Raw genomic sequence first — 56931 nt, forward strand, 5'->3', positions numbered from 1 at the left:
CGACTGATCCTGTGCCGGGGTATCCGCCCCGGCTTTTCCATTTTGTGCGCCGCTGCATGATTTTAAACTTGCATTAACTCTAATTTAACTTAAATTAACGTTTGTAAGATCTATTACTTTCGAATGAAAGATACAGCGAGGTGATTATGGCTGCTCTCCCTACCCACGAAACATTACCTGCCGACCACAAAGCGGCGATTCGCCAGATGAAACAGGCGCTACGGGCGCAAATCGGCGATGTCCAGGCGGTATTCGATAGACTCTCGGCGCGCATCAGCGAGCGCCTGGACGAGATTAATGCCCTGAAAGCCGCAGGTCAGGAAGTCTGGCCGGTAATCCCGTTTAGCGATATCGCCCAGGGTAAAGTGAGCGAGGCGCAGCGTGAGGCGATTAAGCGCCGCGGTTGCGCGGTTATCAAAGGCCACTACCCGCGCGAACAGGCGCTGGCCTGGGATAACGCGATGCTGGAATACCTGGATCTGAACCATTTCGACGACGTTTACAAAGGGCCTGGCGACAGCTTCTTCGGCTCGCTGGAGGCTTCGCGCCCGGAGATCTATCCGATCTACTGGTCGCCCTCGCAAATGCAGGCGCGCCAAAGCGATGAAATGGCGGCGGTACAATCCTTCCTTAACCGACTGTGGCGCTTTGAACAGGACGGCAAACGCTGGTTCGATCCGGATGTCAGCGTGATTTACCCTGACCGCATCCGCCGCCGCCCGCCGGGAACCACGTCAAAGGGGCTGGGCGCGCATACCGATTCCGGGGCGCTGGAGCGCTGGTTGCTTCCCGCCTATCAGCAGGTTTTCGCCAACGTCTTTAATGGCAATATCGACGCCTACGATCCGTGGGACGCGGCACACCGTACCGAAGTGGAAGAGTACACCGTCGATAACACCACCAAATGTTCGGTGTTCCGCACCTTCCAGGGCTGGACGGCGCTGTCGGACATGATCCCCGGTCAAGGGCTACTGCACGTGGTGCCGATCCCGGAGGCGATGGCTTACGTTCTGCTGCGCCCGCTGCTGGATGATGTGCCGGAAGATGAACTGTGCGGCGTCGCGCCGGGCAAGGTGCTGCCGATCTCTGAGCAATGGCATCCATTGCTTATCAAAGCGTTAAGCTCGATTCCAGCGCTGAACGCCGGTGATTCCGTCTGGTGGCACTGCGATGTCATTCACTCGGTCGCGCCGGTGGAAAATCAACAGGGCTGGGGCAACGTCATGTACATCCCGGCCGCGCCGATGTGCGAGAAGAATCTCGCCTACGCGCAGAAGGTAAAAATCGCGCTGGAAAAAGGCGCGTCTCCAGGGGATTTCCCGCGCGAGGATTATGAATGCGACTGGCAGGCGCGCTTCACCGTTGCCGATCTTAACGATCACGGCAAACGCGCATTGGGCATGAAGATCTAATCATCATACAGACCTTGCTGTTCTACGGCGGTATGGCTCTTGCCTGGCCGGATCCGCCGCACCGAATCGCGTACCACCAGGGCGCCGTGCAGCAGTAGCGAACCGTGCGGCGCTTCCGGGCGCAGCAGACGCTGCTGGAGAAGATGCACCGCCTCGCTGCCGAGATCATCCCGCGGCACATGAATCGCCGTCAGCGGCACGTCCTGAATCGCCGCCAAATTAAAACCGTCGATACTCATCACCGAGACATCCTGCGGCACCCGCAGGCCTCGTTTTTGCAGCGCGCTGACGGTACCGGCGGCCATAAAATCGCCGCCCACCAGAAACGCCGTCGGCATCGGGCGCCCCTGTAGAGCGTCGAGCCAGGCCCCGACCTGTTCTTCCGTTTCTCTGGCGCTAAAATTAGCGACGCTAATCAGGTCGCGGCTACCGGTAAATCGCAGGTTGCGCGCGCGCCACGCCTCCTTGATACCCACCAGCCGTAGCTCCATGGTATAGCGGCGCAAGCACATCACGTTCATTACCGCCTGATGGCCCATATCAAACAGATAACGAGCGGCGCACTGGCCAATCAGCCGATGGTCAGGCGCAATGGAAGGAAGCCGCATCCCCTCATCCCGGCAATTGATTAATACACAAGGTTTGCCAAGATCCGCCGCCAGCGCGTGGATATGCCGATCGTCGATACCCAGCAATACCGCCGCCTGGGTGTCGGTCTCGTTCATGCGGGCCAGAAACAGATTGGCGTCGCTGTCGTTTTCTTCCAGCGCGCAATAACGCAGACGCACTTCATGCGGCGCCAGCGCGTTATTAATACTCTGGATGACGCGGTAGTAGAAAATATCTGAACGTTCGTCGAAGGCCCGCTGTGGCGCAAAAATCAGCAGGTTGTTGAGCAGTAGCCGCCCGGCGGCCAATCCCTGCATCACCCCAAGTTCACGGGCGCAGGCCAATACCGCCTGACGGGCCTTTTCGCTGGTATTCGCTTTTCCGGCTAACACACGCGAAACCGTACTGGCCGACAGCCCGGTGCGGGCGGCAATTTCCGCGACTCGCAGCTTTTTGTCCATTCTGTGATCCAGCTCCAATTCAAAAATGAAAGAATTTTCATAGTCGCCAAACCCTGACCAACAAGCAAATACTCCGCCAAATTATGAGAACTACGTCATCTCATGAAAAATTTTGCATAAATAGCGCTACTGCCTGCCGACTTTCTCCCTTATTTTGAATTGGTCCAATATCTTCCATACTAGTTATACCAATAGATATTGAAATAAAAACAAATAATTCAAATGGTTAGAACTATTACGTGACGACCCAGCGCCTGGATCGTCACTTCCCCCTACAACGTCTTGTGGAGAGTTCTATGAGTCAAGGCCTCAACAATGATATGGCAGTCAGCAAAACGCGCCGGGTAGTGAAAAACCTGCGCTGGTGGGTGCTGGTACTGTTTTTACTTGGCGTCACCGTCAACTACATCACACGTAACTCGCTGGGGATTATCGCCCCGGAACTGAAAGCCACACTCGGTATTACCACCGAGCAATATTCGTGGATCGTCGGCGCATTTCAGCTGGCTTATACCATCTTCCAACCGCTGTGCGGCTGGCTTATCGACGTCATCGGGCTCAAGCTGGGCTTTATGGTTTGCGCCACGCTGTGGGCGGTAGCCTGTATCGCGCACGCCGGCGCCGGCAGTTGGCTACATCTGGCTATTTTGCGCTTCTTTATGGGCGGCGCGGAGGCGGCCGCCACCCCGGCTAACGCTAAAACCATCGGCGAGTGGTTCCCGAAATCCGAACGGCCGATTGCCGCCGGCTGGGCTGGCGTCGGCTTTTCTATCGGCGCGATGCTGGCGCCGCCTATCATCTACTTCGCCCACGCCTCCTTCGGCTGGCAGGGCGCGTTTATGTTTACCGGCGTGCTGGCGCTGCTGTGGGTGGTGCTGTGGTGGGCGTTCTACCAGAGCCCGGAAAAACACCCGAATCTCAGCCAAAGCGAGCTGGAGTACATCAAGCAGGATAACGAAGCGCCGCCGGTGAAGCTGCCCTTTTTTACCGCGCTAAAAACCGTCTCGAAAAACAAACGTTTCTACGGTATCGCCATCCCCGCTTTTATGGCCGAACCCGCCTGGGCGGTGCTGAGCTTCTGGGTGCCGCTGTACCTGGCGAAAGAGCACGGTATGGATCTTAAACAGATAGCGATGTTCGCCTGGCTGCCGTTCCTCGCCGCCGACCTTGGCAGCGTGGTCAGCGGCTACCTCACCCGCCTGTACGTCCGTTGGTTCGGCTGTACGCGAGTCAACTCGGTCATCGCCAGTTCCGTTACCGGCGCGTTTCTGATGATCTCGCTGGCGCTGGTCGCCATTACCCGCGATCCCTATATCACCATCATCCTGATCTCCATTGGCGGTTTCGGCCACCAGATCATCTCCTGCATGCTCAGCGCGCTGGTGGTGGAGTCTTTCGACAAGGGACAAATGGCGACGGTCAACGGTATGCGCGGTTCCGCGGCGTGGATCGCCAGCTTCCTGTTCTCATTATTAATCGGGGTGACCGCCGACAAAATCGGCTTCAACCCGCTGTTTATCGCCATGGGGTTCTTTGACCTGATTGGCGCCGTTTTCCTGGTGGCATTTATTGCTGAACGTCGCGCCAAGCGCGCCTGAGAGTGGATGTAAAATATGAAGACGTTGAAACACTGGAGTTTGCACCAACAGCTGGAGCATCACGTTGAACTGACCGTTGATGGTCAGCACACTTTGTGTCTGTACGTGCTGGAAGAGAATTTATTCCGCGTCCTGCTGAAGCGCCAGGGCCAACTGGCGCTGGATCGCACCTGGAGTATCGCCCCGCAGCAGGATGTGCCGTGGGAAGGCCGCGCGCGGGATGACCTCAGCGGTTTTAGCCTCCCGGCCTGGCAGATGACCAAAGAAGATGACGCACTGACCATCGCCACCCGCCAGCTGCGCGTCACCGTCCACCAGCCGCTATGGCTGGAGTGGAGCTATCGCGACGACGCCGGTGAGTGGCAGACGCTCGCCAATGACCGCCCAACCAGCGCCTATCTGGCAAATGCCCACGGGGATGGCGTCGCCCATTATCTCAGCCGCCGTAAAGATGAGCGTTTCTATGGTTTGGGTGAAAAGGCCGGCGACCTGCAGCGTAACGGTAAACGCTACGAAATGCGTAACCTCGATGCCATGGGCTACAACGCCGTCAGCACAGACCCGCTGTATAAACATATTCCGTTTACCATCGCGCAGCGCAGCGATATCAGCTACGGCCTGTTCTACGACAACCTGAGTAGCTGCTGGCTGGATCTGGGTAATGAAATCGACAACTACCACACCGCCTATCGCCGCTGGCAGGCGGAAGCCGGCGACATCGATTATTACCTGTTTACCGGTAAGCAGGTGCTGGATGTGACCAAGGCGTTCGTCCGTCTGACCGGTAAAACCCTCTTTGGGCCAAAATGGAGCCTCGGCTACAGCGGTTCGACGATGCACTATACCGACGCGCCGGATGCGCAAAATCAGCTGATGAATTTTATCCGCCTGTGCGAGCAGCATGCGATCCCCTGTGATTCGTTCCAGCTCTCTTCCGGCTATACCTCAATCAACGGCAAGCGCTACGTCTTTAACTGGAACTACGACAAGGTGCCGCAGCCAAAAGTGATGAGCCAGTCGTTCCACGATGCCGGGCTGAAACTGGCTGCCAATATCAAACCGTGCCTGCTGCAGGATCACCCGCGCTATGGCGAAGTGGCGGAACGCGGCCTCTTTATTCGCGATTCGCAAACCGATGCTCCCGAACGTTCCAGCTTCTGGGACGATGAAGGTTCGCATCTCGACTTCACCAACCCGCACACCGTGGCCTGGTGGCAAGAAGGCGTAACCACCCAGCTACTGGAGATGGGTATCGATTCGACCTGGAATGATAATAACGAGTATGAGGTATGGGACGGCGAAGCGCGTTGCTACGGCTTTGGCCGCGAAATCGCCATTAAGCATATTCGCCCGGTGATGCCGCTATTAATGATGCGCGCCTCGCTGGAAGCGCAGCAGCGTTTTGCGCCGCAAAAGCGCCCGTATCTGATCTCCCGCTCCGGCTGTGCCGGGATGCAGCGCTACGTACAGACCTGGAGCGGCGACAACCGCACCAACTGGGATACGCTGCGCTATAACACCCGTATGGGATTAGGGATGAGTCTTTCCGGGCTGTTTAACGTCGGCCATGACGTCGGCGGATTCTCCGGCGATAAACCCGAGCCAGAACTGTTCGTTCGCTGGGTGCAAAACGGCGTGATGCATCCGCGCTTTACCATTCACTCGTGGAATGACGACCAGACGGTCAATGAACCCTGGATGTACCCGGAAATCACCCCGGCGATCCGCTCTGCCATCGAGCTGCGCTACCGTCTGCTGCCCTATTTGTACACCCTGTTATGGCAGGCGCATGCCGATGACGAACCCATGTTGCGCCCGACCTTCCTCGATCACCAGCACGATACCCAGACCTTCGCCGAGTGTGATGACTTCATGCTGGGGCGCGATCTGCTGGTGGCAAGCGTAGTCGAGCCCGGCGCCCGTCAGCGCCAGCTGTGGCTGCCCGATAATCAGGACGGCTGGTACGATTTTTACAGCCACCAGTGGTTCGCCGGTGGTCAGTGGGTGACGCTGGACGCGCCGCTGGAAAAACTGCCGCTGCTGGTCCGCGCCGGCGCCGGTCTGCCGCTCAGTGAACGTATCAACCACGTCGATGCGCAAAAAGACGATCGTCGCGAACTGCAGTTGTTCCCGCTGAAAGGTACCGGCTCAACCCGCGGTCTGCTGTTTGAAGACGACGGCGAAAGCTGGGGCTATAGAGAAGGGGATGCGCTATGGCTGGAGTGGGAAATGACCTGCAGCGCCACTAGTGTAAACCTGAATATTAACGCTCGCGGCAACTATCGCCCGGCGTGGAAAGCGCTGAAGCTGTTATTACCAGCGGGAGAAAAACGCCAACTGCTGGTGAATGGCGTCGAAGGGCCCGAGTGGAGACTCTGACCAAGTCCCGCTGAAACCGCCGGTATTGGTGGTCTCGAAATCCCCGGTGGCGCTACCGCTTACCGGGGCTACAGCACTATGCTGTTTGGTAGCCCGGGTAAGGCGTAGCCGCCACCCGGGTAACGGAGAGGGATTACTCGATACCTTTACTGCGCAGGTAATCTTCGTAGTTGCCGCTGAAATCGATTACGCGTTCTGGGGTGATCTCCAGTACGCGAGTCGCCAGCGAGCTAACGAACTCACGGTCGTGAGAAACGAAAATCAGGGTGCCCTGATACATCTCCAGCGCCATGTTCAGCGATTCGATCGATTCCATATCCAGGTGGTTAGTCGGTTCATCCATCACCAGGATGTTCGGTTTCTGCATCATCAGCTTACCGAACAGCATGCGTCCTTTCTCGCCGCCGGAGAGGACTTTCGCCGGCTTTTTAATATCGTCCTGGCTAAACAACAGACGACCAAGGATACTGCGTACCGCCTGCTCGTCATCGCCTTCCTGTTTCCACTGGCTCATCCAGTCAAAGACCGTCAGGTCGTTCTCGAAATCTTCGGCATGATCCTGAGCGTAGTAGCCGATACGGGCGTTTTCGGACCACTTGACGGTCCCGTTATCCGCTTCCAGTTCGCCGACCAGCGTTTTCAGCATCGTTGATTTACCGACGCCGTTGGTCCCCAGTACCGCCAGCTTTTCGCCAACTTCCAGCAGCAGATTAACCCCTTTGAACAGCGGGCCGTTATCAAAGCCTTTCGCCAACGCTTCCACTTCCAGCGCGTTACGGAACAGTTTCTTATCCTGTTCGAAGCGAATGAACGGGTTCTGACGGCTGGAGGCTTTCACTTCATCCAGCTTAATTTTATCAATCTGACGGGCACGGGAAGTCGCCTGACGCGATTTTGAAGCGTTGGCGCTAAAACGGCTAACAAAGGCCTGCAGGTCGGCAATTTGCGCTTTCTTCTTGGCGTTATCGGCCAGCAGACGCTCACGCGCCTGGGTCGCCGCGGTCATATACTCGTCATAGTTACCCGGATATACGCGCAGTTCGCCGTAATCGAGATCCGCCATATGAGTGCAGACCATGTTCAGGAAGTGACGGTCGTGCGAAATGATAATCATGGTGCTGTCACGTTCGTTCAGCACCTGCTCCAGCCAGCGAATGGTATCGATGTCGAGGTTGTTCGTCGGTTCATCGAGCAGCAGGATATCCGGATTGGAGAACAGCGCCTGCGCCAGCAGGACACGCAGTTTCCACCCCGGCGCGACTTCGCTCATTGGGCCGTAATGTTGCTCCACCGGAATACCGACGCCGAGCAGCAGTTCACCGGCGCGCGCTTCGGCGGAATAGCCGTCCATCTCGCCGTATTTTACTTCCAGGTCGGCCACTTTATAGCCGTCTTCCTCGCTCATTTCCGGCAGCGCGTAGATGCGATCGCGCTCTTGCTTCACTTCCCACAGCTCGCCGTGGCCCATGATAACCGTATCCAGCACGGTGAACTCTTCGAAGGCGAACTGATCCTGGCGCAGCTTACCGATACGCTCGTTTGGGTCGAGCGAAACGTTGCCCAGCGTCGGCTCAAGATCGCCGCCGAGGATCTTCATAAACGTGGATTTGCCGCTGCCGTTGGCGCCAATCAGGCCGTAGCGGTTGCCGCCGCCAAATTTGACGGAGATGTTTTCAAACAGCGGCTTACTGCCAAACTGCATGGTGACGTTGCTGGATACTAGCACGAGGATATCCTGAAAATAGAGAATTAGGGATGTGATGAACCAGACATTATGCCAGCAAATGGTTCACTTTTCACGGGCTGCGGTAAAAAGCCCGCCAATAACTATGCTATGGTCAGGGTTTTACCGCAAAATGACCGATTGCTAAGACATAATAATTATCCGCAATTCAGAGGGAATTTATGACCACCCGCACCAGCCATCCTGCATTTATCTCGCTTCAAGGCGGCATTAACTTTCGCGACCTCGGCGGTCAACGCGCGGCCGATGGCCGGCGCGTACGTTCTGGCAAACTGCTGCGCTCAGGCTCGCTGCACAACATGACGCCGGAGGATCTCAATCATCTCAGCGCCATTCCGCTGAGCCGGGTACTGGATTATCGCGATCCGACGGAGGTCAATCGCAGCCCTGACCGGCTAAATAGCGAAGCCTTCTACCTCAACGCTCCGGCTAATCCGCTTTCCAGCAGCGTCAATGCGAAAGTCACCGAGTTTAACGCCGCGACCCTCAACACCATGGACGGCGAGCAGTTTATGCTACAGCTCTACCGCCAGTTGCCGTTTGATAACGCCGCCTATCGCCAGTTGACTCAGTGGTTGATGGAACCTTTCGACGGCGCTCTGCTGCAGCACTGCGCCGTCGGTAAAGACCGTACCGGCGTCGGCTGCGCCCTGACGCTGTTCGCGCTTGGCTGCGATAGCAATACGGTCATGGAAGAGTATCTGCTGACCCAGGGGATGCTGGCGCAGGTCGAAGGATTCCTGCTCGATACCTTCGGCGAAGGCCTTAACGATAATGGGCGTAAAAATCTCGCCGCCATCATGACCGTCCAGGAGTCGTATCTGGCGACCGCGTTGTCCAGCATTGAACAGCGTTACGGTCATGTCGACCGCTGGCTGGAACAGGAATATCGCCTGACGCCGCAGGCGCGCGAAGCGTTACAGTCGCGGCTGCTGGAAGATTAATCCACGTTTCGATAACCAGACGATTCGCCGTGAAAGCGGCGCGTTGCGCACTACACTAGTAGCAACAGGAAAAAATTGTGATTTCGTACACATCTGATTTACCTGTTTATCGGAAAGCACATATAATGCGCTCCCATCTACTATCTGAATATCTAACAAGGCCCGTGTGGCGTTGACACCGCGCACGACATGAAGAATATGAAATTATCGACACTCTTAGCGGCAGCCTTCGCCATCGTGGGCTTTTGCAACACAGCTTCAGCTGTTACCTATCCTCTGCCGACCGACGGCAGTCGTCTGATTGGCCAGAACCAGGTCATTACTATTCCAGACGATAATAAACAGCCGTTGGAATATTTCGCTGCCAAATATCAGATGGGTCTGTCCAACATGCTGGAAGCGAACCCGGGCGTGGATACCTACCTGCCGAAAGGCGGTACCGTGCTGAATATTCCGCAACAGCTGATTCTGCCGGACACCGTGCATGAAGGCATCGTTATCAACAGCGCCGAGATGCGTCTGTACTACTACCCGAAAGGCACTAATACCGTCATCGTACTGCCGATCGGTATCGGCCAGTTGGGCAAAGATACGCCGATCAACTGGACGACAAAAGTTGAGCGTAAGAAAGCGGGCCCGACCTGGACCCCGACGGCGAAAATGCACGCCGAATACGCCGCGGAAGGTAACCCGCTGCCGGCAGTCGTGCCAGCAGGCCCGGATAACCCGATGGGCCTGTACGCCCTGTATATCGGTCGTCTGTATGCCATCCACGGTACCAACGCCAACTTTGGTATCGGCCTGCGCGTGAGCCATGGCTGCGTGCGTCTGCGTAACGAAGACATCAAATTCCTGTTTGAGAACGTGCCGGTCGGCACCCGCGTGCAGTTTATCGATGAGCCGGTGAAAGCCACCACCGAACCGGATGGCAGCCGCTACGTCGAAGTACATAACCCGCTGTCGACCACCGAAGCGCAGTTCAAAGGCGGCGAAATCGTGCCTATCAGCCTGACTCAGGCCGTGCAGTCGGTGACCAGCCAGCCTGACGTTGACCAGAGCGTAATGGATCAGGCGATCCAGAACCGTTCAGGGATGCCGGTGCGCCTGAACTAAGTTCAGCAACCACATGAAAACGGCGGGCCTGGTGCCCGCCGTTTTTTTATCTGCATCTGCTAAGCGCAGCGCCAGCAGGGTAAATCTTCCGGCTAGCCGTTATTGACCAGAATGACCCCGCCATGATCGTAGCGGTAGCGGCAGTGCGCGTACTCCAGCGGCGTACCGTCTTCCAGATAAATCACCTGCTCAACCTCCAGCACCGGGTCGGTCGGCTCGCAGTTAAGATGTAATTTATCCAGCTCATCCGGCTTCATCGCCCGCACCACCCGATACGACCCCATCAGCTTCAGCCCCAGCGTCTCCTGCACATAACGAAACACCGAACTCTGCAGATGGCTTTTATTGAGTCCCGGCACCAGCGCTACCGGCATCACCGTTAAATCCAGCGAAACCGGCTCGCCGTTAAGCAACCGCAGGCGGACGAAGTCATACACCGGCGCATCGGCGTCGATCAGCAGCGAACTCTGCTCCTTCTCGCTGGGAAAACGCAGCTCAAAGCGCACGACTACGCTTTGCACTTCGCCAAGATGCTCCCAGGTTTTGGTGGCGCCGAAATAGTCGCTGCCGGGCAGTTCCCACTGCGATAGCTGGAGGAAATTTTTCCGCACAAAGGTGCCCTGCCCTTTGCGGGTGTAGATAAGCCCCTCGACAATCAGCTGACGCATCGCCTGCTGGATCGTCATCCGACTGGTATTGAACTCTGCCGCCAGCGCAAACTGGTCGGGTAACGGCGCGCTGGCAGGATACTGCTGGCTGATGATCCGCTTTTTTATTTCCCGCGCGATATTAAGATACTTCGCCGTCATTCTCCGATCCTTTACTATTTTGTGAAGGGCTGGCGGGCGGCATACACCGCCCGCGTGCCGTTACATCTCTTCGCCATTACTGTGAATCACCCGCTTCAGCCACGCGTAGCTTTTCTTCGGCACCCGCTTCAGATCCTTAAGATCGTGGTTTTCACGATTGACGTACACCACGCCGTAGCGTTTACGCATGTCGCCCTGCGAGCTAAGGATATCGATTAATCCCCAGCCGAGATAGCCTATCACCTGCGCCCCGTCTTCAAACATTGCCGCTTTCATGGCGTCAATGTGATCGCGGTGATAGGCAATACGATAATCATCAGCGACCGGATTTTCGCCATCCCAGGATTCAATTACCCCGATACCGTTTTCAATCGGGAAGACCGGCAGCCGCCAGTCGTTGTAATAGCGGGTAATGATCATGCGGAATCCCAGCGGATCGATCTGCCAGTTCCATTCCGTCGCCTTCAGGTATGGATTGTCCTGATTACCGAAGAGCATGTAGTTATTCACCGCCGTGCCCGACGGAATCGCATCGCTATTGAGCGCGCGGCTGGCGTAGTAGCTGAATGCCAGATAGTCGACCTTCACCCTCGCCATCAGCGCGATATCTTCAGGGCGATAGATATCATCAAAACCTTCACGGGCGACAAAATGCATCACCTCCGGACTATAGCCCTCGCCCGCGTACGCGCGCAGCAGGTTCTGGTTTAAAAACTCGTCCAGTTGCTGGGCGCACAGAATATCGCGCGGCTTACAGGTTGCCGGATAGACCAGCGCATGGGCCAGCATTCCGCCCATTAGACACTGTGGTTTGGCCTGATGCAGATAGTCGGTGAGATGAACGTGCGCCATCATCACGTGGTGCTGAATTTGGTAAAGCTCGCGCAGCGTTTTATCGCCACGCAGATAACCGGTGATCAGAAAAGCCTCCGGCGAATGGTAAAGATTCTGTTCGTTGAAGGTCAGCCAGTACTTCACCTTATCGCCGTAGCAGTCGATCATCTTCTGGCCATAGCGGATAAAGGCGTCCATTACCCGGCGGTCGGTAAAACCGTTGTAGCGCTCCGCCAGCGACAAGGGCATATCGAAGTGATAGAGGCAGATCATTGGTTCAATACCGCGGGCAATGAGCTCATCAATAAACTGATGGTAGAACGCAATCCCCTCTTCATTGAACTCGCCATCTCCCTGCGGGCACACGCGGCTCCAGGCTATCTGGAAGCGATAGCAGTTCATGCCCAGATCCTGCATTAAATCAAAATCTTCGCGGAAGCGATGGTAGGAGTCGGTCGCTACCTTCCAGTCCGAGGCGAACTCCGACGGTTCACGGATATCGTATACCGACATCCCCTTCCCCCCCTCATTCCACGCCCCTTCGGTCTGCATGCTGGAGACCGAATTACCCCATAAAAAATTGGCCGGTAGTTTGTCTTTCATGGTTCGCCTCTGTATATGACTAGTCATTTAAATGTTATGACTAGTCATATACAAAAAAACCGCCGCCGAAGCAAAAGCAGGATCGTTTTCTGTGAGCCATACAAACAAAAAAGATCGCCGCAAGCGGCGATCTTTATAAGCACGGAAAAAACGGCGTTACTGCGCGTCAAGCTGCTTACGGCGATATTCCCCCTGGCGCTCCAGCATCCAACCCGGATACTCGCGCGGCAGCGCGCTGACCGCGTCAAGCTGGCGTAACTCATCTTCACTCAGGCGAATAGCGGTGGCGGCAATGTTATCCTGCAACTGTTCGGCCCGTTTGGCGCCAATAATAACGCTGGTGACCGCCGGCTGATGCAGCAGCCACGCCAGCGCAATCTGCGCCACCGAGACCCCTTTCGCTTCGGCTATCGCCTGCATGACGTCAATGCAGTCAAAGGCGCGATCTTTATTCACCGGCGGGAAGTCGAACTCCAGGCGACGACCGCCCGCTTCCGCCTGGCCATCGCGACGATATTTACCGCTCAGCAGACCGCCCGCCAGCGGGCTCCAGACCATCAGGCCGAGACCTTCGCTTTGCATCATCGGCACCAGTTCGCGCTCCAGGTCACGCCCGGCAATCGTGTAGTAAGCCTGCAGAGAAGCAAAGCGCGAGAGCCCAAGGCGTTCCGCGATGCCCAGCGCTTTGGCGATTTGCCAGGCCGCCCAGTTAGAAACGCCGATGTAGCGCACGTGCCCCTGCTGCACCAGGGTATCCAGCGCCGACAGCGTCTCTTCGATAGGCGTCGCCGGATCGAAACCGTGTAATTGGTAGAGATCGATATGATCGAGCTGCAGGCGGCGCAGGCTCTCTTTCACGCTGCCCATAATGTGGTAGCGGGAGCTGCCGCGCGAGTTCACCCCAGCGGTGCCGGTTTCGCCGAACACTTTGGTCGCCACCACCACGTTTTCACGCGGTATCTTCAGGTTCTTTAACGCCTGGCCGGTTATCTCCTCCGAGCGTCCTTCTGAATAAACGTTGGCGGTATCGATGAAGTTGATGCCCGCATCCAGCGCGCTGCCCACCAGCTGTTCGGCTTCCGCCTGGCGCAGCTGGCCGATTTTTCCCCACATCCCCTCTTCGCCGCCGAAGGTCATGGTGCCAAGGCACAGCTCAGAGACAAACAGGCCGGTATTTCCCAGTTTTTGATAACGCATAGCAGTGTCCTCATTCGGATGATTAACGTCAGCCAGATAGTTATAGCCCGAGCGTCGTCATCGCGAATGGGGTGTTCCTGCCCGTTTCTTGCCCAATCCTCTGAAAATCAGCGCCACAGCGCGAGCAAGGCATAACCGGTGAGTGCCGCCCAGATCAGCAGCGGAATGGAATAAAGATGAAAGCGCCACCAGATCCGGCGGTCGCCGGCCATCCGCAACGCAATCAGATTCGCCAGCGACCCGGGCAGTAGCCCAAAGCCGCCGACGTTCACCGCCCACGCTAACAGCATCGTTGGCGGTACGTAATTAAGCAGCAAAATAGTCGATGGCACGTTGCTGATAAACTGCGACAGTCCGATTGCCGTCAGCCACAGCCCGCCGGAAGAGAGCTGGCCGACGCCGTTCAGCCACTGCTGCAGTACCGGCAGCTGCGTCAGCAGGTGAACGTCGATAAACATCGCCATAAACACCAGCAGCAGCGACCAGTCGACGTTGATAATCACCGCTCGCGCCAGCAACAGGAACCCGACGGCAATGAGCGCCAGTCCCCAGAGTTCCTGCTTCATCTCCAGCGCCGCCAGAAAGATAAGGTAGAAAGCGAGGCAGCTCCACACCAGCTTAGGCCGCCACTCCGGCGCTTTGTCGCTACTTTGATAATTGAGCCGAGCGGCGGGGAAACAGAACCAACACAGCACCAACAGCGTGATCATCATCGCCGCCGCCAGCGGCAGCATCTGGCCGATAAAGGCAAGAAACGATAGCCCGGAGCGCCCCCACAGTAAGATATTCTGCGGATTGCCGATGGGCGTTAATAAAGAGCCGGCATTAACCGCCAGCGCTTCAAAAATAATCAGCCGGTTCACCGGGATGGCGCACCATTTTTTCAGCGTCAACGTGAGGGGGACGACGATGAACAGCGCGACGTCGTTGGTCAAAAAAGTGGAAAGCAGCGCGGCAGCCAACACCATAAAGATGGCCAGCTGGCGTTCGGTGACGAAACGGCGCGCCATTTTACGCCCCAGTACATCAAAATAACCGCTCAGTTCAATCCCTTTTGTCAGCAGCATCAGCCCGCTGAGCGTGATGATAGTGTGCCAGTCGATAGCCTGCCCCCAGCGCCGAGGCGCGAAAGGAACGAACAGGCTAAGAATAATGGCGATAAGCAATAAAAGATGCAGGAAACGATCGCGAGCTAGCGACTGCACAAAGGGGAGATTCATTCCGCGTGTAATCTCTGGGTAAACAGCTTAAATTGCGCCAGCGTCTCTTCGCTGACGTGGTGCTCCATTCCTTCCGCATCGCGGCGGGCAATCTCCGCGCTCACGCCAATCGCCAGCAGAAAGTTTTCCACAATCTGATGACGCTCGCGGCTTTCATGGGCCAGCTTTTCCCCTTCCGGGGTTAAGAAGATCCCGCGCCAGGGGATCTGTTCGATCAAGCCGACGCTCGCCAGACGTTTAAGCATTTTCGCCACCGTCGGTTGCGAAACGCCAAGACGCGCAGCCATATCCACCTGGCGCGCTTCGCCCACTTCGTTGATCAGATCGGAGATCAGCTCCACATAGTCATCAATCAGCTCGCGACGATGCGCTTCGCGCACCTGACGGAACCCCTCTACGTGTTCTTCGACATTAACCAGCTGCGTCACTTTTTTAGTTATGGGCTTACCTGCGCGACGGTTCATTGTGCTTCCTCGTTGGTGTGACGCGTCAAGCATCATATAAAAGGATCCACATTGTAATGGATTGCGCCCGTAGCACAAAAAATTAACGTTTTAGCCATAGCTATAAAATATAGCCTGTGCTATATCTGTATGTAATGCAAACAGCCATCACGGATTTGACGGCGCGAAAACGCAGGAGGAATAACCATGAACGAATTCAAGAGGTGCTTAAACGTGTTTAGCCATTCACCCTTTAAAGTACGCTTAATGCTGATCGGCATGCTGTGCGACATGATCAACGGCAAACCGCAGCAGGACAAACCTAACCACTAACGCGGCGTCGCGGTACGCCGCTTCATTTTTTTGTCATTTTCCCCCGTTAACCTACCCGGTTTCCTCGCCTTTCAGCGCTTTTTTCAAGTTTTGTAAGCTTTCTCGCAAAACAATCTGTTATGAACAGTTGACCTTACCATTCGCAGGCCCTATCGTTTGTCAGCCCTGCCACTACTGCGGCTCGCAGAGACCCTCTTCACGCACTGTCCAGCAGGTTTTACCCCCTTGATGCCAGGGGACGAACATGGCGTCTTGTTGATTACGAATTATGAATGTCACTCTGAAAGAAACGCTGGCCGCCCGCAGGCTGGCCCTGAACCCGTGGACAGGATTCTACTTTTTACAGTCGCTGTTGATTAATCTGGCGCTTGGGTATGAATTTAGCTTGCTCTATACCGTTGCGTTTACCTGCGTACTCCATCTGCTGTGGCGCACCTTCCCGCGGGTACAAAAAGGCGTTGTTGGCCTCTATTCCCTGCTGGCCGCAATGTACTATCCCTTCGGCCAGGCTTACGGCGCGCCGAACTTCAATACGCTACTGGCGCTGCACGCGACCAACGTTGAAGAATCGACGGAAATACTCACTATTTTTCCGTGGTACAACTATTTGCTGGCGGTATTTATCTTCGCCCTCGGCGTCATTGCCATACGGCGGAAACCGCAGCCGCCCACGCGCCTTGGCAAAGTGGAATATCTGGGGCTGCTGTTTAGCATCGGTATCTTCTTTCTACAGCCAGTGCAGAATCTGGCCTGGGGCGGCGTCTTTAAAGTCATTGATAGCGGTTATCCCGCCGTGCGCTTCGTAAAAGACGTGATCGTTAATAACAATGAAGTGCTGGATGAACAGGCGCGGATGGCGCAGTTAGCGAACATGAAAGATAGCTGGCACGTGCTGGCGGTGAAGCCTAAGTACCATCTCTATGTTGTGGTGATTGGCGAAAGCGCGCGCCGCGATGCGCTTGGCGCTTTCGGCGGCCACTGGGACAACACGCCGTTCGCCAGCTCGGTTAACGGCTATCTGTTTAAAAACTACGTGGCCGCCAGCGGCTCCACGCAGAAGTCGCTGGGCCTGACCCTCAACCGGGTGGTTGACGGCAAACCCCAGTATCAGGATAACTTCGTCACCCTCGCCAACCGCGCAGGCTTCCAGACCTGGTGGTTCTCCAATCAGGGACAAATTGGTGAATACGATACCGCCATCGCCAGCATCGCCAAACGCGCCGATGAAGTGCAGTTCCTGAAAAACGGAGATTTTGAAGCCAATAAAAATACTCAGGATGAACAACTGCTGAAACTGACCGAGCAGGTCTTATCAGTCGAGCGCAGCCAGCCGCAGCTGATCGTATTACATATTATGGGCTCGCACCCGCAGGCCTGTGACCGCACAAAAGGCAAGTACACCACCTTTGTGCAGTCAAAGGAGACCTCGTGCTATCTCTACAGCGTGACGCAAACCGACGCGCTGTTGGCAAAGCTCTACGGCCAGCTACAGAATTCCGGCAGCTCTTTCTCGCTCACCTATTTTTCCGACCACGGTCTGGCGTTTAAAGAACGCGGTAAAGCAGTGCAGTATCTCGCCCATGATGACAAATATCAGCAGAACTTCCAGGTACCGTTTATGGTGCTCTCCAGCGACGATAAAGCGCATAAGATGATTAAAGCCCGCCGCTCGGCGAATGATTTCCTCAGCTTCTTCTCGCAGTGGACCGGGATTAGCGCGCAGGAAATTACCCCGCGCTACCGCTTTATCTCGGAACAGAAAGCCGGACCGGTGTATATCACCAATTTCCAGTTACAGAAAGTGGACTACAACCATCTGGGCAGCGACGAGTTTACCGTCAACTAAACGGTATCGCCGAATCACAAGCAAAAAAAATCCGCCCCTTGAGGCGGATTTTTTATATCACCGAAGTGATTAGAAGCGGTAACCTACGCCAGCAATCCAGGTGCCGACGTCAACGTTACGAATGCGAGACTGCTCGTAGGAGAAGTCCAGGGCAACGTTTTCGATCGGGTTGAACTGCATACCAGCGCCGTAAGAGAAACCGTAGTCGCTCATGTCGGATTTCTGGTTCGGGAAGTTGTTGTTCTGGAACTTACCGTAGCCAACACCGATTACGCCGTAGATGCTCGCCCAGTCGTTCAGACGGTAAGCCGGACCAGCGGTGATGCCGTAGTACTGACCTTTGTTGTAAGTACCGTTGCTGGTGTTGTCTTTTTCGGTGTAGGTGAAGGAACCGATAACGCCCAGCGGGTTGTTATCTTGCTCGTAACGGTACTTAAGGTTGAAACCGCCTGCTTTGTTAGCTTTACCCTGCATGTCGCTCTGAGCGTAACCACCGGTAACGGTAGAAGTTGCAGCGAAAGCAGTAGTACCTACGGATGCAGCCAGAACAACGGCCAGTGCTGAAAGACGTGCAATTTTATTCATAACCACCTCAAATGTGTTTCTAATAAGTCCTAAGTCTTAAATATATCAAAAACTTTTGGGAAACTCTTTTGACTTTACATTGTCTAACATACTTTTTCATGTAAGCAAAAGTTTCCACGATTTCGTAACAATCTGGAAATCAAACACTTTTCGCGCAAAAAGTGATTAACGTTTACCAGCCGTAAGCGCTGCGCATCCAGATTATTCTTAGTCGCGAAGGCATTCCCCTACGCATTTTACGCCATTGTACTGTTTTTCCACCCTCTTTTTTCAACAATCGCTAAACCGTTAAGCGGTTATTCCAGTACACTGGAACCTTTACCTCTTTTGACAAACCCTGACAGGAGAAAGGATGCCCGGCTCGTCCCGTAAAGTTCCGGCGTGGTTGCCGATACTGGTTATTTTGATCGCCATGGTCTCCATTCAGAGCGGCGCATCGCTGGCGAAATCGCTCTTCCCGTTGATTGGCGCACCGGGCGTCACCGCTCTGCGCCTGACGCTCGGCACTTTAATTTTAGTCGTTATTTTTAAGCCGTGGCGACTGCGCTTTGCCCCGCAGCAGCGGCTGCCGCTGTTCTTTTACGGCGTAGCGTTAGGGGCGATGAACTATCTCTTCTATTTATCGCTGCAGCGAATACCGCTCGGCGTCGCGGTCGCGCTGGAGTTTACCGGGCCGCTGGCGGTGGCGCTCTTCGGTTCACGCCGTCCGCTTGATTTCGTCTGGGTGGCGCTGGCGGTGCTCGGGCTGTGGTTCCTGCTGCCGCTTGGGCAAAACGTAGGGCAAGTAGATTTAGTCGGCGCGCTATTCGCGCTCGGCGCCGGCGCATTCTGGGCGGTCTATATTCTTACCGGCCAGCGCGCGGGTGAAGAACATGGCCCGGCGACGGTGGCCATGGGCTCGCTCATCGCGGCGGTGATTTTTGTGCCCATCGGCATCGTCCAGGCCAGCGATACGCTACTGCAATGGTCGCTGCTGCCGCTGGGGCTTGGCATCGCCATTCTCTCTACCGCGCTGCCCTACTCGCTGGAAATGATTGCCCTGACGCGGATGCCCACCCGCACCTTCGGCACGCTGATGAGCATGGAGCCGGCGCTGGCAGCGCTCTCAGGAATGGTGTTCCTCGGCGAGACGCTGACGCTGACGCAAACTCTGGCGCTAGGGGCGATTATCATCGCCTCAATGGGGTCGACGCTGACCATGCAGCGGCAAAGCAAAATTGAGAAAGTCGATATAAATTAAGATTTTGTTACCACACTGGCTCGCGGTCTTAGCGAGCCAGCCACTTACTTCTAATTATATGATTTAACAAAACTTTTTAAATAGCCAACAACTTAGCGCTATCGGACTGATATGGACAGCCGATGCCTCATACCCGATATCCCTTGCTATAATTATTCCCGAAGTCATTTGGGACAAACGCTCTACATAATTCAAATTTGAAGTATGACGAGTATCAATATCAAGAGGATATGAAACTATGAGTACCGCAAAACTGGTTAAAACTAAAGCGTCTAACCTGCTCTATACCCGTAACGATGTCTCAGACAACGAGAAGAAGGCTACCGTTGAGCTGCTGAATCGCCAGGTGATCCAGTTCATTGACCTGTCGCTGATTACCAAGCAGGCCCACTGGAATATGCGCGGTGCCAACTTTATTGCCGTTCATGAAATGCTGGATGGTTTCCGCACTGCACTCACCGATCACCTTGATACGATGGCTGAACGTGCCGTTCAACTGGGCGGCGTTGCTCTGGGCACCACTCAGGTCATCAACAGCAAAAGCCCGCTGAAAAGCTACCCGCTGGATATTCACACCGTTCAGGAACATCTGAAAGAGCTGGCCGACCGTTATGCCATCGTGGCCAATGATGTGCGTAAAGCTATCAGCGAAGCGAAAGATGAAGACACCGCCGATATCTTTACCGCGGCTTCCCGCGACCTGGATAAATTCCTGTGGTTCATCGAAGCGAATATCGAATAAACGTCCGTCGCCGTCAGCGCCCGCTGGCGGCTATTTCCATCCCCCCCCTACAACCGCTTAACTCGCCCTCTTTTGGTGCACCACCTTGTACACAATACGTACTAAAGTAAAACAATTGTAATAATCACCTCACACAATCGTTACAGCAAGATTGTTTTCCCATCAGGGTTTGCGTTAAAAATGCTCTGGTTATTCGCTACGTTTATATTGCACCAAAATGACGCCCCATCACGGTGCATTTACCGTATTGGATAACCGAAATTGTGCAAGCGATATGAGAGCTCCTGTTGAAAAACAATGGCTTGTAAAACTGGCACGATTTTTTCATTAGGCTACACGTTCTCGCAGGGGCTCGTCCCGTGGATAAAAAAGGAAATACTATGAAGTCTGTATTAAAAGTGTCACTGGCTGCACTGACCCTGGCTTTTGCGGTTTCGTCTCACGCCGCAGATAAAAAACTGGTAGTCGCCACCGATACGGCGTTTGTTCCGTTTGAATTTAAGCAAGGTGATAAATACGTCGGCTTCGATATTGACCTGTGGGCCGCGGTCGCCAAAGAGCTGAAACTGGACTACACCCTGAAACCTATGGACTTCAGCGGCATCATTCCCGCGCTGCAGACCAAAAACATCGATCTGGCGCTTGCGGGGATCACCATCACCGACGAGCGTAAAAAAGCGATCGACTTCTCCGATGGCTACTACAAAAGCGGCCTGCTGGTGATGGTGAACGCGAAAAACAATGACATCAAAGACGTGAAAGACCTGAACGGCAAAGTGGTCGCCGTGAAGAGCGGCACCGGCTCCGTTGATTATGCGAAAGCCAACATCAAAACCAAAGATCTGCGCCAGTTCCCGAACATTGACAACGCTTATATGGAACTGGGCACCGGCCGCGCTGACGCGGTACTGCACGACACGCCAAACATCCTGTACTTCATTAAAACTGCCGGTCAGGGCAAGTTCAAAGCGGTAGGCGAATCGCTGGAAGCGCAAAGCTATGGTATCGCTTTCCCGAAAGGCAGCGACGAACTGCGCGAAAAAGTGAACGGCGCGCTGAAAACGCTGCGTGAAAACGGCACCTACAACGAAATTTATAAAAAATGGTTCGGTACTGAACCAAAATAATAATCAGGACGACTTCCCGCGGCCAATCCGCCGCGGGCTCCACGGCGCCAGGGTCTCTTTCCCCGGCGCCGTATTCGCAGAGGCTTTCTCTGCTTTCGACACGGTAACAGTAACAGGAACACATTATGCAGTTTGACTGGAGTGCCATCTGGCCCGCCATTCCTATTTTGCTGGAAGGCGCCAAAATGACGCTGTGGATTTCGGTCCTCGGCCTGGTTGGCGGCCTTATCATCGGTCTGGTGGCCGGTTTCGCCCGCTGTTTCGGCGGCTGGATAGCCAACCACGTCGCGCTGGTGTTTATTGAAATCATCCGCGGCACGCCAATTGTGGTGCAGGTGATGTTCATCTACTTCGCGCTGCCGATGGCGTTTAGCGACTTACGCATCGACCCATTCACCGCCGCGGTGGTGACCATCATGATCAACTCCGGCGCCTATATCGCGGAAATCACCCGCGGCGCGGTGCTGTCCATCCACAAAGGCTTCCGCGAAGCGGGTCTGGCGCTGGGGCTCTCCCGCCGCGAGACCATCCGCCACGTGATCCTGCCGCTGGCGCTGCGCCGTATGCTGCCGCCGCTCGGTAACCAATGGATTATCAGTATCAAAGATACGTCGCTGTTTATCGTCATCGGCGTCGCCGAGCTGACCCGCCAGGGCCAGGAAATTATTGCCGGTAACTTCCGCGCGCTGGAAATCTGGAGCGCCGTTGCGGTCATTTATCTGATCATCACCCTGGTGTTGAGCTTCATTCTGCGTCGTCTTGAAAGAAGGATGAAAATCCTGTGATTGAATTTAAAAACGTTTCCAAACACTTTGGCCCGACTAAAGTGCTGCACGATATCGATCTGAAGATCAACAAAGGCGAAGTGGTCGTGATCATCGGGCCATCCGGCTCCGGTAAATCTACGCTGCTACGCTGCATCAACAAACTGGAAGAGATCACCAGCGGCGATCTTATCGTCGATGGCCTGAAGGTGAACGACCCGAAAGTTGACGAGCGCTTAATTCGCCAGGAAGCCGGAATGGTATTCCAGCAGTTCTATCTGTTCCCGCACCTGACGGCGCTGGAGAACGTGATGTTCGGCCCGCAGCGCGTGCGCGGCGCGTCGAAGGCGGCGGCGGAAACGCTGGCGAAAGAGCTGCTGGCGAAAGTGGGTCTCGCGGAACGCGCACACCACTATCCATCCGAACTCTCCGGCGGCCAGCAGCAGCGCGTCGCCATTGCCCGCGCGCTGGCGGTTAAACCGAAAATGATGCTGTTTGATGAGCCGACTTCGGCACTTGACCCGGAACTGCGCCATGAAGTGCTGAAAGTCATGCAGGACCTGGCCGAGGAAGGAATGACGATGGTCATCGTAACCCACGAAATCGGCTTTGCTGAAAAAGTGGCGTCACGGCTGATCTTCATCGATAAAGGCCGCATCGCCGAAGATGGCGACCCGCAGGTTCTGGTGAAGAACCCGCCAAGCCCGCGTCTGCGCGAGTTTTTACAGCACGTAGCCTGATGCGCCCGGCTCTCCCCGGCAAAGGGAGAGCCGCTTTCCAGATTCATCCCACCGCTCCTCCTCGTGTGACCCCTTCTATACTTAGCAGTTTGAGATGCAATGGAGGCGCCCATGCCGTGGATCCTACTGTTGCTCGCTGCGCTGTGGATTTCTCCACTGTCGGCGGCGTCATTGCCCGGCATACCGGCGGCGACAACCGACAAAAGCACAGCCAGCGAGCCTGACCTTGAACAGAAAAAAGCCGCCTGGGCGGCATTGGCTGACGTTCTGGATAATCCGGACTCGCGGCAGGAGTTAATCGATGAGCTGCGCAAAGCCGCCGCCACCCAGCCGCCTGCCACCACCCCCACGCTGACCCCGCCAGAAGTCAAAGATGAGCAAACCGTTCTGGAAAGCGTGACGGAAGTTAGCCGTCAGTATAGCGAGCGCCTGTCGTCGCGGTTTTCGCAGCTATGGCGCAATATCACCGGCTCGCCGCATAAGCCTTTCCATGCCGATGCTTTTCGCAATGCCGCTGGCGACTTCCTGCTGCTGGCCGGGCTGGTATTTGCCTTCTGGTGGTTAGTACGCCTGGCGGCGCTGCCGCTGTACCGCAAAATGGGCCATTGGGGAAGGCACAAAAACCGTGAGCGCAATAACTGGCTTCAGTTACCGGCAACCATTGCTGGCGCTTTTATCATTGACCTGCTGCTGCTGGCGCTAACGCTGTTTATCGGCCAGCTGTTAAGCGATCGTTTAAACGGCGACAACCGCACCATTGCTTTTCAACAAAGCCTGTTTCTTAACGCCTTCGCGCTGATCGAGTTTTTTAAAGCCATCCTGCGAGTGATTTTTTGCCCACGGATTGCCGATTTACGCCCCTTCAATATCAGCGACGAACACGCAATCTACTGGAACTTACGCCTCAGCGCCTTGAGTAGCCTGATTGGTTACGGGCTGATCGTGGCGGTGCCGATTATCTCCAACCAGGTTAACGTGCAAATTGGCGCCCTGGCCAACGTCATCATAATGTTGTGCATTACGGTGTGGGCGTTGTATCTGATTTTCCACAACAAACGCGCCATCACCCAGGGGCTTATCCATCTTGCCGACCGCTCGCTGCCTTTCTTCAGCCTGTTTATTCGCGCTTTCGCGCTGATCTGGCACTGGCTGGCCTGTGCCTACTTTATCGTGCTGTTCTTCTTTTCGCTCTTTGACCCCGGCAACAGCCTCAAATTTATGATGGGCGCGACGCTGCGTAGCCTGGCTATCGTCGGCGCCGCGGCGCTGGTATCCGGTATTTTGTCACGCTGGATAGCCAAAACCATCACCCTGTCGCCAGAAACCCAACGCCACTACCCGGAGCTGCAAAAACGGCTCAACGGCTGGATCTCCGCCTCGCTGAAAGCCGCGCGGATCCTGACGGTATGCGTGGCGGTGATGCTGTTGCTGAGCGCCTGGGGACTGTTTGATTTTCAGCAATGGCTACACAATGATGCCGGGCAAAAAACGGTGGATGTCCTGATTCGTATCGCGCTAATCCTGTTCTTCTCCGCCGTCGGCTGGACCCTACTGGCAAGCCTGATTGAGAACCGCCTGTCATCGGACATTCATGGACGCCCGCTGCCCAGCGCTCGCGCCAGAACGCTGCTGACGCTGTTTCGCAACGCGCTGGCGGTGGTCATTACCACCATTACGATAATGATCTTATTGTCGGAAGTGGGGGTGAACATCGCGCCGCTGCTGGCGGGCGCCGGGGCATTAGGGTTGGCTATCTCTTTCGGCGCCCAAACGCTGGTTAAAGATATTATTACCGGCATCTTTATCCAGTTTGAAAACGGGATGAACACCGGCGATCTGGTGACCATCGGGCCATTAACCGGCACGGTGGAACGGATGTCGATCCGCTCGGTGGGCGTGCGCCAGGATACCGGGGCGTACCATATTATTCCCTGGTCTTCGATAACCACCTTCGCCAACTTTGTGCGCGGGATCGGTTCGGTGGTCGCCAACTATGATGTCGACAGGCAGGAGGACCTGGATAAAGCCAATCAGGCGCTGAAGGCGGCGGTAGACGATCTGATGGCGCAGGAGGAGATCCGCGGGCTGATTATTGGCGACCCCTCGTTCGCTGGACTGGTGGGGCTTAGCAATACCGCGTTTACCTTACGCGTCAGCTTTACGACGCTACCGCTGAAGCAGTGGACGGTACGCTTTGCCCTTGATACCCAGGTGAAGCAGCATTTCGACCGCGCCGGCGTGCGCGCGCCGGTACAAACCTGGCAAGTATTGCCGCCGCCGGGCAACGCAAACCCGGCGGCGGAGACTTAAAATGGACGACGGCGCTTTGCGTCGTCCATAAAGCTCCAGGCGATAAAGCGGCTCTGTTTCTGCCCCTGCGCCATCTCTTTTTTCACCACTTTCACCGCGCCGACTTCGGTCAGCAGGCGATACAGCGGCGGCAAATTATCGCCGCGGGAAACCAGCGAGGTAAACCATTTAACCTGACGGCCGAACTGCTGGCTTTCGCGGATCATTTGCGAAATAAAGGCCACTTCGCCGCCTTCACACCACAGTTCCTGCTGCTGGCCGCCGAAGTTCAGTACGCTGTCTTCACCGAGCCCCAGATTACGGCGTTTACGCTCGCCGCCGGCACGCGCGCTGGCGGCGGAATCGTGGAACGGCGGGTTGCAGAGAGTCGCATCATAGGTTTCATTCTTATGAATGATCCCGGTAAAGATTGCCTGGCCCTCTTTCTGGCGACGCAGACGAATTTGCCGCGTCAGCCCTGGGTTGCCGTTGATAATCGCCTGGGCGCTGGCAAAGGCTTGCGGGTTGACTTCGCTACCGGTGAAGCGCCAGCCGTATTCATGCGCGCCAATCAGCGGATAGATGCAGTTCGCGCCGGTACCGATATCGAGAATGCTGGCATTTTTCGGGATCTCGCCGCTATCCTGCGCCAGCAGGTCGGCCAGATGGTGGATGTAGTCCGCGCGTCCCGGCACCGGCGGGCACAAGAAGCCGTCAGGAATATCCCAGTGTTTTACCGCGTAAAAGTGCGCCAGCAGCGCCTTATTCAGCGCCTTCACCGCCAGTGGGTTAGCAAAATCAATGGTTTGCTCACCGACCGGATTCAGGGTGATGTAGCTTTGCAGCTCGGGATGAGTCTGGCACAGCGCTGGCAAATCATAGCGTTGGTGATGACGGTTACGCGGGTGCAACCCCGGTTTTTCGGCTTTCATGGCAATCTCCTTTCAACAGCCGCGTAAGATACCCGTTGACGGCGGCGCGGTAAATAAGGGAGTCTGGATATCTTCTTATTTCGTTTTCTGGTGCCCTATGTACTTCTATCAACCTGCCGAAGGCCACGGCCTGCCGCACGACCCGCTGAATGCTATCGTCGGGCCGCGCCCCATCGGCTGGATCGCATCGCTCGATAACGCAGGGCAACGCAATCTCGCCCCCTACAGCTTCTTCAACTGCTTTAACTATCGGCCACCGATCATCGGTTTCGCCAGCGGCGGCTGGAAAGACAGCGTGCAGAACATTGTTGAAACAAAAGAGTTTGTCTGGAATCTGGCTACCCGGCCACTCGCCGAAGCGATGAATGAAACCTCCGCCTCTATTCCGCGTCATGAAGATGAGTTCCTGCGCGCCGGATTGACCGCCGCGCCGAGCCGGATCGTCCGCGCTCCGCGTGTGGCGGAAAGCCCGGTCCACTTCGAATGCCGCCTGACGCAGTGTATTCAGTTGACGCGCGCCAGCGGGCGAATGCCCGGGCGGCATTAAGCGCGTAAAGTGGTTGTTTGCCCACTCTTATTTATCCGGTGGTTCTGCGCATCACGACCTAAACTTATGGTATGTCCCATGCTGTTAATGAGGATATAGCCATGAGAACCTTTCTGTTCGTACCCGCTTTTATCGCCCTTGCTCTTCTCTCCTCATTCACTTTGGCCAACACCGCTGAAACCGCTCCGGTGGCCGTTGGTCCGCTGCGCCCGTCCGGCTCCGTTTCCGCCTCCGGCGCCAGCACCCTCGACGACTTACAAGCGCAACTGGCGCAAAAAGCCCACCAGCAGGGGGCGATTGCCTGGCGAATAAACGCCGCTGGCGGCGGCAACAAATTAGCCGGCAGCGCGATAATTTATAAATAATCCTTCTGCCCTCGTCGGGAATACGCAGCCGGAAATCCCGCCTCCCTGGACTTGGCTGCGCCTTTTTCGCCCCCATATTTTCTATACTGTTTATAGATTGCAAACACGAGGAGCGCATCATGGCATCAGGTTGGGCAAACGATGGAGCCGTCCAGGATCAAATTGACAGCACGGTAAACGATGCCGTCGCCCGCGCCCGCAGCGAGCTTCCTGGCGGAGAGAGCAACAAATTTTGTGAAGAATGCGGAGAGCCCATTCCGGAAGCGCGGCGCAAGGCGCTCGCCGGGGTCAGATACTGCGTGAAGTGCCAGCAGGATAAAGATTTACATAACAATACATATTCAGGATATAATCGCCGCGGTTCCAAAGACAGCCAGCTGCGCTGACCTTCCTTTACCGTTCATTACCGCTGATTGCGCTATCTTTTCACGCACGTTTTTTGGCGAAAAAAGTGGCAAAATGTGCCTTTAGTTGTCATGGCAACTAGTTTGTCCTTCTAGCGCAGCAATAGCGTAAAATAATTTATTAATAATCAATAAATTATTATTCATTCAAAAAATTCGATGAAGACTGTGAATTTCCTTCGATTTTATCTCGCGACAAAAAACGTGATACTTATCACATCGACGGAACATCGTCCCCCTACAGAACACACTGCGAGAGATTAATTATGAAAAACATCAAATACGCTGCCGCTGCTATCGCCCTTTCCGCTCTGTCTTTCGGCGCATTCGCCGCTCAGCCGGTAACCCCAGCCCAGGCAGAAAGCATGAATAAAATCGGCGTTGTTTCCGCTGAAGGCGCAACAACACTGGATGGTCTGGAAGCCAAACTGGCTGCTAAAGCCGATGCCGCTGGCGCAACCGGCTACAGCATCACCTCCGCTAACACCAACAACAAAGTTAGCGGTACCGCGGTTATCTACAAATAATCGCAGCAATACTCTGAAATGCCACTGAATTAACCCTGAAAAGACCTTTTAAATACCCTTGTTTGCCCGTCCGAGCCACCGGACGGGCTTTTTTTTGTCCGTTTACCAGCGTTCGGCAACCTGCGCCAGGCCATTGGCGAGCGAACTCGCCTGACCGGTGGCGACCAGGCAGCAGGCAAGCTGAATTTTCAGCGACTGCGGAACCGGCTCGCTACCGCTCACGCAGCGCTCAATCCAGCGCGCGGTAATTTCAGGATCTTTGGATTCCGGCAATGCCACTTTTTCCTGCACACTCTCGTCGGCCCGCTCATGCAACACTCTGGTTCCCGCCGCATCAATCAGGTTAATTTGCGGGCAGCGCTGCGGGTTGGCATAGACTTCACCTTCGGTACCGTGCATCAGCAGCGCCCGGCCACCGATCTGCGTAAAGAACGCCGCGACCTTGCCGACATATTCCGGATGCGACACGCTCGACAGCCGCAGCGCGGCATCTTCAGCGAACGGAGTCGCCAGCTTGGCCAGCGTATGCGCGCTGTTGCGCACCCCCATCCGCCAACGCAATGCCAGCTGCTTTTCCAGCGGCGGGCACAGCGCCCCGACCGGGATATAGACCGGCTCATGGCTGTCGAGACGCGCCTGGGCCTGACCCGCGTGGGTGGTGGCCGGGATCCCCATCAGCGCAAAAATGGTCTCGGTCAGGACGCGGGTTGGATCATGACTGACGCCATGAACCACCACCGGGAAACCGAGTTTATGCAGCAGTACCGCCAGCAGCGGCGTCAGGTTGGCCTGTTTGCGCGCGCCGTTATAGCTGGGGATAACAATCGGCATCGGTTTCGCTACCGGCGGCGTCAGGCGGATGGTCTGTAGCTGCATCGCCTCATAAAAGCCCTGCATTTCGGCTTCGCCTTCGCCCTTGATGCGCAGCGCAATGAGAATAGCGCCCAGTTCCAGATCGTCCACTTCGCCGTTTAACATCCGCGTATACAGCGCACGGGCCGTGACTAAATCCAGGTCGCGAGCGTGATTTTTGCCGCGCCCGACTTCTTTGATGATTTTGGTGTAATCCATCGACTTGCTCCCTCCAGCGGTAGGCTCCGCCGACCGCACCGCTTATGCGCTTAGCGGCGTCGGCGACGCGTCTGTTTTGCTTTGCTTTTTACTATAACCTCGGGAACGCCCGGCTGCTCTATGGGAAATACCGGTAACGCATTTAACAATCGCGCGCCGTAATTTTTAGTCAGCAGGCGCTTATCGTAAATAATGACTTCGCCCCAGCACTGATGGCTACGGATCAGGCGCCCGACCTGTTGAATCAGGTTGAATGAGGCGCTCGGCAGGCTTTGCACCTCAAAGGGATAGCGGTTGAGGCTTTTCAACCACTCGCCTTCGGTGATCACCACCGGGCTGTCGATCGGCGGGAAGGCGATTTTATGGATATGCACCTGGCTTAACAGCTCGCCTTTTAAATCCAGCCCTTCGGCAAAAGATTGCAGGCCAACCAACACGCTGCGCTCGCCGCCTTCAACGCGTTTACGATGCAGCTCGACCAGTCGATAGCGCGGCTGGTCGCCCTGCACCAGCAGCATCAGGCGCAGATCGGTAACATGTTCCAGAAAGCGATTCATGGCCCGCCCGCTGGCGAACAGCACCAGCATACCAAGATGCTTTTTGCTCTCGACCTGCTCACGGAAAAAAGCCGCCATTTCGGCGATGTGCTGCTCTTCATTATCAATAAGCGGCTCATAGCGCATTTGCGGAATAATGATTTTTCCCTGCTCGACGTGATTGAACGGCGAGTCCAGCGCCACGAAACGATCGCCCGCTTTCTCTTTCAGGCCGCTCATCTCCTGCAGGCGCGAGAAGCTATTCAACGAACGCAGCGTCGCCGAGGTGACGACAATATGCGGCACGCTGCGCCACAGCAGACGTTCGAGCTGATCGCTGACGCGGATTCCCACGCAGTGGAACCAGACATGGATCTGGCCATCGCGAATCTCGCGGGTGGCCCACTTGGTCACCGGCGCGCCGGAAGACTGCGCCATTGAGGCCAGCCGCCACAGCTTGCTCTGACTTTCGAACATGCCAAGGGCCCGGTTCATCTGCAGCAGGATACGATGCAGGCGCACCACGTCGTGACTGCCGGTCTTTTCGCTAAGATCGTTGAGAAACAGCTCCGCCAGCCCGCGCAGCATTTCGGTGAGCTTGGCCAGCCGCTGGCAAATCTCCATCACTTCCTGCGGCAGTTCGCCCATCGGGAAGCGATGCTCCGCCTCCTGGGCGGCAGGCATATAGAGATTGAGAATATTATTGAGCGAGGCGATAAGCTCATACAGCTCTTCGCAGTGTTCATTTAACCGTTCCGGATTGGCCAACGGCGGCGTGGTCTTCGGACGGAATTGCTCCATGCAGGTCGCCACCAATTTGCTGAACAGATCCAACTGCAGCCGGTACCAGGGCGCGGTTATCTCCGCGCTCATCTCTAAGGCGTCGCGGGCGACGTCCGGCAGATGGTGGCCTTCGTCGAGCACCAGCAGCAGGTTTTTCGGCTCTGGCAGCACCGCTTCGCTCTCCATGGCCGCCATCACCAACGCATGGTTGGCCACCACCACTTCCGCTTCCTGGATTTCGCGCCGGGCGACGAAGAATGGGCATTCGCGGTAGTAGTGGCAGTTGCGGTTAAGACAGCTGGCTTTATCGGTGCTTAGCCGCCCCCACAGGGCGTCATCAATGGGCTTGTCGGTATGATCGCGCAGGCCGTCCCATTTATAGCCGTCGAGATCGGTTTTCAGCGTCGCGCAGAGCTTTTGTTCGGCCTGGTTTTTTGGCGTCAGATCGTCATCGAGGAACGCCAGCAGATCCTGCTGCGTCGCCTCGGTACTGGCCAGCGCCGCCAGATTACGCGGACAAACGTAGCGACCACGGCCAAAGGCGGCGGTAAAGCGCAGGTCGGGAATAATCTTGCGCAGCAGCGGCAGGTCTTTACTGTAGATTTGATCCTGCAGCGCGACGTTGGCGGTACTGACCACCAGCGTTTTTTGTTCCTCACGGGCGATGGCGATGCCGGGGATCAGATATGACAGCGTTTTGCCGACGCCGGTCGGCGCTTCGATAGCCAGATGCCGTCCCTCTTCCCCGGCGAGCGTTTTCGCCACATCGGCGATCATCTGCCGCTGCGGGGCTCGGGGGATAAAGTCCGGGATCTGTTCCTGAAGCGCCTTATACCAGGCGGCGATTTGCGCTTTAAGCGCAGCGGTCAAAGCCATGAGAAAACCTGAATACTGTATAAACAGCCACTATTGTGCCATTTTTGCCGGCCAGGAGGTATTGCTTTCTGTAGAGGGTGGAATCGCGCTCGATAAAAAACGCAATGAACGGCAAAGAAACGGCCCGCCGCCGCGCATGCGGACAAACGAGCCGTGATGATGCCTGAGCGCTTTATCGTCCCAGGCAACAGCGTCTTATTCGCCGGCAGGTTTACGTGGGCGACGACGACGCGGTGGTTTACCGTCCTGGGTACGCGCTTTCGGCGCTTCGCCATCCTGACGACGCGGCGCCTGCTGGCTACGGCCCTGGCTCTGACCGCCGCGCCCTTGCCCCTGACCGCGACCACCGCCGCCGCCACGCTGCTGACGACCGTTTTGAATCGGCTCCGCTTTAATCGACGGATCCGGCTCGTAACCGGCAATAGCAATACGCGGGATCTCTTTTTTCAGCAGGCGTTCGATATCACGCAGCAGCTTATGCTCGTCCACGCAGACCAGCGACAGCGCTTCGCCGGTCGCCGCCGCGCGGCCGGTACGGCCAATACGATGCACGTAATCTTCCGGCACGTTCGGCAACTCATAGTTAACCACGTGCGGCAGCTCTTCGATGTCGAGCCCGCGCGCGGCGATGTCGGTGGCGACCAGCACACGAATGCCGCCGGATTTAAAGTCAGCCAGCGCACGGGTACGCGCGCCCTGGCTCTTATTGCCGTGGATGGCGGCGCTACGGATACCGTCTTTATTCAGCTGCTCCGCCAGATGGTTGGCGCCGTGCTTGGTGCGGGTAAAGACCAGCACCTGCTGCCAGTTGCCTTCGCCAATCAGCTGCGAGAGCAGTTCACGCTTACGTTTCTTATCCACAAAGTGAACGTGCTGGGTGATCTGCTCAGAGGCGGTGTTGCGGCGCGCCACTTCGACTTCCAGCGGGTTATGCAGCAGTTTTTCCGCCAGCGCTTTGATTTCGTCGGAGAAGGTAGCGGAGAACAGCAGGTTTTGACGACGCGGCGGCAGTTTAGCCAGCACGCGGCGAATGTCGTGGATAAAGCCCATATCCAGCATGCGGTCGGCTTCATCCAGTACCAGCACTTCGACTTTATCCAGGCTGACCGCGTTCTGATGTTCAAGGTCCAGCAGACGGCCCGGGGTGGCGACGAGGATATCGACGCCGCCGCGCAGTTTCATCATCTGCGGGTTGATGCTCACGCCGCCGAAGACCACCAGCGAGCGGATATTCAGATATTTGCTGTAGTCGCGGACGTTCTCGCCCACCTGCGCCGCCAGTTCGCGGGTCGGCGTCAGGATCAGAGCGCGCACCGGACGGCGCCCCTTCGCGTGCGGCTGCTCCTGGGTCAGGCGCTGCAGCAGCGGCAGCGTAAAACCGGCGGTTTTGCCGGTCCCGGTCTGGGCGCTGGCCATCAGATCGCGGCCCTGCAGTACTGCCGGGATCGCCTGCTGCTGGATAGGGGTCGGCTCAACGTAACCCTGCTCGGCGACGGCGCGCAGGATATCGGGATTCAGGCCAAGGGAATCAAAAGACATAACAACTCCGAACCGCCCCGGCCCGTTTAAGGGCGTAGTTTTCAGGGAGATTATTGCGATAGAGATGGCAAAAACCACAATGCCATGAAGGGGCGCAGTCTAGCAGATTTTGTGACGAACCGCATAAAATATCCCCGCAGGAATTACCAGCAAAATAATGCTCGCTTGCGCCGGGTCACTTTTAGTATTCACCATTGTGGACAGTTCAGCGAATCGCCCCTATTCTTAATCAATCGATTGATTAATTTTTTTAGGCGCGATGAATAATACTTCCGTGACCAGTAAAGGCGAACAAGCCAAAAACCAGCTTATCGCCGCCGCTATCGCGCAATTCGGCGAGTATGGCCTCCATGCGACGACCCGCGATATCGCTGCGCAGGCCGGGCAAAATATCGCCGCCATCACCTATTATTTCGGTTCGAAAGACGACCTGTATCTCGCCTGCGCGCAGTGGATCGCCGACTGTATCGGCGAGAATTTCCGCCCGCATGCCGAAGCGGCCGAAGCCCTGCTCGCCCAGACGAAGCCAGACAAACCGGCGCTGCGGGAATTGATTCTGCGCAGCTGTCGCGATATGAGTCTGCTGCTAACCCAGGACGATACGGTCAACCTCAGCAAATTTATTTCTCGCGAGCAGCTCTCGCCAACCGCGGCTTACCAGCTTATTCACCAGCAGGTTATCGCCCCGCTACATAGCTATTTGACCCGGCTTATCGCCGCCTGGACCGGGCGCGATGCCAACGATACGCAGATGATTCTGCACACCCACGCCCTGCTTGGCGAGGTACTGGCCTTCCGGCTCGGGCGGGAAACCATTTTACTGCGTACCGGCTGGGCGCAGTTCGATCAACAAAAGGCTGAACAAATTTTTCAGGTGATTACCTGTCATATCGATTTCATTCTGCAAGGGTTAGCGCAAAGGAGCCTGGGATCATGAAAAAACCCGTCGTCGTTCTACTGGTCGTCATCGTGCTCGCCGCGATCGGCGGCGGCTGGTGGTGGTATCAAAGCAGCCAAGCGAAAGATCTCACTCTCTACGGCAATGTCGATATTCGTACTGTGAATATGAGCTTCCGCGTCGGCGGACGGCTGGCAGCCCTGAACGTCGATGAAGGCGATGAAATTCGCCGCGGGCAAACCCTCGGCGAACTGGACCGCGCGCCGTATGAAAACGCGCTGCAGCAGGCGCAGGCCAATGTCTCTACCGCCCAGGCACAGTACGATTTGATGATGGCGGGTTATCGTGCCGAAGAGATTGCGCAGGCGGCGGCCGCGGTTAATCAAGCGCAGGCCGCCTGGGTCTACGCGCAGAATTTTTATCAACGTCAGCTCGGTCTGCGCGCCAGCAGCGCGATTTCCGCCAACGACCTCGAAAACGCCCGTTCTTCACGCGATCAGGCGCAGGCGACCTTAAAGTCAGCGCAGGATAAGCTGCGTCAATATCGCGCCGGTAACCGCCCGCAGGAAATTGCCCAGGCCAAAGCCAGCCTTGAACAGGCGCAGGCGGCCCTGGCGCAGGCCAAACTGGACCTGCATGATACCGTGCTGACCGCGCCTTCCGACGGCACCTTGATGACCCGCGCCGTCGAACCCGGCACCATGTTAAACGCCGGCGGCACGGTGCTGACGCTGTCATTAACCCGTCCGGTTTGGGTACGCGCCTACGTTGACGAGAAAAATCTTGGCCAGGCGCAGCCAGGGCGCGAAGTACTGCTGTATACCGATAGCCGGCCGAACAAGCCCTATCATGGTAAAATCGGCTTTGTCTCCCCCAGCGCCGAATTCACGCCAAAGACCGTGGAAACACCGGATTTGCGCACCGATCTCGTCTACCGCTTGCGCATCGTGGTGAACGACGCCGACGCCTCGCTGCGTCAGGGCATGCCGGTGACCGTCTCCTTCAGCAACGGAAACGGGCATGAGTAAGGACGTCATTACCTTTAATGGCCTGAGCCGTCGTTTTCCAGGTATGGATAGGCCGGCGGTCGCGCCGCTGAACTGTACGATTCACTCAGGCTACGTCACAGGGCTCGTCGGCCCCGATGGCGCTGGGAAAACCACCCTAATGCGAATGCTGGCCGGTTTACTTAAGCCCGATGAGGGCAGCGCCAGCGTAATCGGCTTCGATCCGCTCAAGGACGACAGCGCGCTGCACGCGGCGCTCGGCTATATGCCGCAGAAATTTGGCCTGTATGAAGATCTGACGGTGATGGAAAACCTGAATCTGTACGCCGATCTGCGCAGCGTCACCGGCGAGGCGCGGAAGAAAATATTCGAGCGCCTGCTGGAATTCACTTCTCTTGGCCCTTTCACCGGGCGATTAGCCGGCAAACTCTCCGGCGGCATGAAACAAAAGCTGGGGCTCGCCTGTACGCTGGTGGGCGATCCTAAAGTACTGTTGTTAGATGAGCCCGGCGTCGGGGTCGACCCTATTTCGCGCCGCGAGCTGTGGCAGATGGTGCACGAACTGGCCGGCGACGGCATGCTAATTTTGTGGAGCACCTCTTATCTCGATGAAGCAGAGCAGTGCCGGGATGTGCTGCTGATGAACGAAGGTAAATTGCTTTACCAGGGTGAACCGAAGGCGCTGACGCAAACCATGGCCGGGCGCAGCTTTCTGGTCTCCAGCCCACAGGAAAACAACCGCCGCCTGCTGCAGCGGGCGCTAAAACTGCCGCAAATTAGCGATGGCGTGATTCAGGGCAAATCGGTGCGTTTGATCCTGAAAAAGGAAGCCCGCATTACTGAGGTTAAGCAACATGACGACATGCCGCCGCTACAGGTGGCCGAAACCGCGCCGCGTTTTGAAGACGCCTTTATCGACCTGTTAGGCGGCGCCGGAACCGCCGAGTCGCCGTTAGGAGAGATTATTCATCACGTTGACGGCAGCAAAGACGAAACGGTCATTGAAGCACGGTCGTTAACGAAAAAGTTTGGTGATTTCACCGCCACCGATCACGTGGATTTCCAGGTTAAGCGCGGTGAGATTTTCGGCCTGCTCGGCCCCAACGGCGCCGGCAAATCCACGACCTTCAAAATGATGTGCGGCCTGCTGGTGCCGACCGACGGAAAAGCGCTGGTGCTGGGCATGGATCTCAAGGTTAGCTCCGGTAAAGCGCGCCAGCATCTGGGCTATATGGCGCAAAAATTCTCGCTGTACGGCAACCTCAGCGTCGAGCAGAACCTGCGTTTTTTCTCCGGCGTTTACGGCCTACGCGGCCGGGCGCAAAATGAAAAAATCGCGCGGATGAGCGATGCCTTTGGCCTGAAAAGTATCGCCGGCCACGCCGCCGACGAGCTACCGCTCGGCTACAAGCAGCGGCTGGCGCTGGCCTGCTCGCTGATGCATGAACCCGACATTCTGTTCCTCGATGAACCCACCTCCGGCGTCGACCCGCTTACTCGCCGCGAATTCTGGCTGCATATCAACAGCATGGTCGATAAAGGGGTCACGGTGATGGTGACTACCCACTTTATGGATGAGGCGGAATACTGCGACCGCATCGGGCTGGTCTACCACGGTAAGCTTATCGCCAGCGGCACGCCGGACGCGCTGAAGGCGCAGGCGGCGAATGACAGTCAGGCGGATCCCACCATGGAACAGGCGTTTATTACCCTGATTAACCAATGGGACAAGGAAAACGGTCATGAGCAATAGCATTCTCTCCTGGCGACGGGTTCGCGCACTGTGCGTCAAAGAGACCCGGCAGATTGTCCGCGATCCCAGCAGTTGGCTGATTGCGGTGGTGATCCCCCTGCTCCTGCTGTTTATCTTCGGCTACGGCATTAACCTCGACTCCAGTAAACTGCGGGTCGGCGTATTGCTGGAACAGCAGAGCGAAGAGGCACTGGATTTCGTCCATACCATGACCGGCTCTCCCTATATCGACGCCACCGTCAGCGATAATCGCCAGCAGTTGATTGAGCTGATGCAGGCCGGACGCATTCGCGCGATGGTCGTCATTCCCGTCGACTTTGACCGCCAGATGGCCCGCGCCGGCGCCAATGCGCCGATTCAGTTGATTACCGACGGTAGCGAGCCTAATACCGCTAACTTCGCGCAGGGCTACGTCGAAGGTATATGGCAGATTTGGCAACAGCAACGGGCGGAAGACCGCGGTGAGACCTTTGAACCGCTTATTGACGTGCAGATGCGCTACTGGTTTAACCCGGCGGCCATCAGTCAGCACTTTATTATCCCCGGCGCAATTACCATCATCATGACCGTGGTCGGCGCGATATTGACCTCGCTGGTGGTAGCGCGTGAATGGGAACGCGGCACCATGGAAGCGCTGCTATCCACTGAAATCACCCGTGCCGAACTGCTGCTGTGCAAGATAATTCCCTACTATTTTCTCGGCATGCTGGCGATGTTGCTGTGTATGCTGGTATCGGTATTTATTCTCGGCGTGCCCTATCGCGGCTCGCTGCTGATTTTGTTTGTCATCACCAGCCTGTTTTTGCTCAGTACGCTGGGAATGGGGTTACTGATCTCGACCATTACCCGCAACCAGTTTAACGCCGCACAGGTCGCGCTGAACGCCGCTTTTTTACCGTCAATTATGTTGTCCGGGTTTATTTTCCAGATAGACAGTATGCCGGCGGTGATCCGCGCGGTGACCTACGTGATCCCGGCGCGTTACTTCGTCAACACCCTGCAAAGCCTGTTTCTGGCGGGCAATATTCCGGTGGTACTGCTGGTGAACGTGCTGTTTTTGATTGCTTCGGCGGTGATGTTTATCGGCCTGACGTGGCTTAAAACCAAACGGCGTCTGGATTAACCCTGGCGCTCGAATTTTGCCCGGTGGCGCTACGCTTACCGGGCCTACGGTAAGTTTCGGTCGCCCGGGTCCGACATGAGGAAGGTTCTATGTTTCATCGTTTATGGACATTAATCCGCAAAGAGCTGCAGTCGCTACTGCGTGAACCGCAAACGCGGATGATTTTAATCATGCCGGTGCTGATTCAGGTACTGTTGTTTCCCTTTGCCGCCACGCTTGAGGTGACCAACGCTACCATCGCTATCTATAACGAAGATAGCGGCCGCCACGCGGTGGAGCTCACCCAGCGCTTTGCCCGCGCCAAAGCCTTTACTCACGTTCTGCTGCTGAAAAGCCCGCAGGCGATCCAGCCGACCATCGATGAACAAAAAGCCCTGCTCGTGGTGCGCTTCCCGGCGGATTTCTCGCGTAATCTCGACAACTACCAAACCGCCCCGCTACAGCTACTGCTCGACGGGCGTAACTCCAACAGCGCGCAAATCGCCGCTAACTATCTACAGCAGATTGTTAAAAACTATCAGCAGGATCTGCTGCAGGACAAAGCGAAACCGAACAACAGCGAACTGGTGGTGCGCAACTGGTACAACCCGAATCTCGATTATAAATGGTTCGTGGTGCCGTCGCTTATCGCCATGATCACCACCATCGGGGTGATGATCGTAACGTCGTTGTCGGTGGCACGCGAGCGCGAACAGGGCACCCTCGATCAGCTGCTGGTCTCACCGCTCGCCACCTGGCAAATCTTCGTTGGCAAAGCGGTACCGGCGCTGATTGTCGCCACGATGCAGGCGACTATCGTGCTGGCGATCGGCATCTGGGCCTATCAGATCCCATTTGCCGGCTCGCTGCTGCTGTTCTATTTCACCATGCTGATTTACGGTCTATCGCTGGTGGGCTTTGGCTTATTGATTTCTTCGCTGTGTTCAACCCAGCAGCAGGCATTTATCGGCGTGTTCGTTTTTATGATGCCGGCGATTCTGCTTTCCGGCTACGTCTCACCGGTTGAAAACATGCCGCAATGGCTACAGGACGTCACCTGGATAAACCCTATCCGCCATTTTACCGATATCACCAAGCAAATTTATCTGAAGGATGCGAGTCTGAAGATTGTGTGGGGAAGTTTGTGGCCGCTATTAGTCATAGCGGCCACTACCGGCTCAGCGGCGTATGCGATGTTCCGAAGAAAGATTGCGTAGTTTTTTATCTTTCGCCAGCAGCGATACCACCGCCGGGCCTGCCAGTATGACCAGCCCGGCGAGGGCCAGCAGCAGGTTGTTGTGCAACACGCGCGACAACAACCAGAGCACTATCATGGCGGCGCCGAAGTACCAGGTTGTGGTGAGCTCCTCAAGGAAGTCCCCCACGTCGCGCCAGCGCGCTTCATGGTGACGCTGCAAATACAGCATCGCCAGCAGCGTGACGCCGTACAGTACGCACAGCCCTAATCCGACGCGCACCAGCGCGCCGCTCATCCAACCCATCACCAGTACTGCCACGACCAGTAGATGCAACATAATCTGCCAGCAACTAAGACCCGTTGCGACGCGTACACGTTGTTGCCACTTCATGGCTTCTCTCCTGAAGGATTTTTCTCTGCTACTCAGAGTACCGCACTTTACGGAAAATTCCGTATCACCGCATCTTTTTGTGACGTCTACTACACTATTTTATTCAGGAAAGTGACATTAACTGGAGAATTATGGCTGAGCCAACGTCGCGAATTTCGGTGAACGTGCTGACAATTAACACTCATAAAGGCTTTACGGCGTTTAATCGGCGTTTTATTTTGCCCGAACTGCGCGAGGCCGTTCGCAGCGTCAGCGCCGACATAGTTTGCCTACAGGAAGTGATGGGCGCGCACGAAGTGCACCCTTTGCATATCGAAAACTGGCCTGATACCACCCATTACGAGTTTCTTGCCGACACCATGTGGAGCGATTACGCATACGGGCGCAACGCGGTCTACCCCGAGGGTCATCACGGCAATGCTGTGCTGTCGCGCTTTCCCATTGAATACTATGAAAATCGCGATATTTCGGTCGGCAATGGCGAAAAACGAGGCCTGCTTTACTGTCGCATCGTACCTCCGCACAGCGGCGTGACGATCCACGTCATCTGCGTGCATCTCGGTCTTCGCACGCACCAGCGGCAGGCGCAGCTAACGATGCTGGCGGAATGGGTCAATACGCTACCGGCAGACGATCCGGTGGTGGTAGCTGGCGACTTCAACGACTGGCGCCAGCAGGCTAATCAGCCATTAAAAGCGCAGGCAGGGCTTGAGGAGATTTTTACCCGCGCCCGCGGGCGGCCGCTACGCACCTTTCCGGTCGCTTTCCCGCTGCTACGACTCGATCGTATTTACGTTAAGAATGCTCATGCCAGCCATCCGAAAGCGCTGGCGCTTAAACACTGGCGGCATCTGTCCGATCATGCGCCCCTGAGCGTGGAGATACATCTGTGAAATGTCGCTGGCAGGAAGGCAATCGTATTACCCTACTGGAGAATGGCGACCAGTATTATCCGGCGTTATTCGCCGCCGTTGGCCGCGCGCAGCGCAAGGTGATCCTTGAATCCTTTATCTGGTTTGAAGATGAGGTGGGCTGGCGCCTGCATGCGGTGCTGCTGAAAGCCGCCCGCCGGGGGATTCAGGTGGAAGTACTGCTCGACGGCTACGGCTCGCCTGATCTCAGCGATGAGTTCGTCGGCGAACTCACCGCCGCTGGCGTGGTCTTCCGCTACTACGATCCGCGCCCGCGGCTAATGGGTATGCGTACCAATTTATTCCGCCGCATGCATCGAAAAATCGTGGTGATTGACGACACAACGGCGTTTGTCGGCGGCATCAACTACTCTGCCGAGCACATGAGCGATTACGGTCCGGAAGCGAAACAGGATTATGCCGTTCAGGTTGAGGGGCCGGTGGTGCTCGATATTCTCCAATTCGAGCTGGAGAACCTGCCCACCAGCGAGGAGGCCCGCCGCTGGTGGCGTCGCCGTCGCCATCAGCCGGAAATTAACCAAACCCCTGGCGAAGCGCAGGCGCTGTTTATCTGGCGTGATAATCACGAACATCGTGACGATATTGAACGGCACTATCTGAAGATGCTGACCAGCGCCCGCCGCGAGGTCATCATCGCCAACGCCTATTTCTTTCCCGGCTACCGTCTGCTGCACGCCATGCGCAATGCCGCCCGGCGCGGCGTACGGGTCAAGCTGATTGTCCAGGGCGAGCCGGATATTCCGATTGTTAAGTTTGGCGCCCATCTGCTGTACCACTACCTGATTAAAGGCGGCGTTCAGGTGTATGAATACCGCCGACGTCCGCTGCATGGCAAGGTAGCGCTGGCGGACGACCACTGGGCCACCGTCGGTTCAAGTAATCTCGACCCGCTGAGTCTGTCGCTGAATCTGGAGGCCAATCTGATTATCCACGACCGCGAGTTCAACCAGACCCTGCGCGATAACCTCAACGGCCTTATCGCCAGGGACTGCCAGCAAATAGATAAATCCATGCTGCCAAAACGCAACTGGTGGCGGCTCGGCGTCAGCGTACTGGCGTTCCACTTTCTGCGCCACTTCCCCGCCTGGGTCGGTTGGCTGCCGGCGCACACCCCGCAGTTGGCCAGGGTAAGCCCGCCGGTGCAGCCGGAAATTGAAACCCAGGATCGGGTAGAAACGCAAACCAGAGACAATCCGCTATGAGCAAATCGCATCCCCGCTGGCGGATGGCGAAAAGAGTGCTGACCGTGCTCTTTTTTATCGCCGTCATCGTATTGCTGGTGATTTACGCGCAAAAGGTCGACTGGCAGGATGTATGGAAGGTTATCCGCGGCTACGATCGTCTGGCGCTATTTAGCGCCGTTGGGTTGGTTATCGTCAGCTACCTGATTTATGGCTGCTACGATCTGCTCGGGCGCGCCTGGTGCGGCCATAAGCTGGCAAAAAAACAGGTGATGCTGGTATCGTTTATCTGCTACGCCTTTAACCTGACGCTGAGCACCTGGGTTGGCGGGATCGGAATGCGCTATCGGCTATACTCGCGGCTAGGGCTGAACGGCAGCACCATTACCCGTATTTTCTCGCTTAGCATTACCACCAACTGGCTGGGCTATATTCTGCTGGGCGGCGTCATATTCACCGCGAATCTGGTGACGCTGCCGCCGCACTGGTACATCAGTCAAACTACGTTACGTATTATTGGCGGCGTTCTGCTGCTTTTTACCCTGCTCTATCTTTTCGCTTGCGCCTTCGCTAAACGCCGCCACATGACGATTAAGGGGCAGCGGCTGGTGCTGCCCTCTTTTCGTTTCGCTCTACTACAGATAGGGATTTCCGCGGCGAACTGGATGGTGATGGGGGCGATTATCTGGCTGCTCCTGGGCAGCGAGATTAACTATTTTCTGGTGCTGGGCGTGTTGCTGGTGAGCAGTATCGCCGGCGTGATCGTTCATATTCCCGCCGGAATTGGCGTGCTGGAGGCGGTGTTTATCGCCATGCTCTCCGGCGAGTCGATTTCGAAGGGGGCGATAATTGCCGCTCTGCTGGCGTGGCGCGCGCTGTACTATTTTCTGCCGTTGCTGCTGGCGACCGTCGCCTATCTGGTACTGGAGAGTCGGGCGAAAAAGCTGCGGCAGAAGAACGAACGCAAGCTGGCCCGCGGATGAAACGGCCCGGTTGCGCTTACCGGGCGACATTTTTGCGGATTGCCTGGATTGGTAGCCCGGATAAGGCGCATCGCGCCGCTATCCGGGATAAGATTAACGGCGGTTGCCGAAGATACGCAGCAGCATCAGGAACAGGTTGATAAAGTCCAGATACAGCGTTAAAGCGCCGAGAATCGAGTATTTACGCAGCGTGGCGCTATCGCGGGTATCAATCTGCTCGCCGATGTTTTTCAGCTTCTGGGTGTCGTAGGCGGTCAGGCCGACGAACACCAGCACCCCAATGTAGGTTACCGCCCACATCAGCGCTTCGCTCTTCAGCCACAGGTTAACCAACGACGCCAGCACGATACCGATCAGCCCCATAAACAGCATGCTGCCGAAGCCGCTCAGATCGCGCTTGGTGGTGTAACCATACAGGCTCATCGCCCCGAACATACCACCGGTGACCACAAAAGTGCTGGCGATAGACGAATAGGTATAAACGATAAAAATGCTCGCTAACGTTAGCCCGGTCAGCGCCGAATAAAGCATAAATAGCGTCGTTGCCATACCCGCGCTTAAGCGCTGCACCATCCCCGAGAGCACAAACACCAGCGCCAGTTGGGCGATGATCAGCCCGAAGAAAGTGATTTTGCTTGAAAAGACGAACATCATGACCGCCGGGGTATTCGCCGCAAACCACGCGATAAACGCGGTTAACAACAACCCGACCGTCATCCAGCCGTAAACCTGCGCCATATAGGTCTGCAGGCCGCTGCGGCTCTGAACAATGGAATCGGAACGAGGGAATCTGTCCATGACTATCTCCTGATTAACAAGTTTCTCTCAGTAAGCGTATCACACTACCAGCGCTCTGCCGCCTGATGATCGCTATCGCGGGCATCGACCCAGCGTTCGCCTTCCTGCGTCGCCTCGCGTTTCCAGAACGGCGCGCGGGTTTTCAGGTAATCCATAATGAACTCTCCGGCGGCGAAGGCGCTGCCGCGGTGGGCGCTGGTCACGCCAACAAAAACAATCTCTTCGCCCGGCCACATTTCGCCAATGCGATGGATAACCGTCACCCGGCCAAGCGGCCAACGCTCCCGCGCCTGTTCGACGATTTCCGCCAGCGATTTCTCGGTCATGCCCGGATAGTGCTCCAGCGTCAGCGCTTTCACGCTGTCGCCGAGATTATGATTACGCACTTTGCCGGTGAAGGTGACCACCGCGCCGTCTTCATCGCGCTCGGCCAGCCACGGATACTCATCGCCGACGCAAAAGCGCGCCGGGCTAACCACGATACGAGTTTGCGTCATCTTAGCCCCCGGTGACCGGCGGGAAAAACGCCACTTCGTCGCCGCTCGCGACCGGATGGTCAAACGAGGTCAGCGTCTGGTTGACTGCCGCCAGCAATTTTCCTTCTTCCAGCGCCAGCGCCCAGCGGTCTCCGCGCGCGGCAAGCTGCTGACGCACGGCTTCAACGGTCGGCAATTCGCTGGCGTCGAGTGTCAGGGTATCGGTGCCAACCAGTTCGCGCACCTGGGCAAAAAACAGGACGTTAATCATGGGCTTCCTCCACCTTAAAATCGCCGGACTTGCCGCCGCTTTTCGCCAGCAGACGTACCGGACCAATCACCATATCTTTTTGTACCGCTTTACACATATCGTAGATAGTCAGCGCGGCAACCGAGGCCGCGGTCAGCGCTTCCATTTCTACGCCAGTTTTACCGGTCAGGCGGCAGAGTGACTCAATGCGCACGCGGTTATGTTCCGGCTGCGCCTGCAGGTTCACTTCTACTTTGCTGAGCATCAGTGGATGACACAGCGGGATCAGCTCCCAGGTACGTTTCGCAGCCTGAATACCAGCGATACGCGCGGTGGCGAATACATCGCCTTTATGGTGGCTGCCGTCGATAATCATCGCAAGCGTTGCGGCCTGCATTTCGACGTAAGCCTCAGCGCGCGCCTCACGCACCGTTTCCGCTTTGCCGGAGACGTCAACCATGTGGGCTTCGCCCGCGGCGTTAATGTGGGTCAGTTGTGACATAAACTATTTCTTTAGATGAGGAATGAAGTTGCACGGGCGAGTGCACGCATCCAGCTGCGGCGCGATAATATTTTCCCACGCGGTGGCGCAGGCCTTGGTCGAACCCGGCATGGCGAAAATCAACGTGCGGTTGGCAACGCCGGCAACGGCGCGGGACTGCAGCGTCGAGGTACCAATCTCTTCAAACGAAAGCATACGGAACACTTCGCCAAAACCTTCGACCTCGCGATCAAACAGCGGCAACAGCGCCTCCGGCGCCTGATCGCCGTCGGTAAAACCGGTGCCACCCGTGATCAGCACCACCTGCACCTCATCGCTGGCAATCCACGCCGAGACCTGGGCGCGAATCGCGTAGCGGTTCTCTTTCACAATCGCCTTATCGACGAGGGTATGTCCCGCTTCGTGCAGCGCATCGCGCAGCCAGTGGCCGGAGGTATCGTCCTCTTCGCCGCGACGGTTGGAAACGGTAAGAATAGCAATACGGGTCGGGATAAACTCAGCGCTAGCCTGGCTCATCTGAATGCTCCTTTCGAAAACGATTATCCGCCAATATACGACAGGTTCTGCGTAATACCGGTGTTGCCCTGGTGCAGGAAATGGGTCTGCTTTTTATGGGTTAAGGCTTCGGCTATCCGCGCTTCCAGCTCGGCCTGCTGCTCGTCCTCGGCCATCAGGTCGCGCAGGTCTACGCCGCCTTCGCCAAACAGACACAGGTGCAGTTTGCCAACGGATGAGACGCGAAGACGGTTACAGGTGGCGCAGAAGTCTTTTTCATACGGCATGATCAAGCCGATTTCGCCGGCGTAATCCGGGTGGCAAAAGACCTGTGCCGGGCCATCGCTTCGCTGACGGATCTGATGGATCCAGCCGCGACGCAGCAGTTCATCGCGCAGCACCATGCCGGAGATATGGTGGCGGCGGAACAGATCGCTGCCTTCGCCGGTTTCCATTAACTCAATAAAACGCAGCTGAATACGACGTGGTTTGATCCACGCGAGGAAGGTGTCGAGCTGGTGATGGTTGACATCACGCATCAGCACGGTGTTGACCTTTACCTTTTCAAAGCCGGCGGCAAACGCAGCGTCAATGCCGTCCATCACCTGCTGGAACTTATCCTGCCCGGTGATGGCATGGAACTGGCGAGCGTCGAGGCTATCAACGCTGACGTTAATCGCCGTCAGCCCGGCATCGCGCCAGCGTTCGACATCGCGCGCCAGACGGTAACCGTTGGTGGTCACCGCGATCTGACGAATCGCGCTGTTTTCACGCACGGCGGCAATAATCTCGGTAAAGTCGCGACGTAAAGAGGGTTCGCCGCCGGTGAGGCGGACTTTTTCCGTGCCCAGGGCGGAAAATGCGCGCGTGACGCGTCGCACTTCGTCTACGCTAAGAAAGCCCTTGTTGGTCACGGCGCCGGGCTTGTAGCCGTCCGGCAGGCAGTAGGTGCAACGAAAGTTACACACGTCGGTAATCGACAGGCGCAAGTAATAAAACTTACGCGCAAATGCATCAGTAAGCTGTGAGGCCATATACACCTTTCCAAGTACGGGAGGCGTGGTCATTTCTTTCCACGCCCTGGCGACAGCGCGGCTGCCGCGGCCAGAGCACCATATCTTGCGACACAGGTACTAAGGCTAGAGTGTTAGTGGGTTATGCCGATAGTAGCGCTTTCACAATGGTTTCGCCATTTTCATTTTCGCTATATAATCATCTATATATCGCTAATATCTTGCATTTTCAGTACAGAATAGCCAAAAATCACACTTTAACATTGATATCGGTCAGTTTGAGGGAAACCGGCCATTATCTTTTAGGGGTAGATCGGATACGCTAAACCCGAACATTGAACAGAAGGAATTCGTATGCGCAATCGCACTTTCGCCGATCTGGACCGCGTTGTCGCTCTTGGCGGGGGCCACGGTCTGGGGCGGGTGATGTCGTCGCTCTCGTCGCTCGGCTCACGCCTGACCGGCATCGTGACCACCACCGATAACGGCGGATCAACGGGGCGAATTCGCCGCTCGGAAGGTGGGATCGCCTGGGGTGATATGCGCAACTGCATTAATCAATTAATCGCCGAACCCAGCGTCGCTTCCGCGATGTTTGAATATCGTTTTGGCGGTAATGGCGAGCTTTCCGGACATAACCTCGGAAATTTGATGTTAAAGGCGCTGGATCACCTGAGTGTACGGCCTTTAGAGGCCATCAATTTGATCAGAAATCTGCTTAAAGTAGATGCTTTCCTGATTCCGATGTCGGAACAACCGGTCGATCTGGTGGCGCTCGATCATGAAGGCCATGAAGTGTATGGCGAAGTGAATATCGATCAGTTGGATCACGTTCCTCAGGAACTGATGCTCAGCCCACCGGTGCCGGCGACTCGCGAAGCGGTTGAGGCCATCGCCGAGGCCGATCTGATCCTGATTGGGCCAGGGAGCTTCTACACCAGCCTGCTGCCGATTTTACTGCTCGACGAAATGGCCCAGGCGCTGCGGCGGACCCCGGCGCCCATGGTGTTTATCGATAACCTGGGTAAGGAACATAGCCCAGCCGCCAATCTGACGCTGGCGGACAGAATGACTATTCTGGAACATTACGTCGGCAAAAAAGTGATTGATGCCGCCATCGTCGGGCCGAAAGCCGATGTTAAGGGTATGGAAGAACGACTGGTGATTCAGACCGCGCTGGACGCCAGCGATGTCACCTATCGTCATGACCGCGTGCTGCTGCGCCAGGCGCTGGAACACGCTATTCAGGCATTAGGTTAATCCTCAACCGGCCCCCTTTTAAACAAGATGACGCCTCAGATTAAAATCTTAAGGTTGTCTTAAAATAACGCTGTCAACATAACGAGCATCTCCTACTACGGGTATTCGTTATGTCGTTTATTTCTTTACGTCGGCCGGTACTCGGCCGCACGGCTTATTTGATTCTCTTTGCTTGCTATATCGGTATCTTTCTTAACCTGGCCTTTTATCGCCAGGTTTTCCCGCTACTGCCGGTAAACAATCTCCATAACTGGCTGGTTTTCCTCAGCATGCCGATCGTGGCAATTTGCGTGATGAACATCATCACCACCCTCGCCTCGTTCTTAAAACTCGACCGGGTGGTCATCAGCCTGTTTATTCTGCTGAGCGCCTCGGCGCAGTATTTTATCTGGACCTTCGGCGTGGTGATTGACCGTTCGATGATCGCTAATATCTTCGATACGACGCCTGCGGAAAGTTTTGCCCTGCTGTCGACGAAAATGGTCATCGTGCTGGGTCTCTCCGGGATATTGATGGTTCTGGTCGCCTGGTGGATTAAAATTCGCAAACCGGCCTCTTTCTGGCGCGGCGCGGCGATGCGCCTGCTCAATATCGCCGTTTCAGCGCTGCTCATTGTGCTGGTGGCGGCGCTGTTCTACAAAGATTACGCGTCGGTATTCCGTAACAATAAAGAGCTGGTGAAATCATTGAGTCCATCCAACAGCATTGTGGCGCTGAACTCATGGTATGCGCATAATCGGATGGATAACCTGCCGCTGGTGAAGATTGGCGAAGATGCCAAACAGAAAGCGGTGATGCATAACGGCGCGCGTAAAAATCTGACCATCGTGGTGCTTGGAGAAACCTCACGCGCCGAGAATTTCTCGCTGGGCGGCTACGATCGCGAGACTAACCCGCGCCTGAAGCAGGACGATGTGGTGTACTTCCCGAAAACCACCTCCTGCGGCACCGCAACCGCGATTTCCGTCCCCTGCATGTTCTCCAATATGCCGCGCGCGCATTACGATGAAGAACTGGCGCACCATCAGGAAGGCGTTCTGGATATTCTGCAACGCGCCGATGTGCAGGTGCTGTGGAACGACAACGATGGCGGCTGTAAAGGCGCCTGCGACCGCGTGCCGCACCAAAACGTCACCAACCTGAACCTCAGCGGCCAGTGCATTGATGGCGAGTGCTACGATGACGTGCTGTTCCATAATCTGGATAGCTATATCGATAATTTACAGCAGGATGGCATTATCGTTCTGCACACCATTGGTAGCCATGGCCCAACCTACTACAACCGCTATCCGGCTGAATTCAAAAAATTCACTCCGACATGCGATACCAATGAAATCCAAAGTTGTACGCAACAACAGTTGACCAATACCTACGACAACACCATTTTGTATGTCGACTATGTAGTTGATAAAGCGATAAAATTGCTGCAATCAAAACAGGATAAATTTACCACCAGTCTGGTGTATTTGTCTGACCACGGCGAATCGCTGGGTGAAGACGGCGTGTATTTACATGGTCTGCCGTACTCCATAGCGCCGGACACGCAAAAACACGTGCCGATGCTGCTGTGGCTGTCACCGGATTATCAGCAACGCTATGGCGTATCCAGCCAGTGTTTGCAACAACAGGCTAAGACGAACGATTATTCTCAAGATAATCTGTTCTCTACCCTGCTTGGCCTGCTCGGGGTAGACACCCGCGAGTATCAGGCAAAAGACGACCTTTTAACGCCATGTAGAGAGACCGGCAGATGAAAATCTTAGTCATTGAAGACGATGCGCTCCTGTTACAAGGGTTAATCCTGGCCATGCAAAGCGAAGGCTACGTCTGCGATGGCGTCGCCACCGCGCACGAAGCCGCGCTGTCGTTAGCCAGCAACCATTACAGTCTGGTGGTGCTCGACCTGGGCCTGCCGGATGAAGACGGTCTGCATTTCCTGGCGCGTATGCGCCGGGAGAAATTCACCCAGCCGGTGCTCATCCTCACCGCCCGCGATACCGTGGGCGACCGCATCAGCGGGCTGGATACCGGCGCTGACGATTACCTGGTGAAACCTTTCGCGCTTGAAGAGCTCAACGCCCGTATTCGCGCGCTGCTGCGTCGCCATAATAATCAGGGCGATAATGAGCTGACCGTCGGCAACCTGCGCCTTAATGTTACCCGCCGTCAGGTGTGGCTGGCCGGCGAATCGCTGGAGCTGACGCCAAAAGAGTATGCCCTGCTCTCGCGCCTGATGATGAAGGCCGGCAGCCCGGTGCATCGCGAAATTCTCTACAATGATATCTACAGCTGGGATAACGAACCGGCCACCAATACCCTCGAAGTGCATATCCATAATCTGCGCGACAAGATTGGTAAAGCGCGGATCCGCACCGTCCGCGGCTTTGGTTACATGCTGGTGAATAATACGGAGTCAGAATAACGCTATGGCACTGTTTGCGACCGAAACCTGGACCATGCGCCACCGCCTGCTGCTGACCATCGGCGCGATTCTGGTGGTCTGCCAGCTGATCAGCGTATTTTGGCTATGGCATGAAAGCAAAGAGCAAATCCAGCTGCTGGTTGCCAGCGCCATTGAGGGTCATAACAATCAAAGGCACGTCGAGCATGAGGTACGCGAGGCGGTCGCCAGCCTGCTGGTGCCAAGCCTGCTGATCATCGGTCTGGCGCTGTATATCAGCCTGGTGGCGGTGAAGAAAATCACCCGTCCGCTATCAAATCTGCAGAGCGAGCTGGAAAGCCGGACGCCGGATAATCTGCAACCCATTATTCTGCAGGAGTCGGTGCCGGAAGTAACCGCAGTAACCATGGCGATTAACCAACTGGTGTCGCGGCTGACCCTGACGCTCGATCGCGAGCGTCTGTTTACCGCCGACGTCGCCCACGAACTTCGTACCCCTCTTGCCGGGCTGCGCCTGCATCTGGAACTGCTGGCGAAGGTTCACGGCGTCAGCGTTGATCCGTTAATTCAACGCCTCGATCAGATGACCAACAGCATTTCGCAGCTGCTACAACTGGCGCGCGTCGGGCAGTCGTTTTCCGCCGGGAGTTACCAGCAGGTGCATTTGCGCGAAGATGTGGTGGAGCCTCTGCAGGATGAGCTGAAAACAATGCTCGAAGCGCGCCAGCAGACGCTGGAGATAGAAAGCGGCGCCGGCGAGGATCTCATTTCCGGGGATGCGACGTTAGCGCGGGTGATTTTACGCAATCTGGTGGAGAATGCGCACCGCTATAGCCCCGTGGGGTCGAAGATTAAGATTTCGGTAAAACCGGGAAATACGCCGATTCTGGCAGTTGAAGATGAAGGGCCGGGCATTGATGAGGCCAAGAGCGGCGAACTGAGTAAAGCGTTTGTCCGTATGGATAGCCGCTATGGTGGAATAGGCCTCGGTTTAAGCATTGTCACCCGCATCGCTCAACTGCACGATGCGCAATTCTTTTTACATAACCGTCAACCCGGACCGGGCGTCCGCGCCTGGGTGCTGTTCCCACGCAGTTCGCGTCAGAAGGTTAATACCCATTGATGTAAGAAGGCGACCACAATCACAAAGGCGGTCGCAATGGCCAGATATTCACGGTTGGTCAGTTTTTGCATGGCGCTATCCTCATTAAACTGAGGATAGTTTGGCTGAAGAAAATTAAGCCAACATTAAGATCCTAAGAAAATAGCGTGACGGCAATTGCAAATTACGCATTGCCGTCATTTTTTAACCGTTCCCCGTATCGCCCTCACGATGCCGCAATAAACAGTTCGCGTAGCTGATGCAATTGATCGCGAATCTGTGCCGCTTCCTCAAACTCAAGGTTCTGCGCGTGCTGCATCATTTGCCCTTCCAGCTCGTGGATCTTCTGCTGCAGCGCTTTCGGCGTCAGTTCGACGCTATCGGCTTCCACCGGAGAACGGGCTTTGCCGCGGCCTTTGGTTTTGGTCTTCGCGATGTTCTGACCCAGCGCCAGAATATCGACCACTTTCTTATTAAGCCCCTGCGGCACAATACCGTGCTCTTCGTTATAACGCTGCTGCTTCTCGCGGCGGCGTTCGGTTTCACCGATCGCCTTCGCCATCGATGGCGTAATTTTATCACCGTAAAGGATCGCCTTGCCGTTCACGTTACGCGCCGCGCGGCCGATGGTCTGGATAAGCGATCGCTCGGAACGCAGGAAACCCTCTTTATCGGCATCAAGTATCGCCACCAGCGAGACTTCCGGCATATCCAGCCCTTCACGCAGCAGGTTGATACCCACCAGCACGTCGAACTCGCCAAGACGCAAATCGCGAATAATTTCCATGCGCTCGACGGTATCGATATCTGAGTGCAGATAGCGCACCCGCTCGCCATGCTCTTCCAGATATTCGGTTAAATCTTCCGCCATGCGTTTGGTCAGCGTCGTCACCAGTACGCGCTCATTAATCGCCGCACGGGTACGGATTTCAGATAACAGATCGTCGACCTGCGTCGCCACCGGCCGCACCTCGATGACCGGATCCAGCAGCCCGGTTGGGCGGACGACCTGATCTACCACCTCATCGCCGGATTTTTCCAGCTCATAGGCGCCCGGCGTCGCCGAAACGTAGATAGTCTGCGGCGCCAGCGCTTCAAACTCTTCGAACTTCATCGGCCGGTTATCCAGCGCAGACGGCAGGCGGAAGCCATATTCCACCAGCGTCTCTTTACGCGCCCGGTCGCCGCGGTACATACCGCCGATTTGCGGGATAGTCACGTGCGATTCATCGATAACCAGCAGACCATCCGCCGGCAGGTAGTCGAACAGCGTCGGCGGCGGCTCGCCCGGCCCGCGCCCTGAGAGAAAGCGCGAGTAGTTCTCAATTCCCGAGCAGTATCCCAGCTCGTTCATCATTTCGAGGTCGAACTGAGTGCGCTGGCTCAGCCGCTGCTCTTCAAGCAGTTTGTTGTTCGCCAGCAGTACCTTGCGGCGGTCAGCCAGCTCGTCTTTGATCTCTTCCATCGCCTGAACGATACGCTCACGCGGCGTAACGTAGTGGGTCTTCGGATAGATGGTATAGCGTGGAATGGACGATTCGACGTGGCCGGTCAGCGGATCAAACAGCGATAGCCGTTCGACCTCTTCGTCAAACAGTTCAATACGCAGCGCGATATCATCGGATTCCGCCGGGAAGACATCGATAACCTCGCCGCGCACGCGGAAAGTGCCGCGCTGGAAGGCCTGATCGTTGCGGGTGTATTGCAGTTCCGCCAGCCGACGCAGGATCGCCCGCTGGTCGATCAGCATGCCGGTGGTCAGATGCAGCATCATCTTCAGATAAAGATCCGGATCGCCAAGACCGTAGATGGCGGAAACCGAAGCCACCACCACCACGTCGCGCCGTTCAAGCAGCGCTTTGGTGGCCGACAGACGCATCTGTTCAATGTGTTCGTTCACCGAGGCGTCTTTTTCGATAAAGGTATCCGAGCTCGGAACGTAGGCTTCAGGCTGGTAATAATCGTAGTAGGAGACAAAATACTCCACCGCATTCTCGGGAAAGAACTCTTTCATCTCGCCATACAGCTGCGCCGCCAGGGTTTTGTTCGGCGCCAGCACCATCGTCGGGCGCTGTAAATCAGCGATAACGTTGGCGATGGTGAAGGTTTTCCCCGAACCGGTTACCCCAAGCAGGGTCTGATGCGCAAGGCCATCTTCCAGCCCCTCTTCCAGGCGGCGGATGGCTTCGGGCTGATCGCCGGAAGGACGGAATGCGGAGTGCAGCTTGAACGGTTTGCTCATATTTCAGGACCTGAAGATGGGATTGGCCAGCAGGTGTTTAATTCTACCCTTCAGTTTGACTTTTGCCAATAAATAATACTGGATATAAAAACAGTATCGCATTATTGTATGGCGGTAAACGGACGCGTTGTACTCTGACTGCGGGCGTAAAATGCGCGCTTTGCGGAATAATCCACCAGCCTGTGTGGTTATCCCCAGAAACATTTATCATTTAACATTTGTCAAGCAAGGTAATGAATCTTTTATGGCAGCCGGTGACACTTTTCTGACAGCCATTGCTTTTATTTAACTTGCTGAAATAAAACATAATTTACCAAAAGACGGGTTTCGCGCCAATTTGCTCGCAGGCCGCGTACTCTCTAGCTTACCGCAAGTTTTCTAACTCTAATACACAAGGTTATCCACAGGAATAGTGGATAACTGTCTGCAGGCCGCGAGGTCTGCCACCCGGCAGAAAAGTCTCATCGGACCAAAGCCCGCGGCTAAAAAAAATTATCGAATTTTTTTTGATATTTATCAGCTAAAGACGGCTGGATTTTTTGCGTTTCCTGGACCACATTTCATCGTCCTGTCAACAAAAAATAGAGCCGTCTCGCAGGCTTATGGGGGTTATTGCAGTGGGCTCAGATCCAGGTACTGCGCGAGTTCCTTACGCTGCGATGCGTCGGCAAGCCAGGGAATTTCCCCCAGCAGCGGCGCTGGCAATACCCGCGTTAAGGTTTGCAGATATTCGCGATGGCGTTTACCCGGCGGCTGGATATCGTTGGCGATCCAGCCCACGAGCGGCAGCCCGGCTTCGCGTACCGCCTGGGCGGTGAGCATCGCGTGATTGATACAGCCGAGTTTGACGCCAACCACTAAAATCACCGGCAATTGCTCCTGCTGCGCCCAGTCGGCGAAGGTCAGAGTTTCCGAGAGCGGCGTAAACCAGCCGCCCGCCCCTTCCACCAGCACCCAGTCTGCCAGGCGCTCAAGTTCGCGCAAGCCGTTGGAAAGCGTCGTCGCGGCGATTGGTCGCCCTTCATCGGCGCTAATAATATGCGGCGAGGTCGGCTCGGCAAAGGTATAAGGGTTAACCTGTTCATAGCGCAGCGCCACCCGGCTATTGCGCTGCAGGGCCAGCGCATCTTCATTGCGTAACCCATTTGCGGTCATGTCGCTACCGGAAGCCACCGGTTTATAGCCTGCGGTGTTAAATCCCAGCTGATTCGCCGCCTGCAGCAGCGCGCTGCTGGCGACGGTTTTACCGACTTCAGTATCGGTTCCGGTGACGAAGAAACGTTTAGTCACGTTCAATGACTCCTGTAAAAAGATGATACGTCAGCGGGCACTGGCCCTGCTGTTGCGGCCAGGCAAGCTGCAGTTCGCGCAGCTTACCGCGGCTAAGCGTCGCAGACGTCCGGCCCTGATGTAAGTGGGTTGCGCCAATCCCCTTTAGCGAGCGCATGGCGCTTAACGCGTCGGCGAACGATAAGCTAATCTGATGCACGACGCCTTCGGCGCGCAGGCCGCTCAGCGTCGCCCTTACCGCCCGTTCGCTAAGAAAACGGTTGGCATGGGGATGGTCGTCGACTGCCCGCCACGCTTGATTGAGTTCCGGTAGCGATCCGGCGAGCAGCGTGGTGAACGCCACCCGTCCGCCAGGCCGCACCACCCGGCACAGTTCGCCGATTGCCGCGCTCAAATCGTCACACCACTGCACCGCCAGGTTGCTCCATGCCAGATCGAAGCAGGCATCCGGCAGCGGCAGCGCTTCGATATCGCCCTGCAGATAATGCTGCGCGGCGCCGTTGCGTTGCGCCTGCGCCAACATCCCGGCGGAAAGATCCAGCGCGGTAACTTCGCTTCCTGCTTCGCGCCAGTAACGGCTCATGCTGCCAGGGCCGCAACCGGCGTCCAGCACCCGGGGGAAATCACCTTTCGCCAACTGGCGCAGTAGCAATTCGGCGCTGTGGCGCTGCAGCTCATCATGTTGCGTATAGCCGCTGGCCGCCCTACCAAACGCCGCGGCCACCGCCTGCTTATTCACCGTAGCCATGCAGCACCTCCAGTAAACGCGCAATGTCTTCAGCCTGATGAGCGGCGGTCAAAGTGAGGCGCAGACGCGCGCCGCCGACAGGAACCGTCGGCGGACGAATGGCGGTAGCCCAACAGCCGGCCTCGCGTAGGCTGGATGCCAGAGCCAGCGCTCGCGCGTTATCGCCGACGATCAACGGCTGAATCGCGCTCCGGGAATCGGTCAGGCCCAGCGAAACATCGCCCATTCCTGCGCGGAACTGACGGATGCGGGCGCTCAAGATTTCCCGCCGCTGCTGGCCCTCATCGCTACGAATGATCCGCAACGCCGCGCTTAACGCTACCGCCTGCGCCGGCGGCATCGCGGTGCTGTAGATGAGATGACGGGCAAACTGCAGCAGATAATCGGCCATCGATTCACTGCACAGTACCGCCGCGCCGCTCACCCCAAACGCCTTGCCGAAGGTGACCACCAGCAGCTCCGGACGAACCGCCTGCGTATGACAGCTTCCTCGCCCTTCATCGCCAATCGCCCCGATTCCATGCGCATCATCAACCAGAAATAATGCTCCGGCGCTGCGGGCTGCCGCCTGAATATCAGCGAGCGGCGCGCTGTCGCCGTCCATGCTGAAAATCCCTTCGGTAACGACTAACTGCTGGCCGTCCAGCGGTTTCGCCAGCAATTGAGCAAGCTGTTGCGGGTCATTGTGAATAAAGCGGCGCAGCTGCGCCGGGCTGAGGCTTGCCGCCTCCAGCAGAGAGGCATGGCTCAGGCGATCGGCCACAATCCGATCGTCTTTTTCCGCAAGCGCAGCAATCAACGCCTGATTCGCGGCAAAGCCGGAGATAAACAGCAACGCGCGCGGGTAGCCCAGCCAGTCGGCAAGTTCCTCTTCCAGCTCGCGATGTGCCTGACTATAGCCGCTAACGTGACCCGATCCGCCAGAACCGACGCCATAACGTTCCGCCCCCTGCTGCCAGGCGGCGATAATCGCATCATGCTGGCTCAGGCCCAGGTAGTCATTACTGGAGAAGTTGAGCCAGCGCTCCCCTTCTCGCTCCAGCCAGCGTCCGGCGCCGTGGTTTACCGGCAGGCGGCGGCGGAAAGCATCCGCCGCCCGCCGTTCGTCCAGCGCCCGATCGATTCGTTGCTGCCAGCTCATAGCGCCGCCGCGTTGTAGTATTCCTCAGTGTCGGGGGTGAGTAAGGCCTGCTCCAGGCGCTGCTGCTGCTCATTATCACCTTCCAGTACCGCCGTCTGCTGCGGATTGATCCCCAGCTTGCGGAACAGCTGCAGGTCTTTATCTTCTTCCGGGTTAGGCGTCGTCAGCAGCTTGCAGCCATAGAAAATCGAGTTAGCCCCGGCCATAAAGCACATCGCCTGGGTCTGCTCGTTCATCTGCTCGCGCCCGGCGGACAGACGCACGTAGGAGGTTGGCATCATGATGCGCGCAATGGCGATCGTGCGGATGAAATCGAAGGCGTCGACATCGTCGTTATCCGCCAGCGGCGTACCCTTAACCTTCACCAGCATATTGATTGGCACGCTTTCCGGCGGCGTTGGCAGATTAGCCAACTGCAGCAGCAGCCCGGCGCGATCTTTCACGGTTTCCCCCAACCCGACAATGCCGCCGGAGCACACTTTAATCCCGGCATCGCGTACCTTATCCAGCGTATCCAGACGTTCCTGATAGGTACGGGTGGTGATGATGTTGCCGTAAAATTCCGGTGAGGTGTCGAGGTTATGGTTGTAGTAATCAAGCCCCGCGCCGGCCAGGCGCTGTGCCTGACTATCGGTAAGGGTACCGAGCGTCATGCACGACTCTAGCCCAAGCGCCTTCACGCCTTTGACCATCTGCTCCAGATACGGCATATCGCGGTCATTGGGATTCTTCCACGCCGCGCCCATGCAGAAGCGGGTCGAGCCGGCGTTTTTCGCCTGACGCGCTGATTCCAGCACCTGCTCGACTTCCATCAGGCGCTCGGATTCAAGACCGGTTTTGTAGCGTGCGCTTTGCGGGCAATATTTACAGTCTTCCGGACAAGCGCCGGTTTTAATCGACAGCAACGTACTGACCTGCACCTGACGCGGGTCAAAATGCTGACGGTGGATTTGCTGCGCTTCAAAGAGCAGATCGATGAGTGGTTTATTAAATAACTCAGTAACTTGCGACATTGTCCAGCGTGCGTGGTGAGCCATTGGCCTCTCCAAAAAGGTTTTGTTAATTTGCGGTTCGGTTTATACTCGTAAACCTAAATGTTTTCAAAATGGTTTACAAGTCGCTTATGACACTGGACGATCTGGCTTTCGATCGGCGC

The 56931-nt window shown here is 56.2% G+C and carries 54 protein-coding genes, 1 pseudogene and 1 riboswitch (2 of these 56 running past the window's edge); of the genes and pseudogenes, 31 read left to right on the forward strand and 24 right to left on the reverse strand.

From position 1 onward, the window contains the following. A protein-coding gene (locus tag ABLV17_RS17375) for a Cof-type HAD-IIB family hydrolase (RefSeq protein WP_015367562.1) crosses the window boundary here: on the forward strand, positions 1–7 show its 3' portion. It extends 809 nt beyond the left edge of the window; only the last 7 of its 816 coding nucleotides appear in the window; its start codon lies beyond the left edge, outside the window; it ends in the stop codon at positions 5–7. Between the two features lie 139 nt (positions 8–146). Beyond that, positions 147–1412 carry a DUF1479 domain-containing protein gene (locus tag ABLV17_RS17380; RefSeq protein WP_113374839.1) on the forward strand — a complete coding sequence of 422 codons (1266 nt, stop codon included), beginning with the start codon at positions 147–149 and terminating at the stop codon, positions 1410–1412. On the opposite strand, the gene ABLV17_RS17385 is transcribed toward ABLV17_RS17380, so the two are convergent. Further along, positions 1409–2482 (reverse strand): LacI family DNA-binding transcriptional regulator, encoded by a 1074-nt coding sequence (locus tag ABLV17_RS17385; RefSeq protein ID WP_308957818.1) that lies wholly within the window; start codon positions 2480–2482, stop codon positions 1409–1411. The two genes, ABLV17_RS17380 and ABLV17_RS17385, sit on opposite strands and share 4 nt — an antisense overlap. Positions 2483–2778: 296 nt before the next feature. On the opposite strand from ABLV17_RS17385, the gene ABLV17_RS17390 reads away from it, so the two are divergent. Together ABLV17_RS17390 and ABLV17_RS17395 are read left to right on the forward strand one after the other, a co-directional pair. Then, positions 2779–4080 carry an MFS transporter gene (locus ABLV17_RS17390; RefSeq protein ID WP_045374148.1) on the forward strand — a complete coding sequence of 434 codons (1302 nt, stop codon included), beginning with the start codon at positions 2779–2781 and terminating at the stop codon, positions 4078–4080. Between the two features lie 15 nt (positions 4081–4095). Further along, the gene (locus ABLV17_RS17395) at positions 4096–6459 is read left to right on the forward strand and encodes a glycoside hydrolase family 31 protein (protein ID WP_308957819.1); all 2364 of its coding nucleotides are present in this window, start codon (positions 4096–4098) and stop codon (positions 6457–6459) included. A gap of 133 nt (positions 6460–6592) precedes the next feature. Here ABLV17_RS17395 and ABLV17_RS17400 read toward each other — a convergent pair whose 3' ends face one another. Continuing rightward, positions 6593–8185 carry an ABC-F family ATPase gene (locus ABLV17_RS17400; RefSeq protein WP_015367567.1) on the reverse strand — a complete coding sequence of 531 codons (1593 nt, stop codon included), beginning with the start codon at positions 8183–8185 and terminating at the stop codon, positions 6593–6595. Between the two features lie 179 nt (positions 8186–8364). On the opposite strand from ABLV17_RS17400, the gene ABLV17_RS17405 reads away from it, so the two are divergent. Beyond that, complete coding sequence (locus ABLV17_RS17405) at positions 8365–9147, forward strand: tyrosine-protein phosphatase (RefSeq protein ID WP_047049100.1); 783 nt, start codon at positions 8365–8367, stop codon at positions 9145–9147. Positions 9148–9345: 198 nt separating this feature from the next. After that, complete coding sequence (gene ldtB, locus ABLV17_RS17410) at positions 9346–10260, forward strand: L,D-transpeptidase (protein ID WP_015367569.1); 915 nt, start codon at positions 9346–9348, stop codon at positions 10258–10260. 92 nt (positions 10261–10352) lie between these two features. Here the strand turns inward: ldtB and ABLV17_RS17415 are convergent, their stop codons facing one another. The 5 genes from ABLV17_RS17415 to mntR form a co-directional block, all read right to left on the reverse strand. Beyond that, positions 10353–11069, reverse strand: coding sequence for a GntR family transcriptional regulator (locus ABLV17_RS17415; protein ID WP_087860015.1), 717 nt, complete (start codon positions 11067–11069; stop codon positions 10353–10355). 60 nt (positions 11070–11129) lie between these two features. Next, positions 11130–12506 (reverse strand): glycoside hydrolase family 1 protein, encoded by a 1377-nt coding sequence (locus tag ABLV17_RS17420; RefSeq protein WP_308957820.1) that lies wholly within the window; start codon positions 12504–12506, stop codon positions 11130–11132. 156 nt (positions 12507–12662) lie between these two features. Beyond that, entirely contained in the window at positions 12663–13703 is a 1041-nt protein-coding gene (locus tag ABLV17_RS17425) for an aldo/keto reductase (RefSeq protein ID WP_113373914.1), read from the reverse strand. Between the two features lie 107 nt (positions 13704–13810). Then, positions 13811–14923: an anion transporter gene (locus ABLV17_RS17430; RefSeq protein WP_087860018.1), complete on the reverse strand. Its 1113-nt coding sequence runs from the start codon at positions 14921–14923 to the stop codon at positions 13811–13813. Next, complete coding sequence (gene mntR / locus ABLV17_RS17435; protein ID WP_113373913.1) at positions 14920–15387, reverse strand: manganese-binding transcriptional regulator MntR; 468 nt, start codon at positions 15385–15387, stop codon at positions 14920–14922. The genes ABLV17_RS17430 and mntR overlap by 4 nt, the downstream gene beginning before the upstream one ends. A gap of 186 nt (positions 15388–15573) precedes the next feature. Between mntR and mntS the strand changes: the two genes are divergently transcribed. Together mntS and ABLV17_RS17445 are read left to right on the forward strand one after the other, a co-directional pair. Continuing rightward, positions 15574–15699 carry a manganase accumulation protein MntS gene (gene mntS, locus ABLV17_RS17440; RefSeq protein WP_015367575.1) on the forward strand — a complete coding sequence of 42 codons (126 nt, stop codon included), beginning with the start codon at positions 15574–15576 and terminating at the stop codon, positions 15697–15699. A 268-nt stretch (positions 15700–15967) separates the two neighbouring features. Next, the gene (locus tag ABLV17_RS17445; protein ID WP_087860020.1) at positions 15968–17545 is read left to right on the forward strand and encodes a phosphoethanolamine transferase; all 1578 of its coding nucleotides are present in this window, start codon (positions 15968–15970) and stop codon (positions 17543–17545) included. Positions 17546–17614: 69 nt separating this feature from the next. On the opposite strand, the gene ompX is transcribed toward ABLV17_RS17445, so the two are convergent. Next, a complete protein-coding gene (ompX, locus tag ABLV17_RS17450) occupies positions 17615–18130 on the reverse strand; it encodes an outer membrane protein OmpX (protein WP_015367577.1) in 516 nt (171 codons plus the stop codon). Positions 18131–18482: 352 nt separating this feature from the next. Here ompX and rhtA point away from each other — a divergent pair, with 352 nt between their 5' ends. The 6 genes from rhtA to ybiO all read left to right on the forward strand — a co-directional run bounded on the left by rhtA (position 18483) and on the right by ybiO (position 25053). After that, the gene (rhtA, locus tag ABLV17_RS17455; RefSeq protein WP_087860021.1) at positions 18483–19370 is read left to right on the forward strand and encodes a threonine/homoserine exporter RhtA; all 888 of its coding nucleotides are present in this window, start codon (positions 18483–18485) and stop codon (positions 19368–19370) included. 238 nt (positions 19371–19608) lie between these two features. After that, a complete protein-coding gene (gene dps / locus ABLV17_RS17460) occupies positions 19609–20112 on the forward strand; it encodes a DNA starvation/stationary phase protection protein Dps (protein WP_087860022.1) in 504 nt (167 codons plus the stop codon). A 380-nt stretch (positions 20113–20492) separates the two neighbouring features. After that, on the forward strand, positions 20493–21239 hold the full coding sequence (gene glnH / locus ABLV17_RS17465; protein ID WP_015367580.1) for a glutamine ABC transporter substrate-binding protein GlnH: 747 nt from the start codon (positions 20493–20495) through the stop codon (positions 21237–21239). Positions 21240–21364: 125 nt separating this feature from the next. Beyond that, positions 21365–22024 carry a glutamine ABC transporter permease GlnP gene (gene glnP, locus ABLV17_RS17470; RefSeq protein WP_045364618.1) on the forward strand — a complete coding sequence of 220 codons (660 nt, stop codon included), beginning with the start codon at positions 21365–21367 and terminating at the stop codon, positions 22022–22024. Beyond that, complete coding sequence (gene glnQ / locus ABLV17_RS17475) at positions 22021–22743, forward strand: glutamine ABC transporter ATP-binding protein GlnQ (protein ID WP_015367582.1); 723 nt, start codon at positions 22021–22023, stop codon at positions 22741–22743. Before glnP ends, glnQ begins: the two co-directional genes overlap by 4 nt. A 111-nt stretch (positions 22744–22854) precedes the next feature. Then, positions 22855–25053 (forward strand): mechanosensitive channel protein, encoded by a 2199-nt coding sequence (gene ybiO, locus ABLV17_RS17480; protein ID WP_308957821.1) that lies wholly within the window; start codon positions 22855–22857, stop codon positions 25051–25053. Here the strand turns inward: ybiO and rlmF are convergent. After that, positions 25050–25964 carry a 23S rRNA (adenine(1618)-N(6))-methyltransferase RlmF gene (gene rlmF, locus ABLV17_RS17485; protein ID WP_113373910.1) on the reverse strand — a complete coding sequence of 305 codons (915 nt, stop codon included), beginning with the start codon at positions 25962–25964 and terminating at the stop codon, positions 25050–25052. The genes ybiO and rlmF overlap by 4 nt on opposite strands. Before the next feature lie 97 nt (positions 25965–26061). On the opposite strand from rlmF, the pseudogene ABLV17_RS17490 reads away from it, so the two are divergent. The 4 genes and pseudogenes from ABLV17_RS17490 to ybiJ form a co-directional block, all read left to right on the forward strand. Beyond that, a pseudogene (locus ABLV17_RS17490) lies at positions 26062–26478 on the forward strand (flavin reductase family protein); the annotation flags it as partial. A gap of 134 nt (positions 26479–26612) precedes the next feature. After that, complete coding sequence (locus tag ABLV17_RS17495) at positions 26613–26876, forward strand: DUF1471 domain-containing protein (RefSeq protein ID WP_308957822.1); 264 nt, start codon at positions 26613–26615, stop codon at positions 26874–26876. A 119-nt stretch (positions 26877–26995) separates the two neighbouring features. Then, a complete protein-coding gene (locus ABLV17_RS17500; RefSeq protein WP_015367587.1) occupies positions 26996–27262 on the forward strand; it encodes a DksA/TraR family C4-type zinc finger protein in 267 nt (88 codons plus the stop codon). A 284-nt stretch (positions 27263–27546) separates the two neighbouring features. Beyond that, positions 27547–27807 (forward strand): DUF1471 family protein YbiJ, encoded by a 261-nt coding sequence (gene ybiJ, locus ABLV17_RS17505; RefSeq protein WP_015367588.1) that lies wholly within the window; start codon positions 27547–27549, stop codon positions 27805–27807. 102 nt (positions 27808–27909) lie between these two features. On the opposite strand, the gene ybiB is transcribed toward ybiJ, so the two are convergent. From ybiB to rhlE, 3 genes are all read right to left on the reverse strand, one after another. Beyond that, positions 27910–28878, reverse strand: coding sequence for a DNA-binding protein YbiB (gene ybiB / locus ABLV17_RS17510; protein WP_308957823.1), 969 nt, complete (start codon positions 28876–28878; stop codon positions 27910–27912). A 50-nt stretch (positions 28879–28928) separates the two neighbouring features. Then, a complete protein-coding gene (gene dinG / locus ABLV17_RS17515; protein WP_015367590.1) occupies positions 28929–31073 on the reverse strand; it encodes an ATP-dependent DNA helicase DinG in 2145 nt (714 codons plus the stop codon). Between the two features lie 195 nt (positions 31074–31268). Beyond that, positions 31269–32612: an ATP-dependent RNA helicase RhlE gene (gene rhlE, locus ABLV17_RS17520; RefSeq protein ID WP_087860027.1), complete on the reverse strand. Its 1344-nt coding sequence runs from the start codon at positions 32610–32612 to the stop codon at positions 31269–31271. Between the two features lie 259 nt (positions 32613–32871). On the opposite strand from rhlE, the gene cecR reads away from it, so the two are divergent. The 5 genes from cecR to ABLV17_RS17545 all read left to right on the forward strand — a co-directional run bounded on the left by cecR (position 32872) and on the right by ABLV17_RS17545 (position 38589). Then, positions 32872–33549 carry a transcriptional regulator CecR gene (gene cecR / locus ABLV17_RS17525; protein WP_213317771.1) on the forward strand — a complete coding sequence of 226 codons (678 nt, stop codon included), beginning with the start codon at positions 32872–32874 and terminating at the stop codon, positions 33547–33549. Continuing rightward, on the forward strand, positions 33546–34538 hold the full coding sequence (gene hlyD / locus ABLV17_RS17530) for a secretion protein HlyD (RefSeq protein WP_308958745.1): 993 nt from the start codon (positions 33546–33548) through the stop codon (positions 34536–34538). Before cecR ends, hlyD begins: the two co-directional genes overlap by 4 nt. After that, positions 34531–36270, forward strand: coding sequence for an ATP-binding cassette domain-containing protein (locus ABLV17_RS17535; protein WP_308958746.1), 1740 nt, complete (start codon positions 34531–34533; stop codon positions 36268–36270). The genes hlyD and ABLV17_RS17535 overlap by 8 nt, the downstream gene beginning before the upstream one ends. Continuing rightward, entirely contained in the window at positions 36260–37393 is a 1134-nt protein-coding gene (locus tag ABLV17_RS17540) for an ABC transporter permease (RefSeq protein ID WP_042895141.1), read from the forward strand. The genes ABLV17_RS17535 and ABLV17_RS17540 overlap by 11 nt, the downstream gene beginning before the upstream one ends. Before the next feature lie 89 nt (positions 37394–37482). Then, positions 37483–38589: an ABC transporter permease gene (locus ABLV17_RS17545; RefSeq protein WP_113373902.1), complete on the forward strand. Its 1107-nt coding sequence runs from the start codon at positions 37483–37485 to the stop codon at positions 38587–38589. Here the strand turns inward: ABLV17_RS17545 and ABLV17_RS17550 are convergent. Continuing rightward, positions 38551–38961, reverse strand: coding sequence for a YbhQ family protein (locus ABLV17_RS17550; RefSeq protein WP_087860031.1), 411 nt, complete (start codon positions 38959–38961; stop codon positions 38551–38553). The two genes, ABLV17_RS17545 and ABLV17_RS17550, sit on opposite strands and share 39 nt — an antisense overlap. A 131-nt stretch (positions 38962–39092) precedes the next feature. Here ABLV17_RS17550 and ABLV17_RS17555 point away from each other — a divergent pair, with 131 nt between their 5' ends. The 3 genes from ABLV17_RS17555 to ABLV17_RS17565 are packed head-to-tail and all read left to right on the forward strand — an operon-like array spanning position 39093 to position 42057. Continuing rightward, a complete protein-coding gene (locus ABLV17_RS17555; RefSeq protein WP_087860032.1) occupies positions 39093–39854 on the forward strand; it encodes an endonuclease/exonuclease/phosphatase family protein in 762 nt (253 codons plus the stop codon). Further along, a complete protein-coding gene (clsB, locus tag ABLV17_RS17560; protein WP_271032223.1) occupies positions 39851–41095 on the forward strand; it encodes a cardiolipin synthase ClsB in 1245 nt (414 codons plus the stop codon). Before ABLV17_RS17555 ends, clsB begins: the two co-directional genes overlap by 4 nt. Beyond that, a complete protein-coding gene (locus ABLV17_RS17565; protein ID WP_047049149.1) occupies positions 41092–42057 on the forward strand; it encodes a lysylphosphatidylglycerol synthase domain-containing protein in 966 nt (321 codons plus the stop codon). The genes clsB and ABLV17_RS17565 overlap by 4 nt, the downstream gene beginning before the upstream one ends. 93 nt (positions 42058–42150) lie before the next feature. Here ABLV17_RS17565 and ABLV17_RS17570 read toward each other — a convergent pair whose 3' ends face one another. The 6 genes from ABLV17_RS17570 to moaA all read right to left on the reverse strand — a co-directional run bounded on the left by ABLV17_RS17570 (position 42151) and on the right by moaA (position 45612). Then, complete coding sequence (locus tag ABLV17_RS17570; RefSeq protein ID WP_015367602.1) at positions 42151–42855, reverse strand: Bax inhibitor-1/YccA family protein; 705 nt, start codon at positions 42853–42855, stop codon at positions 42151–42153. Between the two features lie 44 nt (positions 42856–42899). After that, positions 42900–43352 carry a molybdopterin synthase catalytic subunit MoaE gene (gene moaE, locus ABLV17_RS17575; RefSeq protein WP_113373898.1) on the reverse strand — a complete coding sequence of 151 codons (453 nt, stop codon included), beginning with the start codon at positions 43350–43352 and terminating at the stop codon, positions 42900–42902. A 1-nt stretch (position 43353) separates the two neighbouring features. Then, complete coding sequence (gene moaD, locus ABLV17_RS17580; RefSeq protein ID WP_015367604.1) at positions 43354–43602, reverse strand: molybdopterin synthase sulfur carrier subunit; 249 nt, start codon at positions 43600–43602, stop codon at positions 43354–43356. After that, positions 43595–44083 (reverse strand): cyclic pyranopterin monophosphate synthase MoaC, encoded by a 489-nt coding sequence (gene moaC / locus ABLV17_RS17585; protein WP_015367605.1) that lies wholly within the window; start codon positions 44081–44083, stop codon positions 43595–43597. The genes moaD and moaC overlap by 8 nt, the downstream gene beginning before the upstream one ends. 3 nt (positions 44084–44086) lie before the next feature. Next, positions 44087–44599 (reverse strand): molybdenum cofactor biosynthesis protein B, encoded by a 513-nt coding sequence (moaB, locus tag ABLV17_RS17590; protein WP_308958748.1) that lies wholly within the window; start codon positions 44597–44599, stop codon positions 44087–44089. Positions 44600–44622: 23 nt separating this feature from the next. After that, the gene (gene moaA / locus ABLV17_RS17595) at positions 44623–45612 is read right to left on the reverse strand and encodes a GTP 3',8-cyclase MoaA (protein WP_059304916.1); all 990 of its coding nucleotides are present in this window, start codon (positions 45610–45612) and stop codon (positions 44623–44625) included. Beyond that, positions 45600–45737: riboswitch (molybdenum cofactor riboswitch) on the reverse strand. (Overlaps the previous gene by 13 nt.) A 208-nt stretch (positions 45738–45945) precedes the next feature. Between moaA and yvcK the strand changes: the two genes are divergently transcribed. From yvcK to pmrB, 4 genes are all read left to right on the forward strand, one after another. Next, positions 45946–46851, forward strand: coding sequence for a uridine diphosphate-N-acetylglucosamine-binding protein YvcK (gene yvcK / locus ABLV17_RS17600; protein WP_087860037.1), 906 nt, complete (start codon positions 45946–45948; stop codon positions 46849–46851). 110 nt (positions 46852–46961) lie between these two features. Then, complete coding sequence (eptA, locus tag ABLV17_RS17605; RefSeq protein ID WP_308958749.1) at positions 46962–48605, forward strand: phosphoethanolamine transferase EptA; 1644 nt, start codon at positions 46962–46964, stop codon at positions 48603–48605. Further along, the gene (gene pmrA / locus ABLV17_RS17610) at positions 48602–49273 is read left to right on the forward strand and encodes a two-component system response regulator PmrA (RefSeq protein WP_032705592.1); all 672 of its coding nucleotides are present in this window, start codon (positions 48602–48604) and stop codon (positions 49271–49273) included. The genes eptA and pmrA overlap by 4 nt, the downstream gene beginning before the upstream one ends. 4 nt (positions 49274–49277) lie before the next feature. Next, positions 49278–50375 (forward strand): two-component system sensor histidine kinase PmrB, encoded by a 1098-nt coding sequence (pmrB, locus tag ABLV17_RS17615; RefSeq protein ID WP_308958750.1) that lies wholly within the window; start codon positions 49278–49280, stop codon positions 50373–50375. 205 nt (positions 50376–50580) lie between these two features. Here pmrB and uvrB read toward each other — a convergent pair whose 3' ends face one another. The 5 genes from uvrB to bioB form a co-directional block, all read right to left on the reverse strand. Beyond that, positions 50581–52596 carry an excinuclease ABC subunit UvrB gene (gene uvrB, locus ABLV17_RS17620; protein WP_087860040.1) on the reverse strand — a complete coding sequence of 672 codons (2016 nt, stop codon included), beginning with the start codon at positions 52594–52596 and terminating at the stop codon, positions 50581–50583. Between the two features lie 609 nt (positions 52597–53205). Beyond that, positions 53206–53886 (reverse strand): dethiobiotin synthase, encoded by a 681-nt coding sequence (bioD, locus tag ABLV17_RS17625; RefSeq protein ID WP_113373895.1) that lies wholly within the window; start codon positions 53884–53886, stop codon positions 53206–53208. Beyond that, positions 53879–54634 (reverse strand): malonyl-ACP O-methyltransferase BioC, encoded by a 756-nt coding sequence (gene bioC, locus ABLV17_RS17630; RefSeq protein ID WP_308958751.1) that lies wholly within the window; start codon positions 54632–54634, stop codon positions 53879–53881. The genes bioD and bioC overlap by 8 nt, the downstream gene beginning before the upstream one ends. Further along, positions 54618–55775, reverse strand: a complete 1158-nt coding sequence (gene bioF, locus ABLV17_RS17635; protein WP_348854521.1) for an 8-amino-7-oxononanoate synthase — start codon at positions 55773–55775, stop codon at positions 54618–54620. The genes bioC and bioF overlap by 17 nt, the downstream gene beginning before the upstream one ends. Further along, a complete protein-coding gene (bioB, locus tag ABLV17_RS17640) occupies positions 55772–56812 on the reverse strand; it encodes a biotin synthase BioB (RefSeq protein WP_008805734.1) in 1041 nt (346 codons plus the stop codon). The genes bioF and bioB overlap by 4 nt, the downstream gene beginning before the upstream one ends. An 86-nt stretch (positions 56813–56898) precedes the next feature. On the opposite strand from bioB, the gene bioA reads away from it, so the two are divergent. Further along, on the forward strand, positions 56899–56931 hold the 5' end (the start) of the coding sequence (gene bioA, locus ABLV17_RS17645; protein ID WP_213794628.1) for an adenosylmethionine--8-amino-7-oxononanoate transaminase. Its footprint extends 1257 nt past the window's final position; the window shows 33 of its 1290 coding nt (coding positions 1–33); its start codon is at positions 56899–56901; its stop codon lies beyond the right edge, outside the window.

Source organism: Klebsiella sp. CN_Kp091, assembly GCF_040065095.1.
GTDB lineage: Bacteria > Pseudomonadota > Gammaproteobacteria > Enterobacterales > Enterobacteriaceae > Klebsiella > Klebsiella aerogenes.

Excerpts from the sequence above, each read along its gene's own strand:
- ABLV17_RS17425 (WP_113373914.1), bottom strand. The coding sequence starts at position 13,703 with ATGCGTTATCAAAAACTGGGAAATACCGGCCTGTTTGTCTCTGAGCTG.
- ABLV17_RS17395 (WP_308957819.1), top strand. The coding sequence starts at position 4,096 with ATGAAGACGTTGAAACACTGGAGTTTGCACCAACAGCTGGAGCATCAC.
- rhlE (WP_087860027.1), bottom strand. The coding sequence starts at position 32,612 with ATGTCTTTTGATTCCCTTGGCCTGAATCCCGATATCCTGCGCGCCGTC.
- moaE (WP_113373898.1), bottom strand. The coding sequence starts at position 43,352 with ATGACGCAAACTCGTATCGTGGTTAGCCCGGCGCGCTTTTGCGTCGGC.
- mntR (WP_113373913.1), bottom strand. The coding sequence starts at position 15,387 with ATGAACCGTCGCGCAGGTAAGCCCATAACTAAAAAAGTGACGCAGCTG.
- ABLV17_RS17570 (WP_015367602.1), bottom strand. The coding sequence starts at position 42,855 with ATGGACAGATTCCCTCGTTCCGATTCCATTGTTCAGAGCCGCAGCGGC.
- dinG (WP_015367590.1), bottom strand. The coding sequence starts at position 31,073 with ATGGCTTTGACCGCTGCGCTTAAAGCGCAAATCGCCGCCTGGTATAAG.
- ABLV17_RS17565 (WP_047049149.1), top strand. The coding sequence starts at position 41,092 with ATGAGCAAATCGCATCCCCGCTGGCGGATGGCGAAAAGAGTGCTGACC.
- moaD (WP_015367604.1), bottom strand. The coding sequence starts at position 43,602 with ATGATTAACGTCCTGTTTTTTGCCCAGGTGCGCGAACTGGTTGGCACC.
- rhtA (WP_087860021.1), top strand. The coding sequence starts at position 18,483 with ATGCCCGGCTCGTCCCGTAAAGTTCCGGCGTGGTTGCCGATACTGGTT.
- ABLV17_RS17405 (WP_047049100.1), top strand. The coding sequence starts at position 8,365 with ATGACCACCCGCACCAGCCATCCTGCATTTATCTCGCTTCAAGGCGGC.
- ABLV17_RS17380 (WP_113374839.1), top strand. The coding sequence starts at position 147 with ATGGCTGCTCTCCCTACCCACGAAACATTACCTGCCGACCACAAAGCG.
- ompX (WP_015367577.1), bottom strand. The coding sequence starts at position 18,130 with ATGAATAAAATTGCACGTCTTTCAGCACTGGCCGTTGTTCTGGCTGCA.
- ABLV17_RS17390 (WP_045374148.1), top strand. The coding sequence starts at position 2,779 with ATGAGTCAAGGCCTCAACAATGATATGGCAGTCAGCAAAACGCGCCGG.
- ABLV17_RS17545 (WP_113373902.1), top strand. The coding sequence starts at position 37,483 with ATGTTTCATCGTTTATGGACATTAATCCGCAAAGAGCTGCAGTCGCTA.
- pmrA (WP_032705592.1), top strand. The coding sequence starts at position 48,602 with ATGAAAATCTTAGTCATTGAAGACGATGCGCTCCTGTTACAAGGGTTA.
- moaC (WP_015367605.1), bottom strand. The coding sequence starts at position 44,083 with ATGTCACAACTGACCCACATTAACGCCGCGGGCGAAGCCCACATGGTT.
- rlmF (WP_113373910.1), bottom strand. The coding sequence starts at position 25,964 with ATGAAAGCCGAAAAACCGGGGTTGCACCCGCGTAACCGTCATCACCAA.
- pmrB (WP_308958750.1), top strand. The coding sequence starts at position 49,278 with ATGGCACTGTTTGCGACCGAAACCTGGACCATGCGCCACCGCCTGCTG.
- hlyD (WP_308958745.1), top strand. The coding sequence starts at position 33,546 with ATGAAAAAACCCGTCGTCGTTCTACTGGTCGTCATCGTGCTCGCCGCG.
- ABLV17_RS17500 (WP_015367587.1), top strand. The coding sequence starts at position 26,996 with ATGGCATCAGGTTGGGCAAACGATGGAGCCGTCCAGGATCAAATTGAC.
- ABLV17_RS17540 (WP_042895141.1), top strand. The coding sequence starts at position 36,260 with ATGAGCAATAGCATTCTCTCCTGGCGACGGGTTCGCGCACTGTGCGTC.
- eptA (WP_308958749.1), top strand. The coding sequence starts at position 46,962 with ATGTCGTTTATTTCTTTACGTCGGCCGGTACTCGGCCGCACGGCTTAT.
- ABLV17_RS17420 (WP_308957820.1), bottom strand. The coding sequence starts at position 12,506 with ATGAAAGACAAACTACCGGCCAATTTTTTATGGGGTAATTCGGTCTCC.
- yvcK (WP_087860037.1), top strand. The coding sequence starts at position 45,946 with ATGCGCAATCGCACTTTCGCCGATCTGGACCGCGTTGTCGCTCTTGGC.
- ABLV17_RS17415 (WP_087860015.1), bottom strand. The coding sequence starts at position 11,069 with ATGACGGCGAAGTATCTTAATATCGCGCGGGAAATAAAAAAGCGGATC.
- dps (WP_087860022.1), top strand. The coding sequence starts at position 19,609 with ATGAGTACCGCAAAACTGGTTAAAACTAAAGCGTCTAACCTGCTCTAT.
- ABLV17_RS17550 (WP_087860031.1), bottom strand. The coding sequence starts at position 38,961 with ATGAAGTGGCAACAACGTGTACGCGTCGCAACGGGTCTTAGTTGCTGG.
- ABLV17_RS17495 (WP_308957822.1), top strand. The coding sequence starts at position 26,613 with ATGAGAACCTTTCTGTTCGTACCCGCTTTTATCGCCCTTGCTCTTCTC.
- mntS (WP_015367575.1), top strand. The coding sequence starts at position 15,574 with ATGAACGAATTCAAGAGGTGCTTAAACGTGTTTAGCCATTCACCCTTT.
- glnP (WP_045364618.1), top strand. The coding sequence starts at position 21,365 with ATGCAGTTTGACTGGAGTGCCATCTGGCCCGCCATTCCTATTTTGCTG.
- moaA (WP_059304916.1), bottom strand. The coding sequence starts at position 45,612 with ATGGCCTCACAGCTTACTGATGCATTTGCGCGTAAGTTTTATTACTTG.
- ybiO (WP_308957821.1), top strand. The coding sequence starts at position 22,855 with ATGCCGTGGATCCTACTGTTGCTCGCTGCGCTGTGGATTTCTCCACTG.
- uvrB (WP_087860040.1), bottom strand. The coding sequence starts at position 52,596 with ATGAGCAAACCGTTCAAGCTGCACTCCGCATTCCGTCCTTCCGGCGAT.
- ABLV17_RS17385 (WP_308957818.1), bottom strand. The coding sequence starts at position 2,482 with ATGGACAAAAAGCTGCGAGTCGCGGAAATTGCCGCCCGCACCGGGCTG.
- cecR (WP_213317771.1), top strand. The coding sequence starts at position 32,872 with ATGAATAATACTTCCGTGACCAGTAAAGGCGAACAAGCCAAAAACCAG.
- bioB (WP_008805734.1), bottom strand. The coding sequence starts at position 56,812 with ATGGCTCACCACGCACGCTGGACAATGTCGCAAGTTACTGAGTTATTT.
- ldtB (WP_015367569.1), top strand. The coding sequence starts at position 9,346 with ATGAAATTATCGACACTCTTAGCGGCAGCCTTCGCCATCGTGGGCTTT.
- ABLV17_RS17445 (WP_087860020.1), top strand. The coding sequence starts at position 15,968 with ATGAATGTCACTCTGAAAGAAACGCTGGCCGCCCGCAGGCTGGCCCTG.
- ABLV17_RS17555 (WP_087860032.1), top strand. The coding sequence starts at position 39,093 with ATGGCTGAGCCAACGTCGCGAATTTCGGTGAACGTGCTGACAATTAAC.
- glnH (WP_015367580.1), top strand. The coding sequence starts at position 20,493 with ATGAAGTCTGTATTAAAAGTGTCACTGGCTGCACTGACCCTGGCTTTT.
- ybiB (WP_308957823.1), bottom strand. The coding sequence starts at position 28,878 with ATGGATTACACCAAAATCATCAAAGAAGTCGGGCGCGGCAAAAATCAC.
- ABLV17_RS17430 (WP_087860018.1), bottom strand. The coding sequence starts at position 14,923 with ATGAATCTCCCCTTTGTGCAGTCGCTAGCTCGCGATCGTTTCCTGCAT.
- bioF (WP_348854521.1), bottom strand. The coding sequence starts at position 55,775 with ATGAGCTGGCAGCAACGAATCGATCGGGCGCTGGACGAACGGCGGGCG.
- bioC (WP_308958751.1), bottom strand. The coding sequence starts at position 54,634 with ATGGCTACGGTGAATAAGCAGGCGGTGGCCGCGGCGTTTGGTAGGGCG.
- ybiJ (WP_015367588.1), top strand. The coding sequence starts at position 27,547 with ATGAAAAACATCAAATACGCTGCCGCTGCTATCGCCCTTTCCGCTCTG.
- ABLV17_RS17535 (WP_308958746.1), top strand. The coding sequence starts at position 34,531 with ATGAGTAAGGACGTCATTACCTTTAATGGCCTGAGCCGTCGTTTTCCA.
- moaB (WP_308958748.1), bottom strand. The coding sequence starts at position 44,599 with ATGAGCCAGGCTAGCGCTGAGTTTATCCCGACCCGTATTGCTATTCTT.